Genomic DNA, 57,671 nt, shown 5'->3' with positions numbered 1-57,671 from the left:
GCGATGGTGGCGGCGGTGTGACGAACGATATGGTGGAGTTTGCGGAGCGTTCTCACCTGATGGCAGGGCAGCCGATCAGTCAATTCAGCACGGCGAGCGCCTTTTTTGAAGGGATTGCAGCGAGTAAGCCAACACTGCCGAAGTGGCATGGTGATCTGTATCTGGAGCTGCATCGCGGCACATATACAACCCATGCGCGGAATAAACGCAGCAACCGCAAGGCCGAGGTGCTCTATCGCGAAGCAGAAATCTGGAGCCAGTGGGATCAGAATCGCGTCCGTATGTTGGATCGCAAGGAAGTGCTTGATGAAGGCTGGAAGCTGATCATGTTGAATCAGTTCCATGATATTATTCCAGGTACGTCGATTCCCGAAGTGTATGTAACTTCTGCTGAGGAGTATACGAAGGTGTTTGCGCTTGGTGACGACGTGCTACAGGTGTCACTCGATGCGCTCACGGATAACATTGCAACAAATGAAGTATCAGGTAAGCCTTACGTTATATTCAATAGTCTCGGCTGGGAACGGAGTGAAGTAATCTGTATCGCAGGGAATACGGATTGGGATGTCTTGGCGGCGTATGATCGGTATGGGAATCGTTTGATTAGCGAGGTTGAGAAGTGTGAAGATGGGGTTAGCCTGCATGTTCTTGTTCCTTCGATTCCTGCCTTCGGGTATATCACCATATGGTTGCGCGAGACAGAAGAAGTAGAACGATATTCAAAAGAAGAAATAGCGGTAACTGTAGAACAGGGAGCGGATAGCGCATTAGGAGCAACAGGTGAGGGCGACATTCCAGTAGGGAAAAAAACAACAAATGCAGATCTAGAAGTGAGTTCAGCGATCCAAAAGACAGCTAAGCTTGAGCAGATACCTGCATGTTGGGAAACCGAGTTCTATTTGCTCGAATTCAACGACTTGGGTGAGATCACAAGATGGTATGACAAGACGGTAGAGCGTGAATGGTTGAGGCCGGGCGATCGAGCAAATGAGTGGCAGTTTTTCCACGACAAACCGACGTACTGGGATGCATGGGATATAGACCCAAGATTTGAATCTCAGCGGGCGAGTGCTGTGCAGCTGATCTCCAGAGAGATTGTTCAGCGCGGCCCTGTGCAGGATGTACTGCGTTTCCGCTGGAAGCTGAATGAATCCGAGATTAGCCAGGATGTAATTTTGTTTCATCATCAGCGGCGTGTTGATTTTAAAACTCGGGTAGACTGGAATGAAAGTCACAAGCTGCTCAAGGTGGCGTTCCCAGCAGATTTGGTGGCGGCTAAAGCAACCTATGAGATTCCGTTTGGTGCCTTAGAGCGGGCAACGCATAACAATACAAGTTGGGAACGGGCGCAGTTTGAGGTGTGCGGGCATCGCTGGGCTGATCTCTCGGAGGGCAATAGTGGTATCAGTTTGTTGAACGATTGCAAGTATGGCTACGACATTAAGGATCGCACGATTCGTCTTTCACTTTTGCGAGCACCAAAATGGCCTGATGTACATGCCGATCAAGGACAGCATGCATTCACATATTCGGTACTGCCACATGCAGGAGACTGGCGTCAGGCAAATGTGGTGCAACGTGCGATGGAACTGAATCATCCGGTCCAGGTGATTGCACCCACACCACATGGAGGCACAAAACCCTCGGAACACAGCTGGGTTCAGTTCCATAGTGAACATGTCATTTTGGATACGATTAAGGTGTCGGAGGACGGAGCAGGAACGGTACTGCGTTTCTATGAATCGATTGGAGGCCGGGAAACGGTACAGGTGCAGTGGAATGAACGAAACGTGAGTGCTTCAATCATTAATCTGCTGGAAGATGAGCTTGTCCCGCTCACTTGCGAGGGTGGAGTGTTTAAACTGACGTTTAAACCCTATGAAATCAAATCGGTAAAGCTTGTACCATAAAAAAGGTAGCATAACTCATCTAATCTCATGGGAGGTACGACATGAAATTAACCAATAAGATCGGTGTAATCGTGGACAGTTTTGGCGTAGGTGTGCGGGAAGGGCTGTTGAAAACCAAGGATGCAGGTGCAGAAGGCGTACAGATCTACGCGGTGAAGGGGGAGATGGACCCGGCAAATCTGTCGCTAACGGCTCGTAAAGAGCTTCGTAGTTATATAGATGGTCTCGGTCTTGAGATCTCAGCATTGGTTGGTGATCTGGGCGGTCACGGATTTCAGGTCAAGGAAGACAATGCATGGAAAGTAGAAAAGTCTAAACGAATTGTTGATCTTGCTCTCGATCTGGGCACAAATATTGTGACCACACATATCGGTATTGTTCCACATGATCCTTCTTCCGAAGTATACGAAACACTGCACGCTGCATGTGAAGAACTGGGACAGTACGCCAAAAGTGTCGGAGCCTACTTTGCGATCGAGACGGGGCCGGAAACGGCTGCTGATCTGAAAAGTTTCTTGGATACCCTCTCCACGAACGGGGTGTCGGTCAATTTTGACCCGGCAAACATGGTGATGGTGACAGGAGATGATCCGGTACAGGGTGTTAAGCTACTCAAGGATTATATCGTGCATACGCATGTGAAGGATGGCTTGCGTCTGAAAGAGGTCGATCCACGGGACGTGTACGGTGCTGTGGGTTATGCTCCGATGGATCATGAGAAAATTGCCGAAATGGTAGCTTCCGGCGCCTTTTTCCGCGAAGTGCCACTGGGCGAGGGAGCTGTTGATTTTGATGCTTATTTTGCCGCGCTGCAGGAGATTGGCTATACAGGGTATCTGACCATTGAGCGCGAAGTAGGAGATCAACCGGAAGTGGATATTCGCAAAGCCGTGCAGTTCATCAAACAATATCGATAGGAGTGGAGCAGATGAAGGTAGGTCTGAGCACGTACAGTTTGTTGAATGATCTGAATTCGGGAGCCATGACGGTGCTGGATGTAATCGACTGGATTGCAGCGAACGGCGGGGAGCACATGGAGATGGTTCCCTACGGATACACGGTGGAGGATAATCATGAACTGGCGGATGCGATTCGGGGGCGCGCCGAAGCAGCTGGGATTGAACTGTCGAACTATTCTATGCCAGCCAACTTTGTGCAGGAGACGGAAGAGGCTTTTGAAGAAGAGATGGCTCGGGTCAAAAGACATGTGGATGTCGCACACCGGATGGGTGTCAGGCATCTGCGCCACGACGTTACTTCATTCAGGCTACCCAAGGAGAGCACGACCATTGCCTGGTTTGAACAGCATCTGCCTTTGATGGTTAGGGGAAGCCAGATCATTGCCGATTATGCTGCACAGTACGGGCTGATTACAACGATTGAGAATCATGGATTCAGTGTGCAGGCTAGTGATCGGGTTCAGCGAGTATTGCATGCCGTAGATCGGCCGAATTTTAAAACAACGCTGGATATTGGCAACTTCATGTGTGTAGATGAAAACCCGATTATCGGTGTGATGAAAAATCTGCCGTACGCTTCGCTCATTCATTTCAAAGACTTCTACTTCCGTCCGTATGACGAGCATCCAGGGGAAGGGGAGTGGTTTACCACAACTTATGGTAACTTCCTGCGCGGTGCGATCGTGGGTCAAGGTGATATCCCCATCCGTAAAATCGTCAAGCTGATCAAGGACTCCGGTTACGATGGCAATATCACGGTGGAGTTCGAAGGCATGGAGGAATGCAAAGCCGCTTCCAAAATCGCCATGGACAATCTGCGTCGTTTCTGGGATGAAGCATAGAGGGAATGTTTTTAATACGCCAAAAAGTCGTCCCAAAAAGCTATGGAGGCGTGTGATTAATTATGACCATGATGTTTGTGTCATTCTTAGGTTTTCTCGAAATCAAGCAACTTGGTTACTTAGGGGTGAACGTGTTTTTATATGTACGTCTACTTGCATTTTAGAGAATGAACTGTTGAAGGCAAGATGAGATTACCAGTCGTTGAACAAGTCCATTACGCATAAACTAAATGGATTAAATAAAAGAAGGCATTTATCTGAGGGATAAATGCCTTCTTTTTTGAAACTATAAAATTATATAGATAGATTAATATACCTTGGCAGCAATATAAGCGGTAGTGCTATTGTAAAAATTTTTATAAGTGCCTAGATCCCAAGAAAATGTACTTGGATTTGATATATTTGTGTTAATAGATGGTTGCTGTCCGTGTTTCTCTGACCAATTGCCTGTGCTGTTTTGTAGCATAAAATGAAAGTCTACCACGTCAATTCCTACATCCACTTTCCCATTATTATTAGCATCAATCCAGCCAACTCTATAAGCAATACGGTGTTCATCAGCTGTGACAGCTGCTGTTCTACTGGAAAGAATTTTCCAACCGGGTTTGAAATAAAGTCCGTTCGTGTTTCCATCTTTTACTACAAGAGCAGCTCCTACACTAGAATCCGTAAAAAAGTTCTTATCATAAACATTTGAGACTCCATCACCATCTCCAGGATTCCAAAAAAAAGGGGCTTTTACTGAATACCCGTAGCAATTGACCTTGGTTGAAGTGACAGCAGAATAAGGCCATGCGTTACCGTAAGCTGATGCAAATGGTTTTACAATATCGTTATGTGGAGCTAACTGAATTTTAATATTTGGTGGTGTTACATTAGAATTTGGATTTTCAGGTAACACCAGATTGGTTTGGGCTTTAAGTTCTCCTACCGTAAACTGGTTTCCTTCTTCGTCCATAACAATGGTGTTATCTCCTTGAAATTTGCCGACTTTTACTTTGTTTGTTCCAGAGGTTTGTACTTCAATGAATTTCTCGGTCGTATGCTGATCTGTTGTTTCGGGTGAAGCCATAGCTACTGCTGCAATGCTCAAATTAAGTATCAGAGTAAAGGTAAATGCTGCCCTCAGAATCTTTTTCAAGCTTGATCGTCTCCTTTAGATGGAATAAACAAATGCTAACATATAATTCCATTTAATTCCATAGCCAAATAGTCGCAGAATAATCCGAATAGTGAATACATTCTAGATGAGAATGGGTGTAATTCAACTTTGCCCCTCCTATACAGCATACGAACTAGGAGATCATTTCGTAGTGCCATAAAGAGGAATAAGTGACGATAATCACAAGTATGCTATACTGAATGTACGCAGCCTGAAAATAACTGGCTATGGATAGGAGAGATCGTGAATCTATGCAGGTATTTGAGGACTGGAACCAAAAGGTAAAGAAGACGTTCAACGCAACGAATCCCGAAGTGGTATTGACGGTAACTGAGGCGGGCAGCCTGCTAGGGCTGAGTAAAGACCAGATGAAGTTATACGTGGATAAAAACAAACTCACCAAAGTACCTATTATGAGAAGTGTGCATCGATATCTTTTGTTAAAAAGTGAAATCGATCGCATTGTGCAGGCACAATAAATGAGTAGGAAAAAGGCAAGCAGTCTTAGTTGACCGGGGTAATAACTGAATAGAACATTTATAGCCATTTTACCGGGCATTACTCGGGAGAGTGGCTTTTTTCTTGAATAGAGAGGGGGAGTCAGGCATGCTCGGCAGGTTATCATCAGGTTTATATCGGTATGTAAACTGGAAATGGGTTGTCGTTGCGACCATTGTCTTTGGGTGTTTTATCGCATTCGTTCTACCTTGGCAGGCGGAAAAGTCAAAGGAGGCAACAGGCGGCGGAGAGTCACCGGATTCGTCGTTTCTATACAGCGCCGATGATTTGTATCGGGTGGCTGAGCACTATGGAGAGAGCGGGCGAAGCGCTTATATTCAGGCGAGGTTTACGTTTGATATGATCTGGCCGCTGGTCTATTTGTTCCTGCTCGTCGTTTCGATATCCATGCTGTATCGAGTACTTCCAGTCACAAGCCGCTGGAGGTGGATAAATCTGCTGCCCTTTATGGGCTGGGGGATGGATATGCTGGAAAACTTGGGGGCATCTCTGGTCATGTTCCGGTATCCCGAGCGAACATCTGTGATTGCTGAACTGACTCCTGTATTCACGTTGTTAAAATGGTGCATCATCTACGCCAGTTTTGCCGTTCTTGTACCGGGGATTGTGATCATGGTTGTGCATTACCTTCGCAAGCGTAAGGTTTAAATGGTGAACTTGAATGAAGTAGAGAATGGGAGAAGAAGATGTTGGGAAATATAGCTCAGTAACGGTCACCGTATAGAGTGGAAATTTGTGCTTGTCAAAGGACAATTCATTCCTATATACTCATGTCGCAAGTGACCTGACCCATAAACTAAACGAATCCAGGGAGATGAATAATCCATGGCAATTAACTTGAATGTATACCTTGTTACCAATGGTAACGGGCGTGAAGCTGTTGAGTTCTACAAAGAGGCATTTGGTGCGGAAGTGCTCGCGATGCAGACATTTGGGGAAGGCCCTTCCAGCCCGGATCATCCGATTCCACCAGAAGCCAAAGACTGGATTATGCATGCGTCTCTGCAAATCGGCAGTTCGGTGTTGATGTTGTCGGATACGCTGCCTGGTATGCCTCACACCATTGGAGATAATATCACGGTGACGGTCAATACGGACACAGCTGAGCAAGCGAAGGACATTTTCAGTAAACTTGAAGTGGGCGGTAAAGTGAATATGCCGATTCAGGAAACGTTCTGGAGCCCGGCTTACGGTAATGTTACTGATAAATTTGGTGTGCAGTTCCAAATCAGTGCAACTCCTGGACAAGCATAGAGACAGTTATAGGTTGGGCGTATGTGCTAAGTATCAAGCATTAAACTATAAAACACGTAATAACTAAATAACTATCTGGGAAAAACCTCCATTCGCTACATAATGCAGCGTGGAGGTTTTTTTGCTGTTTTTTTAAAGAAAGACTAATCTTCCTTCTGAATCTTGGAAGGGTTGTTGATTTTGTATGGCACCGGATTACGGGTTAGCTTCTTTTTGATAATTTTAGCTTCAAAGGTTAGCACATCGCCAACTTCTAATTCCTGTTTCTTCATCGTTGCACTGTGACTGGACCAAGCCTCTCCGACCTCAATGACATCAGGCTCCGTAATGGTTACAGACTCATAAATGATAACTTCATCGTCATTGTCCGAGAAATGGTTGGGTACTGTCGTAAACTCCTTAACCACCCCGCTCATCTTCACTTTGCCTTCGGGCAGATCGATTTTAACGGCTTTTGTTTTCGGTGCAGCTTTGGTTTTGGATTTGGTTTCTGAAGTCGCATCGGCATTGCTGCCTGCCTGAGGCCCGATGTATTCCTCCACCAATCCGTCAGGATCACCTTTGAGCTCGGAGAAGGAATCTGGCCCATCCATGTCATCCTCCGGATTAACCAGCTCGGCTGACGAGTCTTCCTGGGCAGATGTTTCAGCGGAATCAGGGGCTTGTGCAGTGTAGCCCTGTTCCGTTCCCGTCTCTGCTCCCGCTCCGCTTAATCCTCTGGTGCTGTAGCTCGAAGCCTGCATTTCTTTGAGATAGGAGGGGTGAATGCAGTGTTTTTGCCCATTATCCAGCTCAATTACAGCCGTCATGTGATCCACAAAACCTAGAATGTTACAGGGCAGGTTCAGCCCGTTGCCTTTATAATAAAATGTTTTGAGTTTAGTTGCTTTCGCCGAAATCAGACCCCATTCCTGACACTTGGCAATTAACTCGTCTTCGTTGTCCAGTGCATAATATTCCGGTGGTTCAATCGTAAAAGCGTATGTCATATTGAATTTCCGCCTTTCAGTTGCTCTTATGTTCATCGTTTCCAAATTACCATCAGTGTAACACAATTATGTACCCGAAAGATGCAGATTCTGAAAGCTTGTGTGCAGGGGCTGTGCTATAATTTGAACAAAATATGAGATGAAAATATGATCATTGAAGTATTCAGGAAAAGCCTGTTTAGTCGTTCGACTTATATAGCTTCGAATCGCTTGATTCATACGTAGAGAAAGGATGACTTGATGTGGAGAAAAAGGTGAATCATCAGGCACTTTGGCTCGGAGTCGGTGTGGCCCTTGGTGCAAGCTTTGGTACAGCTACGGGGCAGATTGGACTGGGCATCGCTTTTGGTGCTGCTCTCGGCGTGGTGATCGGTTCCGTGGTCAGTAAACGTACAGGCGCCGATTCACATGAGATGTTAAGTGAGCATGTGCTGGAGTTGCATAAACTGGAGGATTGGCAAGAGGTGCTCCAACGTTCGCAAGAGAATCCGGTGCTTTTGCTGAAACACAGCACAACTTGTCCCGTTAGTGCACGAGCATATAGAGAGTTCATGGCTTTTGTCGGCACCAATGCATCCGATCCGAAACAGACGATGGAATATCGTATGGTGAAAGTTATCGAGAACCGTCCGTTATCCCGTCACATCGCCGAAGAGACCGAGGTTCGCCATGAATCGCCGCAGGTACTCCTACTCGATCAGGGGAAGGTTATTGAACACACTTCACATGGACACATCACCAAAAAACGGCTGACACAGTGGGCGCAGAATCCGTTTGGATAAGTTATGTGTTTATACAGTAAGTTTGTTCACTTTAAAAATAAAAGAAAAAATCATATCTTATCTGGGGTATATCATTTAAAATAAAAGAAGCCTTTATACCTTCTGAATCGGAGTGATATATATGGAACAATATAAATTCAAGCCTCAGCATAGTCAGATGATTGTTAAAGCTATTATCGAAGGGTACCGAGAATATATTGAGCACCGTATAGATCGACGAGATAACATGGAGATTAGTTCGGCATTTGCTTGGACAAAAGGTAATTTTATAGAGAGCAAAATTGCTGAATACTGTAAGGAAGATGATGGAAAGGTATTCACACATAAAAAGTCCAAAGCAGGTCTGACTTGGGATTATCTTCAGTTCACACATAAAGACTCCAAAGTTCTGTTTTTGATAAAAAATGCAGCTTACTTTAATGAAAAATGTTTTTCTCGGGCCAAACTGCCTACGGGTGATGACCGTAAGGGGGTAATGCGCACATATTTACATGACCTGTCCAAAATTAATGTGGATTTGAACTTTCCGATAGAGCCACCCCTGAATGATGCGGATCAGTCCGAAAAGGTAGTGCAGCTTTCCTTGCCTATTCAAGTAAGCCAGGTTACTCGTGTGAAAGAAGAACTTAAACAGCTGTCATCTCTGTATAATGAGTTTCACATCCTCACCTATGCTATTGATGATGCGTATCAAATATCTGAAGTAAAGCACTATTTGCCTAATCCGCATGATAATATAGCCTATTTTATAGAAGATTTGTCTGATCTCATCTCAGGTGCGGAACTTAGCGATCATGAACGTGAAGTTCTTGCTCCTGACGTGGACGATATACTTGATCCGGCAGCTTATGACATTGAAATTTTGGAAGAAGAACGGCAGGGGTAACCCCCTTAGTCTAGTAAGGAGGAAACCGTGTGTTCATGGGTGAAAATCTGACCAATCTGCGCATCATGCATGGTTATTCGAGAAAGGAGCTTTCCGAAAAACTGGGTGTGACCGAGCAGGCGGTCTGGCAGTATGAAAATGCGTACACTTCCCCCAAAGTGCCTATCGTTAATGAATTGAAACGGATTTTCAGTGTGAAGAGCAAGTATTTTTACGAGAAGGACAAACTAACGGAGCGCAATAACCAGGGCAACATCAACGTGATGAACATTGCGTATCGATCCAAAGTGATGAATGTGATCTCCAAGACACAGACAGAGGCAAAGCATGTGGAGTATCTGGATACCTTTGTAAACTATATTACTGCTCAGATCAGCCTTCCCACCTTGAAGATTATCCAGCTCAGGGAAGAAGCGATCCAGTACATGAATAACTCGAAGGATGATCGAAAAGCCCAAATTCAATATGTTGCAAAGCTTGCGCGGGAGCGACTGAATCTGGAACGGACAACGAATGAAAACCTGATGTTTTGGATTGAAAAAAGCGGAGTGTATGTCTTTGAGAAGGCCATGGGCGAGGGGATCGATGCCTACAGTTTATGGACGAAAGAGGATCGCCCTTTCATCATTTTAGGCAACATTAAACGCTCGGCCGTGCGTAGAAATTTTGATATCGCTCATGAGCTTGGTCATTTGTTGCTCCACTACCGCCTGGAGTTCGTAAATCTGGATCGTAAAGAGCATAAGGGGATTGAAAATGAAGCCAATCTGTTTGCAGGTGCATTTTTATTGCCCGAAGAAGAATTCACACAGGATATGCAAGCCATTTCCCAACTAACCAATCCCGACCAATATCTTGATTTAAAAAATAAATGGAAGACATCCTTGCAAGTGTTAGGATACCGTGCAGCGGATCTGGGATTAATGGATGCCAAAGCACACCGTAATTTTTATGCTGCCATGCATCGAAGGGGATATTTGGAGAGAGAACCGTTTGATCAGACGATTCCTTTGCAGACACCTATGCGGGTTCGGACGATCATTGATCTTCTTGCGAATAAAGGGCTGGTAGATATTCGGTATATGGTCGAACAGGATTGGAAAGTGGAAACGTCGTTTTTTCATCATATGACCGGAATTAAGCCAGAGTTTTTCAACAAATATATGAAAAGTAGTCCAAATACCAAGATTCGTAAAATGCAGGGCAGGACTACTCGCAGTTCTTAAAAAAAAGATGACCTATTCAATGTAACCCTTAATCCTACATTGATATGTATTTACGTCAGACCCGTTCTTTCAGCTGATCGCTGAGAAGAACGGGTCTTTTTTACGCTTTTTTTACAGCCAGAGCGGCGATTCTTTACCCCCTTTTTACAGCGATTCGTATTACGATTTTACATGTAGCAAGCGAGAGGAACGGTAGAGAAGAGAGGATGAAGGACGCATGGTGAATGATGCAACGATGATTGGACTGATCGTACTGTTGTTTGCGGTGTTTTGGGGCTTTGTGAAATTTTGCGAGAAGGCCTGAAGGCAGGAAGGAAGGGCGAAAAAGATGATTTTCATCGGCGTAATTGTCATGGCTCTGATTGTCTATCTCGGGTACGTGCTGGTGAAGCCAGAGAAATTCTAACGTAACTGTTCAGATCATGTGCCTGAAGCTGAAGATAAAGAGTAGATTAGTGGGAAACACCAAGGTTGGAATTAGGGAGGATATGCAGATATGGGTATCGGTGTAGTGCAAGTAGCGGTCACGCTACTCATTATATTGTTGCTGGTGAAGCCGGCGGGCAGTTATTTGGTGAGGGTATTTGACAGGCAACGAACGGGACTTGATCGTGTGTTTGGCGGACCGGAGCGATTATTGTATCGGCTGATGGGGGTACGGGAAGATGAAACGATGGGGTGGAAAAAATATCTCGCCGCCATACTCATCTCCAATGCGGTCATGTTGATCCTGATGTTTCTGGTGTTACGGCTACAAAGATTTCTGCCTCTCAATCCGGATGGGATCGATAATATGCCAGCAGCGCAGGCATTTAACACAGCCGCATCGTTTATGACCAATACCAACTGGCAGTCCTATACAGGCGAGAATGCTCTGTCGTATCTGTCACAACTGCTCGCGGTAACGTTCCCGATGTTCACCTCGGCGGCAACGGGATTCGCGGTGGCGATTGCCTTTATTCGCGGATTAGTAGGCCGCCGGGATGATCTGGGTAACTTTTATGTCGACCTGGTTCGGTCGATTACTCGTATTTTTTTACCGCTCAGCTTCATTGTGGCCTTGTTCCTTGTATTTCAAGGGGTGCCGCAGACGCTGGCCGGTGCGGTGAACGCAACCACGCTGGAGGGTGCACAGCAGACCATCACCCGCGGATTAGTGGCTTCGCTGGAGTCGATTAAACACATTGGAACCAACGGCGGGGGCTGGTTCGGCACCAATGCCGCGCATCCGTTTGAGAATCCAACGGCGCTGAGCAATCTGGTGCATATCGTTTGTATGATGTTGCTACCGACAGCGCTGGTGTATGCATTTGGCTTGATGGTGAATAACCGGAAGCAGGGCTGGGCGTTGTTTGCTGCAATGGGAGTTCTGTTCCTAGTGATGCTGACGACGGTATTTATTTCCGAGTATCGCGGAGTGCCTTCGCTGGATGCGAATGGACTACAAACCAACATGGAAGGTAAGGAGGTCAGGTTTGGGATTCCCGAATCGGCTTTGTTCACGGCTGTAACTACAGCAGCAACAACGGGGTCGGTGAACAACATGCATGAGTCACTTACTCCGCTTGGAGGTTTGGTCTCTCTTGCTCAGATGATGCTGAACAATGTATTTGGCGGCAAGGGTGTAGGTTTGTTGAATGGTCTGCTGTATGTGATCATTGCGGTCTTTATCTGCGGGTTAATGGTCGGCCGGACACCGGAGTTCCTGGGCAAAAAGATCGAAGGCAAAGAGATCAAGCTGGCCTGTATCGCGCTGCTGATTCATCCCTTGATTATTCTCGTGCCAACCGCACTCGCTTTAATAAGGCCGGAGGCCGTGGCTTCCATTTCCAATGGCGGTACACATGGGCTAACCGAGGTGTTGTACGCTTTTGCCTCAGGAGCGGCCAATAACGGATCGGCTTTTGCCGGAATGAACGCCAACACGGACTTTTACAATATCGCTATAGGGATTGTGATGTTGCTCGGAAGATATATCTCGATGATTGCCATGCTGGCGATAGCAGGTTCACTTGCCGTGAAACGGGTTGTCCCGGTTACCACAGGAACGCTACGGACGCATACACCGCTATTTGCAGGCATTCTGGTCATGATGATTGTGGTCGTAGGCGCGCTGACATTCTTCCCTTCGTTGGCTCTTGGTCCTATTGCAGAGCATTTGGCGATGGTGCGATGAGCGGCAGGTGAATGATACGAGGTGGTGATGGCTGAAGAAGTGGCAGGCGAATAAGCCAGCGGAGCGACAGCGACACAGCCAATAAATATGGAAGCACGACAAAGGATTGAAGTAAGCACGTATAGTATGGAGGTGGCATTCACAATGAATGCAGTGGAACGAAACAAAGAACAAATTCATCAACGCATCAACCACGTTCAGCATCATCCCGGGTCGAAACGATCTTTAAATAAATCCATGTTGCTCCAGGCCATGCGAGATGCATTCAAAAAACTGAATCCGATGGTCATGATCAAAAATCCAGTCATGTTTATCGTGGAAGTCGGCACATTCATTACGTTGCTATTATGTATTGATCCCAATCTATTTACCGCTTCGGATGCAGGGCGAGGATACAATGTGGCTGTATTTTTTATTCTGCTCTTCACGTTGCTATTTGCCAATTTTGCCGAGGCGCTAGCGGAAGGGCGGGGCAAAGCACAGGCGGATACCCTGCGTAAGACGAAATCGGATACGATGGCCAATCTATTGCAGAAGGATGGAACTGTGAAACAGGTCGCTTCGACCGAGTTGAAAAAAGGGGACCTCGTCCGTGTGGAAGCTGGGCAACTCATTCCAACGGACGGTGAGATTACCCAAGGTTTGGCCTCTATCGATGAATCGGCTATTACAGGGGAGTCCGCCCCGGTGATCAAGGAAGCCGGCGGCGATTTCTCTTCAGTCACCGGAGGTACACGGGTGACCTCTGATTACATCATCATGCGAGTTCAGACCGATCCCGGCGAATCGTTTCTGGATCGAATGATCTCTCTCGTGGAAGGCGCACAGCGTCAGAAAACGCCAAACGAGATTGCCCTGACTACCCTTCTTGCCGTATTAACGCTAATCTTCCTGATCGTCATTGTGACGATGGTCCCTATGGCAAATTATCTCGGCATCCGGCTCGATCTGGCTACCTTAATTGCTCTGCTTGTGTGCCTGATTCCAACTACGATCGGCGGTCTGCTGTCTGCCATCGGGATTGCTGGCATGGATCGGGTGACACAGTTTAACGTGCTAGCGATGTCGGGGAAAGCGGTGGAAGCGGCTGGCGATATCGATACGTTGATTCTGGACAAAACAGGCACGATCACATACGGCAACCGGATGGCTTCTGAATTTATTCCGGTTCAGGGTGTAACTGTACCCGAGATGACACGGGCGGCGCTTCAAGCTTCAGTGCGAGATGAAACACCAGAAGGTCGTTCTGTCGTCGAGCTTGCAAGTAAGCAGGGGCAGAGCTGGGAGGAAGGCAACTACACCAATGCCGATCGTATCGAGTTTACTGCGGAAACACGCATGTCTGGTCTGAATCTGAGTGATGGAACGAAAATCCGCAAAGGCGCAGTAGATGCAATCAAGCGGTATGTGACCTCCGAAGGCGGACGTGTACCCGGTGATCTGGACGAAATCGCAACACAGATTGCAAAGGCCGGGGGGACACCACTGGCGGTAGCGATCCATAACCGAATCTATGGCGTGATTTATTTGAAAGATACCGTGAAACCCGGTCTCAAGGAGAAATTTGCCGAGATGCGTGCCATGGGTATCAAGACAATCATGTGCACCGGCGATAACCCGCTGACAGCAGCGACGATCGCACTGGAGGCGGGTGTGGATGATTTTATAGCGGAAGCGAAGCCTGAGGACAAGATTGCGGCGATCAAAAAAGAACAGCAGGAGGGTAAACTTGTCGCCATGACGGGCGACGGCACCAATGATGCTCCTGCCCTGGCGCAGGCCGATGTGGGCCTGGCGATGAATTCTGGAACGATGGCGGCCAAAGAAGCGGCTAACATGATCGACCTGGACTCTGACCCGACCAAGCTGTTGTCGGTGGTCTCCATAGGCAAGCAGCTGCTGATTACGCGTGGCGCGCTGACCACCTTTTCCATATCCAACGATATCGCCAAGTATTTTGCCATCATTCCAGCGATGTTCATTCTCGCCATGCCACAGCTTCAGGCACTGAACATTATGAATCTCTCTTCACCGCAGTCTGCAATTCTGTCCGCACTGATCTTTAATGCGATTATTATTCCGTTGCTCATTCCGATTGCGATGAAAGGCGTGAAATACCGTCCGATGTCTGCCGAACGGCTGCTGAGCCGCAACGTGTTCATCTATGGTATTGGCGGTGTGATTGTACCGTTTATCGGCATCAAGCTGATTGACCTGGTTTTGTCAGGTTTGATGTAAATGTCATTGTAGCTGTGAAGTACAGGTGATGTCATTCATGGTGAAGATGACGTGGTTGCCCTTTTTGACGAATACATTAAATCCATTCAGGAAGTGATTTGTATGAAGATGTTATTGCCCGCGTTGCGGTTGTCAGTTGTGCTCATGCTAGTCTGTGGTCTGCTCTATCCGCTTATCACAACGGGGATGGCCCACTTGCTGTTTCCTTCACAGGCAAACGGCAGTCTCATCATTCAAGATGGGAAAATCATCGGTTCATCCCTGTTGGCGCAGCAAGTGAAATCACCGGGATTGTTTCAGCCCCGCGCTTCCAATGCGAAATATGATCCGACCGCATCGGCAGGGTCTAATCGAGCGGTGGCATCTCCGGAATACATTGCAGAGATGAACCAAAAGCTGGCTACACTCCGCCAGGAAAATCCTACTCTGCCGCAACATATCCCTGCCGATCTGGTTACGGGTTCCGGTTCAGGGCTTGACCCGGACCTGTCTCCTGAAGCGGCTATGGCCCAAATTCCGCGGATCAGTCAAGCTACAGGACTTAGTAAGCAGAAGTTGACTCAGCTCATTCAGGATCATATACAAGGCCGCCAGTTAGGTATATTTGGGGAGCCTCGTGTGAATGTGATGGAGCTAAATCTGGCACTCACTACAGCACAGAAGAAGTAGAAGTGGAGTTCATTATAGGAAGGAGAGGAGGAGAGCGACAGCATGGAGGGCAGCTTCAAGCGGAAATCGCCGGAAGAGATGCTGCGTATGATTTCGAAGCTGCAAGAGGGCACGTTTAAAATCTACATTGGCCCGGTCAGCGGTTCAGGTAAAACGTATCATATGCTCAGAGACGGCAATCATTTGCGCGAGCAGGGCATAGATGTCGTCATATGTGCGGTCTCCACGATGAGAAGACCGGAAACGGTAGAACAGCTCGGTGAGCTTGAGCGTGTGCCCAGCATCCACTGGATTCGGAGCAGTGACGGAGCGGAGATGAAAGACTTAAATCTGGATGCATTGTTAATTCGCAATCCGGAGGTTGTTCTGGTCGATGGGTTGGCACATCGAAACCGGACGGGAGCAAGACATGTAACGAGACTGGAGGATATCCGTTTTCTATTGCGCCACAATATCAGTGTCATAACTACCGTGAATGTGTATGAGCTCGAGGGATATACCGAACTCGCCAGGCGGCTCACTGGAATTAAGGTGGCACATACCGTGCCGGCGGACACACTGGAACTGGCGGATGAAGTGAAGCTGATCGACGTTACGCCAGAGACCATTTTGAGTCGTCTTGCGGAAGGTCACCTGCAAGGGCACGGGGGTATGGACATTTTTCGCCATGGTAATCTTGGGATTTTACGTGAGCTGGCACTGAAACTTGTTGCAGAAGGGGTTAACGAGTCTTTACGTGAACATCGCGAGGAAATGGGTCTTCCGCCCGCAACAGGCATCATGGAACGCATTCTTGTCTCCGCGCAGTACCACTGGAACGGTTCGATCTACATTCAGCGCGGACAGCAGATTGCCCGTCGATTGAACGGGAGCTTGCATGTTGTTGTCTTCCGGCCCATGAAACAGCCACTAACGAAGGAAGCTACGGTATTTCGCCGCAGTATGATGAAACTAGTGGAGAAGATCGGCGGGCACATGGAGGAGCTTCCGGTCATACATCACCGCTATATCCCAGCCACATTGGCACAGTATGCGATCAGACAGCAGATTACCCGGATCGTTATGGGACATTCGCGGCGTACACGCCGGCAGGAGTTATGGCAGGGCTCTCTCATTAACTCGTTGCTTCGCAAACTGCAAGGAGTAGATTTACTACTGGTTGCAGATCGGTCGGCGCAAGAGGGCGAACGGGTTGTGCCGACAAAAGTAAGTGAAACGGAACAAAAAACCTATCGCAGACTCAGTGAGCAGGAGATAGAGGAACAGATTGGGCTGATTAGGCGCGGTACGTTCAAAATCTATATTGGAGCTGCTCCAGGGGTGGGCAAAACCTACATGATGCTGAGGGAAGGCAATGATCTGTTGCGCAAAGGCATCCATGTGCAAATCGGTTTGCTGGAAACCCATGGACGAGCGGACACGGTGGAACAAATCGGCTCTTTGTCCATCATCCCGCGAGCGCAGCGTGTGTATCAAAGCACATGCTTAGAGGAAATGGATACAGAAGCGATATTACGATTGCATCCCGAAGTGGTGCTTGTGGATGAGCTCGCGCATACCAACGTGCCTGGAAATGCTCGGCAAAAGCGTTACGAGGATGTGCTAAGGCTGCTGGACGCAGGCATATCCGTCATTACAACCGTGAACGTACAGCATCTTGAAAGCTTGAATGATGCCGTTGAGCATATTACCGGTGTTCGGGTGCGAGAAACGGTACCTGATCGGATCATTCAATTGGCAGACGAGGTGCAACTGATTGATGTCGCTCCCGAGGCCTTGCGGCAGCGCATGCGAGAGGGTAAAATCTATGCAACTGCCAAGGTGGAGCAGGCGCTTGCGAATTTTTTTAAAATGGGTAATCTGATCGCATTGCGTGAACTGGCTCTACGCGAACTTGCAGACGATGTGGATGAGCGGCTGGAATCGCAGCGAGCGGCGCGAACACTACGGGGCCCATGGCGCCGTGAGGAGTCGGTTTTTGTGTGTGTCAGCAGTGACCGTCACGCCGAACGGTTAATTCGTAGAGGTTTTCGCATGGCTTATCGGCTGAAGGCATCCTGGCATGTCCATCATGTACACATCGGCACAGGCATGGCAATGACTCCTGAAGTGAAGGAGCACCTGGCAGGATTGGAGCAACTCACTGTGCGGCTAGGAGGGCATTTTCATATCCATCAAAGTGCAAAGTTGCGGGAAGTACCAGGTATTTTGGATGCAAAGGCTACGGAAGCGAAGGCGACACAACTGGTAGTTGGGCAGGCGAAACGGGTATGGTGGCTGAATGGTCATCGTGGCTCGGGATCGGTGGTGAACCAGCTTGTTCGTCTGTCGAGACATCGTGATGTATTGATCGTAGCGGATGATGATTATAAATAAAGCGGGTGGAATTGAATTTGTCTGAACATCAGGAAGAGGGCAAAGATCAGGAAAGCTTACAGGGAATCTCTCGCCAGAAAAGGGTTCCTGCCTATATATGGGTAACATTTGCCATCATCCTGTTAACCGTACTGCTTCATACCATTGGGATGAGTGATGACTTGGTCAACGTTGCACTGGTGTACCTGTTTCCCATACTGATTAGTGCTGTATATTGGGGAATGGGGCCGGCAGTATATGCAGCGACCCTTAGTGTTGTCATGTTTGATTTCTTTTTTGTTCCACCTTATCTCAGTTTTACGATAGAGGATTTGCGATATCTGATTTCGTTTGGGGTGTATTTGGCTGTCGCCGTCATGACGGCAAGTCTCGCCGGACGTTTACGGCAACAGCTGGATCGGGTTAAATCTCGTGAAGCCACAACGAATGCCCTGTATGATCTTAGTCGACAGATCACTGCAATTACTAATCTGGATACCTTGTTGGATAACATGACGAGCCAGATATCCCTTATGCTCGGAAGTCCAGCCGCCATATATCTGCCGGATCAGCAGGGTGAACTGAAGCTTTGGACGAAACAGAGACCTGCGTCTGAGATCGGGACAGAGAAGAATGCCTGGGGAAGCCGTTCTTCGGAGCTGGCTATCGCGGATTGGGTCTATAAACAGGGGCAGATCGCAGGCAAAGGTACACCAAAGCTTGGTGAGTCGGCGGGGCTGTATGTTCCGTTACGAACAGAGAATCACATTCACGGTGTACTTGCCGTATACATGACTACTAGTGAGCCGGAGAAGCAACAGGAACAGGGCCAGCTGCTGGAAGCCTGCGGCAGTCTTGCGGCAGGTGCAATCGCCCGGGTGAAGCTGGCTGAGGAAGCGCGCCTTGCTCAAGTTACCGCTGAATCAGAGCGCATCCGAACTGCGCTGCTGGATTCGGTATCCCATGAGCTACGTACGCCGTTAACTGCCATTATCGGTTCAGCCACAGGGCTGATAGAGAATGACAGTCTTTTTACACCCGAGGATCGCCTGGAATTGACTGGTAACATCCGTGACGGCGCGTTGCGTATGAATCGTCTCGTAACCAACTTGCTTGGCATGGTGCGGCTGGAGAGCGGTATGCTACAACTTAATCGCAAATGGTGTGATGTAGGGGATATGATTAGCGTTGTTTTGGCAAAAGTCAGAGAATTCAGTCCTCATCGTGAAGTTACGGTACAACTGCCAGAAGAACCGGTTTTTTTTGACGGAGATGAGGTGCTGCTTGAGCAGGTACTTGTGAATATCGTCAGCAATGCATTCAAATATTCACCCGACGAGAGCATGGTGATCATAAGGGTGAAGAATGAACCGAGACAGCGTTGTGTGACCTTCATCGTAGATGATCAGGGTGTTGGAATTGAGGAACCGGAGCGAACTCGCGTGTTCGATAAATTTTATCGCTCACCCTCCACGCAGCATATTACGGGAACCGGACTGGGCCTCGCAATCTGCAAAGGGATTGTGGAAGTTCACGGAGGGACGATCCAAGCTGAGGGGAATCCGGATGGAGGAACAAGAATACGTATAGAGTTGCCTGTGGGAAGGGATGAAGTGCGATTTTCCTATACAGGGCAAGGAGAGGTTGGAGATTAGATGAATGCCGCATTAGGGGCTCGCATTCTGGTGATTGATGATGAACCGCAGATTCGCAAACTGCTAAAAGTGACTCTTCAGGCTCACCAATATGATCATTATGAGTGTGCTGATGGAGAGGAGGGTATTACGCAGGCAAGTGTGGTGCATCCCGATTTGATCATTCTGGATCTGGGTTTGCCAGGCATATCTGGCATGGACGTGCTTCACCGAATAAGGGAATGGTCACAGGTGCCAATTATTGTGCTGACAGCAAAAGATCAGGAGGCTGATAAGATTGCCGCACTGGATGCAGGTGCAGATGATTATGTGACGAAGCCGTTTGGCATGGGTGAACTGGTTGCCCGGATTCGAGTGGCGCTGCGACATGTGGCCAAAACAACGGATGAACCCATTTTGCGATTTGGCTCACTGGTTATCGATCTGGCTCTCAGGCAGGTTGAGCTGGACGGAGAACAGGTCAAATTAACGCCAACCGAATATGAGATGCTGAAGGTGCTTGCCTCGAATGCAGGCAAAATTATTACCCAGCGCCAGCTTTTACAGCAAGTATGGGGTCCACATCATCATGAGTCGGACAGCCACTATTTGCGAGTTTATGTGGGTCATTTGCGTAAAAAGCTAAAGGAAGATCCTACTCGTCCATTCTATATTCAGACGGAACCAGGGATTGGATATCGTTTTCTACTGCCTGCGGAGTAATGGAGTAATCTGAAAATAAGTGAAAAAAAACACCGTCCCTTCGATTTCGAAAGGAACGGTGCTACTTTTGTATATCTTGATGTTTTTATTATGAGAATTTAGGCAGCCAGTCGCCATGAGCTTCAATCAAATCGTCGCACATCGCCACGATGTCGTCCATGGACAGCTCAGCAGCCGTATGCGGATCAAGCATAGCCGCGTGATAGATATGCTCTTTTTTGCCAGTCATAGCGGCTTCAATGGTAAGCAATTGGGTGTTGATATTGGTACGGTTCAGCGCTGCCAGCTGTGGCGGCAGATCACCAATATATGTTGGGCTGATACCCGAACCATCGACCAGACAAGGCACCTCGACACAAGCTTCGCGTGGCAGGTTGGTGATGAGCCCGTTGTTTATAACGTTACCGCCAATTTTGTACGGGCGATCCGTCTCCATCGCTTCCATGATATGCGAAGCATATTCATGACTGCGGGTATGTTGAATATTTTCACTCGCAAACAGCTTCTCCCGCATTTCCTTCCATTCTGCAATCTGGTTCACACAGCGACGTGGATATTCGTCGAGTGGAATGTTGTAACGTTCGATCAATTCCGGGTAGTTGCGTTTAATAAAATACGGATGATATTCTGCACTATGCTCAGAAGACTCGGTAACATAATAACCGAAGCGATGCATCAGTTCATAACGTACCATGTCATCATGTGTCTCCTGCTGTTTCTGTCTGGCAAGACGTTTGATCTCAGGATATAGATCGACACCATCCTTTGTTACTTCCAGGAGCCATGCCATGTGGTTAATCCCGGCGATTTTGGCAACGACACCCGTCTGGTCAATCCCCAGCGTATCGAACAGATGAGGTACGCAGACTTGTACACTGTGACACAGACCGATCGTTTTAATTCCGCCATGCACGTTCATGACATTGGTGAGTACAGCCATCGGGTTCGTATAGTTGAGGAACCAGGCATCCGGGCACACTTCCTGCATATCCTTGGCGAAGTCCAGCATCACCGGAATGGTACGCAAGTTACGGAAGATTCCGCCAATGCCGAGCGTATCGGCAATCGTTTGACGCAGGCCGTATTTCTTCGGAATCTCAAAATCGGTAATCGTACACGGGTCATATCCGCCCACCTGAATGGCATTGATGACATATTTAGCTCCGCGGAGCGCTTCCTTGCGGTCATGGTATGTTTTAACGGAACAGCGGCTTCCCAGCGACTGAGCCAGGCTTTTTAACAAACGCTCCGAGTCACTTAGACGTTCAGCATCAATATCAAACAAGGCCAGTTCAAAGTCTTGCAAGGCCTCCGTCATCATCACATCACCCAATACATTTTTGACAAAAACGGTGCTGCCTGCACCGAGAAACGTAATTTTGTTCATTTCAACTTCATCCTTCCCGAAAAATGTTGTACCCCAACTATAGGCCGAACAGGCCCATATCACTATGGCTCAAACCCTCTCAAATATGGCATAATCCCATTTTTGTTTTCGTTTTCAGCAAGATTTCCTCTCTTCTACCTGTTATAATTTATTGTGTGTACTGGTAAGGGAATATGTGAGCTCACATTAAGATATCTTTAACCTCATCGTCGAAAGGAGGGGAAACATGAGTCGAAAAGTGGAAATGAATGTGGTCTCTGCCGGCTGGACGCAGATGGAACTGGTCTTGTTATTTTATGGTTGGGAGGCATGTGATCCTGCCCACTATTGGGGGCCGGGGGTGCGTGATTCCTATATTGTGCATTACGTACATGAGGGTCATGGTACGGTATATATGGGAGATCGGGAATATCCTCTGGGCGAGGGCCAAGGATTTCTCATATTACCCGACACGGTCATTCATTATGAAGCCGATGCTGAGGAGCCTTGGACATATTCATGGTTTGGCTTCAGAGGTGTACAGGCGAAGGCTTTTATGCAACGTGCGCAGTTAAGCGAGGAGCACCCGGTATTTACTGCTCATGATAAGAATATGATGGCAGCGCTGTATGACGAGATGCTTCAGGCCGGAACGAGCTCTGTTGCAGGAGGGGATGTGCTACATCAAAGTCTGTTATACCGACTTATGGCGGCATTAATCGCATCCTCACCGATCAAAGAAGAAGAAAATCCGCTCCTTTCGACGAAAGAGACTTATATTCGGCAGGCTGTGCAGTTTATGGAGAACCGGTATAGCCAGCGTACTTCTATTCTGGATATCGCACAGGCGGTCGGGCTGGATCGAACGTATTTATCGGGGTTGTTCAAAGAGCGATATGGCAAGTCGCTGCAAGCCTTTTTCTTAGAGTATCGCATGAATCGTGCAGCGGAGTTGCTTCGTAACCCGATGCTGTCTGTGAGTGAAGTAGCCCACTCCGTTGGATACACCGACCCGCTACTTTTTTCCAAAATGTTCAAACGTGTGACGGGGGTGTCACCCAAGGGCTCGCGAGTGCGAGATTAGCCGCAATCATGATTTTAAATTTTGAAAGAAAAGTTTTGAACATTATTCCGTATGCCGCTATACTGATACAGAAGTGTAACAGATACCAACTTTTAGTGAATTGAATACGTGGAACTTGGTGCTCTACCCGCTGGGGTAGAAGCTTAAAAGGGAAGTCCGGTGTGATGCCGGCGCGGTCCCGCCACTGTAACAGAGGAGTCAGGCAGCATATCCACTGGTCTTACGAAGACCGGGAAGGAGCTGCTATGGCAATGATACTGGAGCCAGGAGACCTGCCAGGTTGGACAAACACAGCAGTACCCTACGGGAGATAGGAAGGTGTTTAAAGAGCATGATTTTTTCTGAAAATCTGTTTATTTAAGGCGTCCTTATCCCGTGAAACGGAAAGGGCGCTTTTTTGGCTTGAATTGGCTTGTATTGAATGGAATGAAAATGAAGGCGTACACGCGCATTAAACCGGGAAGGGCGTTTTATTATTGGGCAGATATATCGTTAAACGGTTATTACAACTGGTCGCCGTTCTGTTTGGAATCACCTTCCTGACATTTCTATTAACGTATCTGTCTCCTGGAGATCCCGCCAGACTGATGCTGATGTCTACCGGAGTCACACCTTCGGATGAACTGGTCAGACAGGTGAGGTCAGAGCTTGGGCTGGACAAGCCATTTCTGGTTCGGTATGGCACATGGCTGGGACAAGTAGTCACTGGAGACTTTGGTACGTCGTATAAATATGACCGTCCGGTGCTGGATGTGTTAATGGCCCGCCTTCCAGCAACGCTCAAGTTAACCGGGAGCGCAATGCTTCTGGTGATTTTGATTTCCTTTCCGCTCGGAGTTCTTTCGGCTGTACGCCGGAATCAATGGCTGGATTATGTGATTCGCCTGTTTTCGTTTGCCGGTCTATCCATGCCGAGCTTCTGGCTGGGGATGTTGCTGATGCTGGTATTTGGTGTGCAGCTGAAGCTGCTGCCGGTCATGGGTAGTTCCGGCTGGAACAGCCTGATCCTGCCTGCTGCGACACTCGCGATTCCATTGATCGCCCAATACAGCCGGCAGATTCGTGCAGTCATGCTGGAGGAGACAAGCCAGAATTACGTAGTGGGTGCAAGAGCAAGAGGTGTGAAGGAATCAATGATTATTTGGCGACATATTTTGCCCAATTCACTGTTGCCAATTGTGACCTTGCTAGGCATGACAACAGGAGCACTACTTGGCGGAGCAGCAATTGTGGAGAGTTTATTCGTATGGCCGGGAGTAGGACAGATGGCGGTGGATGCCATTTTCACCCGCGATTACCCCCTGATACAGGGTTATGTAATCTGGATGGCAGTCATCTATGTCACCCTGAATCTGATCGTGGATCTCTGGACACATCTTCGCGATCCGCGCATTCAACTGGATGTGGATGTGTAGATGGTGATGAAGATTCGAGCATATCTGACACAACGTCGTCTATTTATTTTCTTGCTATCCCTGACCACAGGCTGGATCGTTCTGGCTCTGATTGCGCCGCTTCTGGCGCCTCACGATCCACTTGCTACGAATTTTGCCAAAGTGTTGCAGCCATCCAGCCCCGAATATCCACTCGGTACGGATCAGCTTGGGCGATGTGTCCTGTCCCGACTTTTATATGGAGCACGCACCTCTCTGCTGCTTACATTTATGATGATCGGTATTGTTTTCGGCTTAGGCGTAGCGGTTGGTGTCGTCGCAGGTTTTCTGCGAGGGCTGGTGGATACGCTGCTGATGCGGCTGTGCGATACGTTGATGGCATTTCCGGGTTTGATTTTTGCTATTGCCGTAGTAGGCATGTTAGGGCCGGGGTTATTTAACACGGTGGTCGCACTGTCAGTTGTCTGGTGGGCAAAGTATGCACGGATGGCCCGAAGCCTGGTCATTTCTCTTCAGCAAAAAGAGTTCGTCACTGCCGCCGCGTTCAGCGGTGCGCGTAAAATCCAGATCATTAGCAGAACGATTCTGCCGAATATGTTGCCCCCTTTGATCGTCATGGCGATGATGGACGTGGGCGGCATGATGTTGTCGATTTCGGGTCTGTCCTTTCTCGGACTTGGTGCACAGCCGCCTGATCCCGAGTGGGGAGCGATGTTGAATGAAGGCAGAAGATATCTGCAGACAGCGCCTTGGCTGTTAATCTATCCGGGGCTCGCGATATTTAGCACGGTTATCATTTTTAATTTGCTGGGGGACAGTCTGCGAGATGTGCTTGATCCCAAGAAAAATACAGTGTAACTGAGGGGAATGGGGAAGTATGGGTAAGTTTCAAAAAACATGGCTACTGGCTATCATATCAATGATGACTATTCTGTTGTTCGCTGCCTGTGGTAACGACAAAAATTCAACACCTTCATCATCCGATGCTACGGGGAAAAAGGCAGGTGTGAATGCGAGTGGTGCGGCTGGTGAGGACAAGAAATCACATCTGAATGTGGCCTTGTTCTGGCTGGGGAGTAGCCTTGATCCTGCGGAGGAATGGAACGGCTGGACGCTGACGCGCGCGGCTATTGGGGAGACGTTGATTCAGTTTGATGAGCAGATGAAGATCGTCCCCAAACTTGCCGATAAGTGGGATCGGATCGATGATACAACCTGGCATTTTCATATTCGCGATGGAGTAGCGTTCCATAATGGCAATCCCGTGACTGCGGATGCGGTAAAAAAATCAATCGAACGCTCCATCTCGCTGAATGAGAGAGGTCAATCCACACTGCCAATTGCGTCAATGACTGCCAAGGGGCAGGATCTGACGATCAAAACAACACAGCCGGATGCCTCACTGCTAGGCAATATTGCAGAGCCACTGTTTATTATCGTGGATACGAGTGCAGACACATCAAAATTCAAGAGTGAGCCCATCGCTACCGGGCCGTTCATGGTTACAGGATATAGGCCCGACCAGGAGATTCAGGTGAAAAAGTACGATAAATACTGGGGTGGCGCGGCTGATCTGGATACGATGACACTGAAATACATCAAGGATGACAATACACGGGCGCTGGCACTGCAATCAGGGGAAATCGATGTAGCGAGTAATGTGGGACGCAGCCAGATGCCTCTTTTTCAGGATAAAACACAATATACGATTGATGAAATTCCGAGCCTCCGTACGCAGTTTGTGTGGTTTAACACGACCCATTCACTGCTAAACGATGTAAAGGTTCGCCGTGCCATATCTTACGGAATTGACCGCGAAATGTACGCGAATACGCTGGTGGGTGGACAAGCAGCCAAAGGTCCGTTTACCTCTGCATTGCCTTTTGGGTACGACAAAATTACCGGATATGATTACGAGCCCGCGAAGGCAAAACAATTGCTGGATGAGGCTGGATATCAGGATGCTGATGGAGATGGCATTCGTGAAAAGGAAGGGAAGAAGCTGTCGCTAAAACTCATTCTTAACTCAGCTTATGAATCCGATTCCGTTGTGGCTGCTGCGATGCAGTCCCAGCTTAAAGAAATTGGGGTTGAGCTGGAGCTCACCTCATATGAGGATCTCACTGACCATCAGAAGAGTGGGAATTATGATCTGGCTCTGACGAGCATCAATACAGGCATCACGGGTGATCCGCAGTATATTCTCGACTTCTATTTCAAAACAGGTGCGGAGTGGAATGTCGGCGGATACAGCAATCCGAAGCTGGATGAGCTTATTGAGCGTCTTCACTCGGAGTTTGATGTGGAGAAGCGTTATGCACTTGCGGCAGAAGCGCAACAGATGATTCTGAACGATGCTGCTTATATGTTCTTGACATATACACCGATTAATATCGTCAGTAAAAGTAATGTAAAGGGTGCAACAATGTACCCGATCGACTTCTATCTGCTAGATCGCAACATTAAGGTCGAGTAGTGATGACGTCCTTGCGTGGGGGAACGACATCTTTGCTTGTTGAGATGAAGAATCTGTCTGTAAGTTACAAGGAAGGCGTGCCTTCCTTGCGAGATGTATCCTTTTCGATGAAGCCAGGAGAGATCATTGGCATTGTGGGGGAAAGCGGAAGCGGGAAGTCGACCCTGATCCGGGCTTTGCTGGGACTACTGCCTGTAGGCGGACGATACACCGGAGGAGAGATTATTTTTCGGGAACGGGTGTTGCTACGTGACTCGCAACAAGATTGGCAGGGGATGCGTGGCAAACGAATCGCGATGGTATTTCAGGACAGCGGTTCATATCTGAATCCGATTCGTAGTATTGGAAGTCAGTACGTGGAGGCGATTCGTGCCCACCTGCCTATGTCCCGTAAAGAGGCTTGGAAATTGGCCATTCACACTCTGGCCCGTATGGGGCTGGATGATCCAGAGCGAGTCATGCATGCCTATGCTTCCCAGCTTAGCGGGGGGATGAAGCAACGAACCTCGATCGCAATGGCGGCTGCGTTGGAGCCGGAACTGCTGCTGGCGGATGAGCCGACGAGTGCGCTGGATGTTACGACTCAAAATGAAGTAATGAATCAATTGAGCAGGCTTTGTGCGGACAAGGGAACGGGCATGATGCTCGTGACGCATAATATGGCGGTTGCGGCCCATATGGCTGAGCGGATCGGTGTGATGTTAGACGGCAGGTTAGTGGAACTGGGAGATACACTGCGTGTCATATCGAATCCTGACCACGAGTATACCCGCAAACTGTTAGAAGCTGTACCTGAACTGGAGGGGAACCATACATGATCAATGCCGGATCACCCATTCTGAAACTGAGTAACGTATGTAAAACGTACGAGATGAAAGGGCGGCAGGCTGTTCAGGCTTTACAGAATGTAGATCTTGCGTTATATCCCGGGGAGTGTCTTGGCATTGTCGGGCAGAGTGGAAGCGGCAAAAGCTCTCTTGCCAAGTGTGTAACTCATCTGGAACAGGTGACTTCAGGAGAGATTTGGTACCATGGGCAGGAGATTACCCGTTTGAAAGGCGAAAGTCTGCGCCAGATGCGTAAGCAGATTCAGATGGTCTTTCAGGAGCCTGCGGCGATTTTTAACCCACGCATGAAGGTGGGCATGTTTATCGGTGAGCCTCTGTTGAATTATAAAATGATGAAACGGCAGGCGGCTGCTCAGGAAACACGCAGATTGCTGGAGCGCGTTGGATTGTCTGCTATGGATGCGGATAAGTATCCACATGAATTAAGCGGCGGGCAACAACAGCGAGCTGTCATTGCTCGTGCGATTGGTTTACGGCCTGAGATCATTTTGTTTGACGAAGCTACCTCTGCTTTGGATGTTTCCATTCAGCAACAGGTTTTGGATCTGCTTATGGAACTACGTAGGGAGACGGGAGTTTCCTCCATATTCATATCACATGATCTTGCTGTGGTGCAGCAAGTGAGTGACCGTATTGCAGTCATGCATCAAGGAAGAGTAGTGGAGGTTGTGGACAGTGCCAAGCTGACCAGTTCGGCGAATCATCCGTATACCCGAAGTCTGATGTCCTCCGCTCTGTCGCTGAGAGAGCTGAAGGATGATATGCAGATGCGTGAGCGTGTGGTGGTACTAGCGGGAAGTAGATAGATCAGGTTAATTACGAATAAAGAGTAGATGAGAAAAGGGTTATCTGGAGTTGAATTCTGCTGATAAATGAATTCATTCGAGATAACCCTTTTGCCTTTTTTGATAGTTGTCATCTATACGGAATGAGAATGATCTTGCTGTTTCTGCCCTGGGTTAAACTTTATCCTGATATTCATTCTCCAGATATCTTTATCCGTCATCCGTAACTCTATTTCTTAATGAGGCACCTGGGACTGAAAGTCATTTCGACTGGACTGGTCTGCATGATAAAAGACAATATCGCCATCCTTCAAAGGCCACCTGCTGCTGTTAGTAGCGCTGTTATTGAATGCAGGTGGGTGGTTGAAACCCTCCAACTGCCACTGATTCATAAGTGGAGCATGGATATATTGCAGATGCGGTGCCTGAGTATTGCCGTTACGTAGACTCTCGATATTAAAGTTGACGACGATGTACCCATTTTTCAAAAAGATATCAGATTGTTCATCCAGCTTATTCTGTCTGGCAAGGGATTCAAGGTTCGTGCCTTTGGGAACAGCGTACACATCTGCCGGCAGACTGTATTCCCCGTACCACCGCTGGATTGCAGCATTGGCCCTGTCAACGTTAACGCTGGTAGGGATATTTGTTTTAGGCCCAATCAGTGTACGAAGCGGCGCCGTCAGAATCATCCAGTCATAACGGCCTGTCCAGGTTTTTTGGTGTGAAGTCTGGTTGGCGACTTTGACCATATGTTCTGCTAATGTGAGACGATTGCGTTCGTCTGGTGAAAATTCATACGTATATTGGTAACGTGCCGCGTCACTCAATTCTGTGCCAGGTACATTACGCAGTCGTGAGTTCAACACAACAAATCGTTTCTCCATATCCTGCGCTGAACCAATTCGAATAAGACGTTCCTGCCCCCGATGGTAGTATAGATCAACATCCTGACGGGAAGAGTTATCCTTGTTTATAAAAGAGAATGTGGGTGTTATTCGAATACCATCCTGTTTTCCAAACATATTACCCTTCGTCTTGAGATCAAACTTGAAGTGATAGCCTGTTTTCACAGCAACGTTCCGAAATCCTTCGACCGGATGACTGCCAGGCCGAATCGGCAATACAAATGGAGCAAGGTTTCCTCGGGGGTCACCATCGATGCCGCGTAATCCGCTCCAGTAGCTATGGCCTGTAGGTTCCGGGCTACCTGGTCGTTTGCGGAATACACTCTCCCAGTTATAGTCGGATACATCAGTCACATGAAAGTCATACAGCCTGCCGATTACATCTACAGGTATCTTATCGCTTGCAACATGATGAGTTAGATCGGTGTTGGCATCGGGTTGCTCTGTGAAGTTTGCTGGTGAATTCTCGGCGATGTTCCGAAATTCGATGGTATATTTCCCCTCGTCCACCCATACTGGCATATAGAATGTTGTATCCATTTGGTTCACCGGAATGTTGACCCATGTGTGGCTTGGGATGAACTGTGTTCGATCGGCTGTATAGACGTCAAACGGGAATAACACCTGTTTGATGCGAAAATATTTGGCATAGTCCCGATTGCCATATCCGGGATAACTGGACGCATCCAAGTGTTGCCCGGATGTAGGGATCCGCACAATGAAGGGACGCTCCAGAATAAGCGCAGCACGGGTAGGATCAGGTATTGTTTTCTGATTATGCGGTTGATCGTCGGACACCCATGCGTAGTTTACGACAGGGGTGTGCACCGTAACGGTGTTTATTCCATTAATCGGAAGTATCTTGTTGGCTCCGCCGTTCACGTTACCCGGTAGTAGATCATAATAGATTTGGCCAGAACTTTCCGTGTTGGCTTTGTTTCGCAGGGAACTGCTGATCCTGTGGTTGGGAGTGTACAAGACATCCCGTCCAATTGTTGTTGGTGAAGGAATGTTGTTCGGCAGTGGCCCATCCTTGGTTGTTTCGGTATCATTCATGATCACTGCATTATTGAACTTCACCAAGTCATTTTTCACGGTGCTTTGTGGTGTGTTAGTTTCGGCCATTCCCTTTAATAGAGCTGTGTCATCTGGCACATTCGGGGGTGCATTCAAACCACCTGTTAGTTTGGATGGAGTGTACGAGATGGATGACGTTTGTCCTGGCCTCACATGACGTTCAACGACAGAATCATTGCTGGATTCAAGTGTCGGTGGAACATAACCGGCAGGATTCATCGTAATGGTTTCGCCAGGCAGTGCATAATTTTTCATCGTTGCTTGGACGAGCTTGTACACTTCAAGATTGCTAATCATCCAGTAGGAATAGTTTCGTGTAATTTGGAAGTTGTATGGTTTAGGAACGGTATCATTTTTAGGTATAGGTGTGCCATCCCTACATCCTTCGTCATTACAGACCTGCGGTCCAGGTACGGTCCATTCTCTATCATAGGAGATGGTGATATTACAATCATATATAACTTTGCCGCTCATTTTGGTCCAGGCTTGCTTAAATAGATAATTGTCCGCGAAGGCGTTAGTGTATAGAGACTCGGAAGTAGGAATTCCTTTTAATACATTAAATGTTTCATTCCCCCTGTTATCTGACTTTATTACACCTGTAGCGTTGGGATCAAGGTCACTCATATTCATCGTTGTACCTGGAGATGGTGATCCAATCGTAGGCGTGCAGCCACCACCGCCTCCGCTATCACCCCCACCGGTATTCCCGCCTCCGTCGTCACCACCCCCACCGGTTCCCTGTTCAACACCGATGGTTGTTTGGGTCGTTAATTGAAATCCGTCTTTTTCCCATAACACCGTGATGGATGTAGTGCCTCTGCTAACCGCTTGTACCATCCCGGAATTACTTACCGTTGCAACAGAGGGATTGGAGGACTCCCACGTGGTCGTTCCTCCGCTGCCCGTGTTTACATTGGTTTCTGTACCAAAGTTACCATCCCCTGTTTTGGTTTTAACCATCGCATTGAGCTGTTTGGTTTGATTTAACCGAATTTGTCCCCCAGGAGAGAGGTTGATTTCTTTGGTGGTTTCGGCGACAGCCCGCCAATATATATCGGTATTAAATATGTAGTCAGCGGAGTACTTGGGTGGATTATAGGGTCTGTAGCCTGATGGTTGAATTACGCCTCCAATCTGCATTGTAAATTCTGCAATATCACCAGTGAATCTATCTACACTTACTAGTATGGGATTACCAGGTGTATAGTAATCTGAATTATCAATATAAATTGGTTTATTTGATGCAGAAACAAACTCAGAGTGATCATGTGGCTGGTCATTTTTATCTTTGTATTGTGATGGCTTATAGACTTCTTGGTCTAGAGGGAGATTTATACATACAAAAGAAGAATTAGGTTTGTTTGTTGTCGAATTATTTGATAGCTCTTGTCCATTACACTCTCCCTCTACTTTCCATTTCATATTATCTAATTGATATATGTATATGCCAATATTACTTGTACCTTTACCTTCTACAGGACTAATTTTCCTTTGGGATTTTGCTGGGGTAGAAGGCTCCCAACGAGGAGCCTCCAATGGAGGTTTTGTACCGGGGCCTCCCCCAGCGTAAATAAGATTCATAGGAATCACCAAGCTTAATGATATTATTGAGATCAGTGATTTATTTATAAAAGTTCTTAGATTCAAACTAGATCACCCTTCAAATTTATTAGTTTGCTGTCATGTTGAAATCTGTTCCATCCTTAGCGATGACTTTCACTTGAGTTGTAAGTGATTTATCGAAGTGCAACAATCCTGTAGACCAATATGTTGGATTCTTAACTTTAAATACTCCCTTATTACTTAGGAAATCATTAATGTGAGGTACCGAGTATTCCAAGAATGAATTTGAGTTTGGTGATTTCAAAGGGTTAATACTTGGTGACTGTAAGAGGCTCCCCGCCTGAAGTTGCGTCATGGAATCTTTGATATTTAAGTCAAATTCAGCAAAGGAATAGTAAGACCCACGTAAGAGGGAGTCTTTTTCATCAACAAAAACAGGGTAAAAGATACTTCTTTTCGATTCGATAGTGTATGGATTTACAATGATCCAGTTACGCAGTTTAACATCAGCATAATTCGTAATTGTAACTAAATCTTTATTTCTAACCTGTGAAAAGTCGGTTGTAACTTTGCTATAGTCATATGAATCAAGAAATTTATTTTTTGAGGTTTTCTGATACCTCGGTGCAATCACACTCAGATTGGTGCCTGTCAATCCCACCTGCCGCAGTTCATTCAGCCCTTGAAGATCGGCAGGTTTGGTTTTGGCAACGGACGCGTAACGACTGAGCAACACGGCGACTTCTGCCCGGGTTGTGGTGCGGTTTACGCCAAATGTTTTATCATTCGCAACGCTCATCAGCCCGGTTCCAAGGGCAACGGCGACAGCATTTTTTTGCGAGTCGGCCAGCTTGCCTGTAAAATATTCCTTCGCAGGAATGACGGTGTTTGTTACATCCGAGAGAGCCTGTCCATAGTCTGAATCTACTACACTCAATCCTTGTGTTAACCATTCCGCCATTTCGCCCCGTTCAAGTGCAGCTTGAGCACTTAGTTTGTCCTTATAGCTGGAAGGATGGATAAATCCTTTGGCAATCGCCGTAGAAACACCATTTTTAGCCCACTCCGGTACATCTGTAAAATGATTCGGTTCAGCAGTCGGTAGCTCCGGCTGATCATTCAAACGTGCTAAAATACTAGCCATTTCAGCTTTGGTGACGGGTAAACCTGGTTTAAACGTTCCGTCTGCATATCCCTTGAAATAACCTTTCTCTACTGCGGAATAAATTGCTGAGGATGCCCAGTGGGATGCGGGTACATCTTTAAATGAGCTGACGGCTTGCGCTGCTTCGACTGTACTAGTGCCGCCTATTCCCACCAAACTTGCATATCCCCCTACGAATAAAGCTAATGCTGTTAAACTGGAAATCATCTGTTTTCTCATGAATCTAACTCCTCTCGATGGATATAATTTGGCGCTGATATGTACTTACTAGGATTATATCTGCTAAATTTGTAATAATAATCAATATTCTACCATGTATATCCTCTCAAAACACAAAAAAAGGCCACGAATCCGCAGATTCATAGCCTTATGCTTTAAGGTCTCTCGAAATATGTAATTCATTTCAGTTATTGCTCAATACATAGAGAATACTCCATTTTCCAACATTTGAAAACCCCATGTACATAAAAATAAATTCAAGCAATCGGTGTTCCATTCGGTAACGGATGATCTGGGGAGAGCAGGACGACGTCACCTTCGCCGGGAACACCGCCCAGTACAAGTACCTCGGACACGAAACCGGCAATCCGCCGAGGTGGGAAATTCACGACAGCAACGACCTGTTTGCCAATCATCAGCTCGGGCGTGTAACGGTGGGTGATCTGGGCACTGGAATTTTTTAAACCGAGTGGCCCGAAATCTATTCTCATCTTAATCGCAGGAACACGAGCCTTCAGAAAAGGTTCAGCCTCCACCACGGTACCTACTCGAATATCATGTTGCGTGAACTCTTCAAAAGTAGCCATAAATAAACTCCTCTCAACGAAACGATGTCATATAGTATAGATGATATATCCATCCCCGAAAACAAAAAATCCAGATTACGCTGTATCGTAACCTGGATTAATCCCTGAAAAACTCTGTTTTTCTTTATGCAATTTTGATTAAGATCTGTTCCAGTTTTCTCCCGTGAGATATTTCTCGGTAAGAATGGACAGCATCTGAATCCCTACTTCATTATGCCCGCCCTCAGGGATGATGATATCCGCATACTTTTTGGACGGTTCGATAAACGCATCATGCATCGGTTTTACCGTTTCGAGATATTGTTTGTACACGGATTGAATCGAGCGTCCACGCTCTTCCATGTCCCGTAGTACTCTGCGCAGAATGCGTACATCGGAGTCGGTATCTACAAATACCTTGATATCCAGCAGTGTACGAAGATGCTCATCAATCAACACATGTAACCCTTCGACAATGATGATGTGGTTCGGCGCAAGCTCAATCGTTTCGCCTGCAGCGCGGTTATCTATGGTGAAGTCATACACGGGAGCATACGCTGGCTGGCCCTTTTTCAACAGGGTAAGATGCTCAATCAACAGATCGTTATCAAAAGCAAACGGGTGATCGTAATTCGTCAGTCTGCGTTGCTCAGGTGTGAGGTCTGACTGGTCTTTGTAATAATTGTCTTGGGATATGAATGTAACTTTGGCTGATCCCAGACGTTCAATAACGGAGCGAGCTACCGTTGTTTTGCCGGAGCCGGTTCCTCCGGCGATACCAATAATGAGCATGGTTGTTCCATAAACCTCCCTAAAGTGGCAGCATGATCAATCGATAAAGAGTGCCCAAAATGTTTTATTTTTAAGCGCGATCTGCATGTCTGTCTGCGAATACACAATTCCTTCATTGTATCACAGCTCGCGAACTTTTTCATCTTAAGGAACAGACCATGTTTTGCCTTCAAAGGAGGAAGCTCATTTTCAGATGTATCATTCTAACGTTGCGTAGAGTGTGATTTATGACCTGGCATTTTCCAAGGAAGAATCAGCTTTTGGCCGATCAGGCGGGTAAGCAGACTAAGCACAATAAACCCAAGCACACTTCCTGAAGTATTGGCGATCAGATCATTAATATCGGTTGAGCGGCCGTTGCCTACCGCAATTCGAATCACGAGTTGCAATAGTTCAATAGTTAAACTTACCGTTAAGCCTGTCTTCGCCACTTTTTTTATGGAGTTGACCGAAGGTCTCCAAAGAGGAAGCAGGAATCCTAACGGCATAAACAGCAGGATGTTCAAAAGAAAGCTTGGCGCATCCGCAGTCAGCAATGGAACCCACTGAATGTTTGAATACCAGGGTGTTTGGTTGGCATACATCCCGATGTTCACATCAATGGGGAAAAATACAAAATGCATCATGCCCAGCATATATATCACAAATGTCAGCATCAACATATACTGTTTGCCTGTATATCTGACTTTGCTCACCCTGGCATGAATCACCAGAGTGAGCAGGGTCAGAATAAACAGTGGCACAAGAACTACAAAGGATGAAATGGTAAACTGAATGGACATGCGATAACCCCTCTGCAAGGAAATGAAATTGAGCTATGGCAACTGGATTTTCATTTCCATTCCTTTAATGAATTGATCGTCCTTGACCTCTTCGGCAAAATCATCTTTCACCTTAAAAGGCTTCACAATCAGGTATTTCACATCCTTGGCTGTGGTAGCATAGATGTTTTCCCAGTTCAACTGGTTTGCTTGATACACACCTTCACCGCTCAATGCAGTCAATTGTCGGCCTTGATCATCATAGACAGCAAATCGGATTTCACGTAGCTGTTTCTCTTCTTTTTTACTTAACGTTTCTTCCCCTTTTAACGCGATCGAAGCAGTTAGACGAGTCGTAATTGGGGTGACCTCGGCTTTGTTCACAGTGACCGTGTACAGATCATTTTCTATCGTGCTATTCGGCTGAACGTTATGAGTGTCCGTTATAGATTTAGTGAACGGAACGGTCAATTCGAACTCATGATCCATACCTTGCAACTTCAACTTCACTTTAGCTTCGAACTGATCCGGGATGACGCCTGTGTGATCTGCAGGAATAACCTGTTCAAAAAGCAACGTATCAGGCTCGTTCGCTCCGGCTGAAGTATAGAACAGACCGCTATCTGGACGAGAACCGTTCACATCGAAAAATACATTTTCAACGCCACTGCTCAGCTTTACGATATCTTTGCCATTGTCGTACATGCCCTGATTGAGATTAGGTGCAGTAACATGAACGAGAAACGCTGCACGTGTGCCGTCATAGATCGTTTCTAATACTTTGAATTTCACATCCTGATAAGTGAAAGAGCTGTTCACTGGTGTAGTCAAACCTTCGTTGCCTGCTGTTCTCAGACCCATATCAGCTTCAATCGAGCTGAAGAGACTGCCTATCAGTGGAATGTTGCGCAACGAGTCAGCCATTGCTGGAGAGACAAAACCGGATGCAAATACCGTTAAGCCCAGCACACCTGCTGCGACAGCAGCTCCTGCGGTACGGCGTAGTGGCTTATGAACACGTTTTGATGGATGAGCCTGAACCGACTCCATATTCATTTGGCTAGCTGATTCCGGAAGGGAATCCAGTGTGGCATCAATGCGGTTACGTACGATTTTAGACATGGCAGGACGCTCCTTGGCTTGTTCTTTTAATTTTTGATCGAGATTAAACGGGTTCGACATGTAATTTTACCTCCCGAAAGTTTTTGAATTTTTGATATAGCTCTTTCCTTGCCCGGCTCAGCCTCATCTTCACGGCGCTTTCGGACAGGCCCAGTGTATCGGCGACTTGACGCAGGCTCATATCTTCAAAGTAGTGCAGTACAATCACAATGCGTTTGGCTTCTTCCAGCTGATCGACTGCTTCTCGCATATCCACCTCATCGTATGGACTGGATTGTGCCTGATGTTCTGCGGGTACTTCTGCGTAAGAAGTGGAGAGAGAGCGGCGGGATAACAAGGTATTGCATTCATTGATGAGAATACGGAACATCCAGGTTTTGAAATACTGTGGTTCCCGAAGGGTATGCATGGATTTATAGGCTTTCAGGATCGTCTCCTGAATCGCGTCTGCGGCATCCTCTTCTTTGCGCAGCATGGATATGGCGGTATTGTATAGGGAATTTTCGATCTCTCGGATCAGCCTGATGAAAGCTTCACGATCTCCCTGGATAGCCTGTGTGATGAGATCGGGTGAATCCATAGTTAACAGCTCCTTTCGTAACGGGTTTATATCGTGTTAGAGATACATCTCTTGGCCGGTTTTACATAGATTAGACTGCCGGGTGGGGCAGATGGTCACATTTATTTTTTTGTAGGATAAAAATGAAGAGTTACACTGAATGCTGCAAACTTCATATGTTAGACGTCTAAGGAGAGAGCCTGCCCTTCACTTGAAGCAGTATAAGGATAGAAGAAGTAGCGTCTGGCGTTTTTGGAGAACATAAAGAACATCACTAAAAAGCACGTACCTGTCAGATCTTGAAGGGTACGTGCTTTTTGTTAAAGTTTTCATTTATATAAAAGCTCATGGGGGAGCTGAGGTATCTTACAGACCAAGCAATTCTTTGACACTTTCAGCTACGGCTTTGCTGGATTGCGGGTTTTGTCCCGTAACCACACGTCCATCTGTTGTCACATAGGAAGTGTAAGGAGAGGATTTAACGTACTCGGAAGCACGTTCCCGAAGTGCATCTTCGAGCAGGAATGGAACATATTTCGTTTGTTGTGCCAATTCTTCTTCCTCATTGGTGAAGCCGGACACTTTTTTATCGTTAATCAGAAGCAAGCCATTGGACAGCTTCACATTCAGCAGGGCAGTAACCCCGTGGCACACGCCGGATACTACGCCACCTTTTTCATAAATATCACGTGATAGCGCTTGAAGTTCGGCATTGTCCGGGAAATCCCACATTGTACCGTGTCCACCTGTGAAGTAGATGGCATCGTAGTCGCTTGCGCTTACTTCGCTCGGTTTCAATGTATTTTTCAATTTGTTCATGAAGGATTCGTTCTCGAAATAAGCTTTGGTGCTGGCATCCAGAGAGTCGCCCAGACTTTTCGGATCAAGTGGCACGTTGCCACCGTTCGGGCTAACCAGATCAATCTGCACATTATCGTTATGGTCGAACTCTTCAATGAAGTGAGTGGCTTCACTGAGCCACAGACCTGTAGGTTCATCTTTGGTTGCATATTTATCGACATTGGTCAAAACAACTAATACTTTTTTCATCGTGAAAACCTCCTGTACATGCTTGTAATTTAAATTGTGTAAAATATAATCGTTAACAACTTCATGCAGACAATATATCATACTCATTTGTTAAAGTAAACTAAAACGATGAAATTCGTATAGTTCGTTTATTCTATCTATTTTGTCCAGGCATGGTATACTCATTATATTGTCCAATTTGGAGCAATTGACGCAGCATGAAGGAGGTACCCCCTTGAAACGTTTGGAAAATTCACAAAAACTACTAACCAAAATCATTCCGGTTCTGCGTGCAAAGTCCATCAGTTCCCTGCGCATGGATGACATCGCGAAACATATGGATATCAGCAAGGCAACCCTATATAAATATTTCTCATCCAAAGAGGAAATTATCCAGAACGTACTGAACGTGTATATTGAGGAGATTCATGATTCCCGGGCAACAATGGACGATGATACGATCTCGTACGAGCGTAGATTTCAGATCGCCTATGAGCATGCGATGACCCATGTGTTATATCTGCCCGAGTTCTTTTGGAACGAGGTGAAGAAGCTTTACCCGGAATTATACGAAGGCATTGCTTCCGCTTTGAGGCATCATAGTGAACAGTTATGTTCATTTTTTGAAAAGGGAATAGAACAAGGTATTTTTAATCGCATTAGCCCGGTGTTATACATGATTCAAGATGAAGCTGTGATCCGCAGAATCGCTGAGCCGTCGTTTTCCATCACGCAAGATATGACCATCCGTCAGGGCTTGTTTGACTTTTACATCCTAAAGAAACATCAGTTACTTAGCCCGTCACGGATCGAGAATCTGGATGATCAGCCAGTAAAAGCATACATTAACGAACTGATTCAACAGCTATCACGGACAATGTAAAGAGCGGACTGGAGAGGGTTATTGGATGGCTAGCTCTGGATATAACAACGGGAAGTATATATTTTATTTCAAATTTAAAATAAATAGATTTAAAGTCCTAGGTCTTCTGATATAATCATGTCGAAAGATGTCAATTATGACCAGATGTCTTCTACATATTTTGGGAGGTCTACCCTATGAAAAAGTCAACAAAGCTTCTCTCTTCAACAGCTATTGCTGCAATTGCAGCAGTATCGGTTGTCACTTCTGCATCGGCAGCAAGTGCAACTGTGGCAAAGCCCGTTTCTTCATTGTCCGGAGTAAACATCTCCTCGATGGATATTGAAACGGCCTTGATGATGGTGCAGCAGGAGCGCACTAGATTGCTGGATGCTCAATTGCAAACACAAATTCAAGAGGTACAGAACCGCAATCAACAGATTGCTGATCTCAATGCAAAATTGCAAGTGGCTCAGCAAAACGGAGATCAAGCCGCTGTGCAAACATTGAAAGGCCAGATTGATGCCCTCAGCAATTCGCAACAAATGGATATGCTTCGTCTGCAGTCCATGTCTAACAAGCGGAATGAAGCTTTTGATCTCATGACTAATTTCATTAAAAAGATGCAAGACTCCAGATCCTCCATCATCGGTAACATGCGCTAGGACTGGGATCCCAAAACAAGGTTTAGAATGGTACTTTCATCAAGAAGCACAACGTTACAAAAGCAAAAAGAGCGAAGCCGGAATCCACATTCCAAAGCTTCGCTCTTTTTTTATTTTACTCAGCCAGCTTAACCAGACCAGTCCCGGCGACGCGTGAACAAATCCTTCAGTTCATCGGTCGATAGTTCGGTAATCCAGTTCTCGGAGCTGGTGATGATGTTGTCACTAAGTTGTTGCTTGCTCTCCAGCATCTCGTCGATGCGTTCCTCCAGTGTACCGAGGGAGATGAATTTGTGCACCTGTACGTCCTTGGTTTGTCCCATGCGATAGGCCCGGTCTGTTGCCTGGTTCTCCACTGCGGGGTTCCACCAGCGGTCAAAGTGGAAGACATGATTGGCCGCCGTCAGATTCAGCCCAACACCACCAGCCTTGATGGACAGAATGAAGACCGAAGGCTGCTTGTCCGCAGGCAGTGTACGAGATTGAAATTCCTCAATCATGCGATCCCGCGCAGTCTTCGACGTGCCGCCATGCAGGTAGAGTACAGGTTCTTGCAGCTCCTGCCGCAGCACTTGCTGTAACATCTGCCCCATGCCGATATATTGTGTGAAAATCAGGCAGCGTTCGCCCTCGTCACGCAGCTCGCGGACAAGCTCCATCAGCCGTTCCAGCTTGGCCGAGCGGCTGATCAGCATCGCCATGTCCTGCGGACTGTACACGTCATAGGTTGATGTTGCCGGATCATCCGCAGGCAGTTCTTCAGGCAACGTTTCCTTGGTGAGCAACAGCGGATGGTCACACAATTGCTTCAATTGGGTTAACGCGGAGAGAATCGCGCCTTTGCGCTTGATGCCCTCCAGCTCTTTCATTTTATCCATCAGGGCTTGCACCGATTGGTCATATAATGCACTCTGTTCACCTGTAAGGTGAATATACGTTTTCATCTCATTTTTGTCCGGCAGATCGAGCTGGATATTCGGATCTTTTTTCTTACGGCGAAGCATAAAAGGTTTCACCAGTTGTTGCAGATCCTGCATGCGCTGCTCATCCTTATCCTTTTCAATCGCACTGATGAAGCGGGTTTGAAATGCCCGGGCACTGCCCAGATAACCCGGATTAATGAAATCATAGATCGACCACAGTTCGGATAACCGATTCTCGATCGGCGTACCTGTAAGCGCAATGCGATGTTTCGCCGGGAAGCTGCGTACAGCTACGGACTGTTTCGTCTGGGCATTCTTGATATTCTGTGCTTCATCGAGGCAGATAGCAGACCACGTGTAGGTTTCCAGCAGTTCCTGATCCAGCGTCGCCGTGGCGTAGGAAGTAATGATAATATCCGACTGTTCGGCTTGCTCCCGGAATTCTTCTCCGTTTAACCGGCGTGCCCCGTAATGCAGACTGACACGGATGGAAGGAGCAAAACGGCTGATTTCCTTCTGCCAGTTCCCGAGTACGGATGTTGGACAAATCAGAAGGGCAGGTGCTTGTCCAGGTAGTCTTGGCTCATGATCTTTAATGTGCAACAAATACGTAATGAACTGAATCGTTTTCCCAAGACCCATATCATCAGCAAGACAAGCGCCTAAGCCGAATCTGCGCAGAAAACCAAGCCAAGCAAAACCTTCCTTCTGGTAGGAACGTAGCTCTGCGTGAAGTCCCTCCGGAACGGGCAGGGAAGGGGCTCCGCCTTGTCCGCCTCCGAGCTGAGCGATGACCCGGTTCAGATGATCATTTAACTCCACCTCAAGCCGGATACTCTCGCTGGTCTGAGATGGCTCTGGCTCCTGTTCGCCCTCGGCCTGTTGACCTTCCTTCCATTTCTGCTTGGCGTATTCCCGCTGCTCATTGTGAAGTAGATGCAGATGCAGAATATCCTGGAAAGAGAGTCCTTGCTCCCGATCTACACCACCCATCGCTCTGCGAATTTGCTCCAGCAGATCGGGGTCGAGCGGAACCCATTCGCCGCGGAATCGGACGAGTCGTTCATTACGGGCGACGAGATCTGCAAATTCTTCTTCACTAAGATCACTATCCCCAATGGCGATGCGCCAGTCAAAATGAATGATGGAGTCCAATCCAAAGAACGATTGGCCCCGCTCGCTGCCTTCCTCCGGTTTTACCTTGGCTCGCAGCTTCGGTTTTTTCTTCCGGGCGGCTTCCCACCAGCCCGGCAATAGAACTTGCCATCCCGCGGCTAGCAAGCGACCGCTCTCCTGGGTCAGAAACTGCCAGGCTTGCTGATCATCCAGCGGGTCGCTCAGAATATCTCGTCTGCCGCTGATCGAACTGCCAAGACGCGGCAGTTGCGCACGCAGCTGATCCAGCCAGCCAGCCGAGCGATCCAGAACAAATGGCGTCCAAGCTTCGGGCCATTCGCCCTCCAGTCGTCCGCGTGAATCCAGCAAGACCGGCACGAGAACGGCAGCGTCCAGCTTGTTCTGCAATACCAAACGCAGTCGCCAGGAGAAGTCGTCCTCGTCCGGCTCCTGCAATTGCAGCATCGGGCGGAAGGGTGCGGCATCGGCTTTCCAGCCGATGGACACCAGCCACGACCGAGCATCAAGGCCGCCTGTTCGCGGAAGCACTCCGCGCTCGGGGAAGAGCTGCGGGAACTCCCGCCGCAGGTCGGTGGCTGCTTCTTCGGAGCTATACCAGCGCTGGAACACAGCGGCAGAGTAAGCTGCGCCAAGTCCTTCAGCGAAACTTTCATCCGTCTGCTGCATGGCTTGGTGAAGTGCAGCCAGATCCTGCTTTTTCAGACTATCCGAGTCCCACGTCCATTGCAGTTGTCCGGCACGATAAGCCTCAAAGCTGGGTACATGCTTGCGATGATCAATAGACGAGGACAGTATAGGGGCTAGTCGGATCAGGTACTCAGCCTGTTCATCCCACTTCCACTCAATATGAATCAGAGTCTTCATCTCTGCAAAGAATGGGAGAACCTCTTCCGCAGGCAACACCACAAGCTCAATCTCTTCAATCTGCCGGATTTCAAGCTCCGTGCCGTAAAAGGAAGGAGCATGCCATGCGAATAGACGCTGCTTCAACGACTGGCCTGACACAAAGTGATGTGTATTCAGCGCACCGTAAAATAGCGCATCGCCATAGCCGGTCAACGCCACGTGTACCTCAATCGTTTCCGTGTATGGGTGAATTAGACTCATGGTATCAGTTTACCTTTCCGAAGTTCCTCCTGCAGAGCGCGCAATCGGCTGTTACGAACAGCCAGTGCAGTAATAAACTGCTCCCACGGCTCTTCTCGCTTCATTTTTTTATATATTTTGGATAGTCGTTTCAGCAGCTTTACTGCGGCTTTATAACCATCCCTGTTCTTGTGTGCGATATAACGCTCCACCGCCTGGTGATAGAACGGCAACAGCAATTCAGGGGCATCCTTCTCAATAGGTTGCAATACAGCTACTCGGAATTCGAGAGGTTCAGTGCCTGTGCTCAGCTGAAAATCAATCCACCTGCGCCACTGCCCCCGAGAATGCATGGCATCCTCATAAGCAGGCCTGGAGTGGGGAAGCATGCTGACCAGCGTGTCCCACATCCGGTGCTCTGCATCCGGGACATGCTGGATTGCAGTATCCCACAATCGCATATAGTCCTGTAAAGGAGCATTGCGGCGACCCGCCAGCAGGGACCCGAGCTGTACCAGCCATTCGGACAGACGTGTCCATTCAGCTGCATCGGTCAGTGTATGGAGAAAGTACAACAGATGTTCCGGCGGAATGCCATAGGCTGAGCTGCCATGGACAAGTTTCTGCCAAGCTGATGAATCCTGTTCCAGATGGTAGTACATCCAGCTCTGTGCCAGAACAAGCGGTAAGGGTAAAGATCCTTTTCTGACGTTCTTCTCTCCGCCGGGGACAGCTCCTTCTGGCGAAATGATCTTTGCTTCTGCTTCGTTCAGTAGATGAAGTTCTGACTCCAACATCGCCTGTTTACCTTGAAGCCAGGGCACAATCCAGTTCAGCCACAGCTTGGAGTAAACGGGTGAGAAGAACATCATATTAGCTGTCTCCGGCAACATCTCTGTCCGCAAATAAGCCGAAGTTTCTTCGAGCCTTGCCCAGACTTGTTCAAGTGCCGTGTCCTTCAATCCGGACAAGTTCAGCGACTGGAGCAGAAGGGCCTCAATTCCTTTTTGGAGAGCGTCTACCGCCAGCTGCGCAGGGTAACTTAAATACACAGGAGTATGCGTAATCGAGTTGCGCGCGGGTGGTATACAGTATCGCATGAGGTAAAGCTGAACATGCAGCTCAAACAGCTGATCCATCGCCACTGACATCTTGGGTTTGATCGCGTATAGTTCATCTGCAGCTTCCTGAATGTAGCCCGTCGTTGCCGTTCCTGTCCCGAGTCGCTTAAGGGTCGCTCGAAATAGTTCATGCCATTCAACAATGTCCATTCCAGCGAGTTCGGTTGCCCGCTCCTTAATTGTGCTATACTGGGGTCCATCCGAGGAGATATTGTCTTGGACAGCCTCCTCTTGTTCCGTAACATCGCTGAAGCTATAAGCTCTCGCAGATGTCGAACCTGCCGGTTTGCTGGTTTGTTTCAAGGCAGTACTTGCATGTGCATTGACCAGTGCAGGAACGGGGCGTCCTTGCTGTTCAGCATAACTCATCAATACAGCAGCCATATGTTTGCATGGAGAGTTAACCGGGCAGGTACAATAACTGGTGGACAAGTCCTGCATACGGAGCACAACCTCGTAAGATTCTGATCCTTGTACCTCGGCGGTAATAGCCTGAGCATCGTTGAAATTTATAGATATAACACGTTTCTGTTTATAATATTGGAATCCACGCATGATCGTCAGGTTGTTAAAAAGATCTGCAACTTCACGAATCAGTGCTTGCCACTGCGTGTCATCCATGATCTGATCCTTAGGTTTGTTCATCATTCCATCTCCTGGGGTATACATGGTTAACTAATGATGACGTCTTCGACGTCAAGGTCTAGAGTTTCAATGCTTCTATCATATCAGTTCTGGAGATGCTCGTGCAGACGTCATCGGAATCTACTGCACGAATACTCCATATTGTGTATGCTTATCTTATAACGTATGTATTCATTTCAGGAGCGGTACTGGCTGCGCGGCAGCCATATAAAGACTATATTCAACAACAGGAGCGAGCATAGAGATGAAAATCCTTACATTAAATGTCCATGCTTGGGCGGAAGAAAACCAACGAACCAAGATCAGTCAGCTGGCTGATTTTATCAATACACATCAATTTGATATCATATCGATGCAAGAAGTGAACCAGCCGATTCAAGAAACGGCTCTGACCCAAGAGGAATTGCAGACGTATACAGCAACCGAAGCGGATGTGACGATCAAAAAGGATAACTACGCTCATGTCCTGCTACAGCAACTAACCGAGACGTATTACTGGACCTGGATTCCAACACATATCGGGTTTCGTACATACGATGAGGGGCTGGCGATTCTAAGCCGGACACCCATTACTCGTTCATTCGGCGAATACGTGTCCCACATGCGGGATTATAACAACTATCGAACACGCAAAATCGTCGGGATTGAGACTACCCTGGAAGGTGAGTCCACATCCACATGGTTTGTGAACGGACATTATAACTGGTGGGATGATGCACAGGAACCTTTTAAGGGGCAATGGGATTTGACCGAGCGTGTGCTTGCACCTTATATGCATCAACCGTTGTATCTGATGGGGGACTTCAACAATGTCGCGGAGATTCGTGGACAAGGCTACGATTACATGATGGAACATGGCTGGAATGATCTGTATACGACAGCCGAACAAAAAGACGACGGGGCTACTGTGGTTAAAGCGATTGCCGGTTGGGCGAACAATGAACAACCGCTAAGAATTGATTATATTTTCTCGAATCGTCCTGTTCAGGCGCAGATCTCCAACGTTGTGTTAAATGGTAAAAAGGGACCTGTCGTATCCGATCATTTCGGTGTTGCGGTAGAGATATAAGGATATTCCGAGTTTATGCTTTTGCACGTACATTCTCTTTCTCGTGTACGCCTGAATGCTATATTCGATCATGTAGATAGAAAGCCTCCGCTCATATCCCGAACAGGGAATGACTGTGGAGGCTCTTGGTGTGTTATGAAAAACTCATTTCTTATGTAAATCGTGCTGCTTAAATTAAATTTTTCTAAGATTCATTGTTGATCAATAAATGTTTATTCAAGCGCCAGCATCTGCTGTACAAACTTTTTTAGATTTGCACTGGTCTCACTCAGTTGTTCAATACTTTGCATAAATTCAGTCACAAGCTTGGCTTGATCTCCAGTTGCTGTCGTAATCTGGCCAATCTCTTGCTCCATATATTTCATGGAATGCTGCACACTGCCCAGAGAGGTCTCTATATCCGACGCAGCTTGTTTCGTATGATCGGAGAGTTTACGGACTTCACTAGCTACGATGCCGAATCCGGCGCCTTGCTCACCGACACGAGCGGCCTCAATCATTGCGTTTAATCCAAGCAGATTGGTTTGCTCGGAGACTTCACGAATCACGTTAGTGACTTTTGTGACGTTAATCGAATTTTCGGATGCCTTTTGAGAATTTCGCAAAATTTCCTCCGAGGTTGTTGACAGCTGTTCCGAATGAGCTGCAATTTGCTGAATGCCACCAACAAGGGAGTTGATTGTTGTTTCGCTTTCGCTAATCAGCTTTTCCAGTGTAAGGTGATTATCAAGTGCGTAGTTGACCCCCAGTATGCCGACTACTTGTCCGTTTTCTTTTACAGGGATGAGGATGGAATCGAACGGCCTTCCCTGAAGATCACCAGGCATGCGCACAACGGTGCGGGAGTCCTTATTGCTCAGCATTTTGAAATGCTTGTAGTCATCATGTAGTTCGTCGCCGGCTTTTACACCAATATCTAGACTTTGGGCTTCGGAGAAATATAATACCTTTTCATGATCATTGATCGATATGGAGATATCGTCACGGAACATTTGACGTACAAAAGGCATCGTATTGACCAGAGATTCAAGCGTATTCAATATAAATCTGTCCTTTCCAAATTAGTATGGGTTGTTATTAAACTACCTAGTATATATCGGTTGCGTCTCGAATTTCTTTTAACCATGATTGTCACAGGTACCATATATTTCTTGGTTTTGGTAAGCGAAGCGAGGATTTGCGAATACAGTGTAAGCGTAAACAAAAATCTATAGCCACCATGAGCTGTGTCAGTTATACTAGGATTATTAATCGATACGAATGGTAAAAGAAATGCTGTCGCTTGCTCATAAAGGGGTATCCTCATTGAGGTTAAGCGCTATATCTATATCATGAAAATAAGTGAACAACGTCCTGTAAACAAGCATGGGCTTTTATAAGATTGAGAAGTACTTCAACATGAGAGGAATGTGGCATTCAATGACAACGTATTTCAGTGAACCGCAGAGCATGTATTATCGATTCGGAGAAGATCAGGAGCAGGTATTGAAGGTGCTTGCCGAGAGATATATTGGTGCCAATGCACAGGCCGATTTTGTGTACCGTGCGTTTCAGCAATCCGGCATTTTGCAAAATGATAAAGGGCTCTATGATCTGAATCTTGGTAAACGCTTTCCAGACGCGCCGAAAGATCATATCTCCTACGCCGCAGCGCTGGTATGGGGGGATGAGAACCGTAATCTCGATGTGCTGGTACGTTGCTATGGACCGGTACGTTTTTATTTTAACAACGAGTTGATCTACCGTTCTACGGTCATTGATGAGATAACGCCAGATGCCACGGTGAAGCTTGGAATCGACATCGAGCCCGGCTGGAATACCGTGTGGCTGGAGATGAAAAACACCCCTGCCGGATTCGGATGCCAGTTCGGTTCCGATGAAGGCAAAGTACGTATTTTGAATGTACTTGCTCCTTTTCAAGAGCGTTCGGGGCAAGCGGGATGGGTCTTCTCTGAACCTGTTACATCTGCACAAGCCCAGCCAAACCTGCTCGCGAGTCAAGGAGAGAGTAATCTAAAATGGTTGCCAGAGACCCAGTGGTCTGCTTCCGAACAGAATAAATCGGCTTTGGAACGAATCTATGGACTGCTTCCAGGCAGACACGCTTATGCATGGACGAATCTGAACAATCGTGATACCTCTGGACGTCCGGTTCGATTATCTGGACAATCCTCTGGTCCAATACAGATCTGGCTCGGGGACAAGTCAGTTGCAACAATAAAAAACGCAGGATCGTTCGAAGTGGAGGTTGAAGCCACATTTGGCCGAAATGATCTTCTGGTACGAAGTGAATGTCAAGCTGGTGCTGGCTCATGGGGATTTGACCTGAAAGCTTCTGTCGGTAAAGAGTCTCTTCAGTTGGAGCTTCCGCAACGAGTGCAGGGAGCATTGGAAGAATGTTGGTTCTATGCAGGTCCATTTGAATCTGGAGCCGAGCCAGAACTTGCAGATTTGATGCGTTTGGATCGTGTGTACCGGACTAATGCAGGACAACAAGGCACAGGAACGAGCGGCGTTTCGCAAGCAGGGCGGACGTACTGGCGTTTGGATCGGCCGGATACGTTCATCCGACCTTATTATGAAAATGCGATGCTGAGCAATAAATGGACCGTGGGTAGTGTAACCAACTATGGACGTTGGGATTACCCGCTGGGTGTTACCGTCTATGGCCTGCTCCAGGCAGGACGATATATGCAAAGAACAGATATTACCCGTTATGCCGCAGAACATGTACAGTCATGCACTCAGATGTATGAGTATTCTCTATGGGATCGTGAGCAGTATGGTTTTCCTTCTATTAATCAGCAGTTAATTATGTTGAAGATGTTGGATAACTGTGGTTCCTTCGGCTCAGCGATGCTGGAATCATATACGGAATGTAAGGAACCAACCTTCCTTCCCATTGCTGAACGAATCGCGGACTTTATGCTTAACCGTTTGGAGCGTCAAACGGATGGGGCGTTCTATCGAACATGTGCTGGGGAATATGCCGAGAATACGATGTGGGCAGATGACCTTTACATGAGTACACCGTTCCTTGTGCGGTATGCTCGTGTGACAGGGAAATCCGAAGCACTCGATGAAGCGGCCAAACAGTTTTCGTTGTATCGCAAATATTTGTTTATGCCTGAATACAAGATCATGTCTCATGTATATGATTTCAAATATAAACAGGCGACTCAGATTCCTTGGGGGCGTGGTAACGGGTGGACTCTTTTCTCCCTGACAGAAGTACTGGAGGCATTGCCTGAAGACCACGCGGAGCGTCCCGCTTTAATCGAGTTTTTCAACGAGCTATGCGAGGGTTATGCAGCACTGCAAAGTGAGAGCGGGCTCTGGCATCAAGTATTGAATCATTCGGAAACGTATCTGGAAGCCTCCTGTACAGCTATGTTTGCGTATGGTTTCGCACGTGGTGTGCGTTTCGGCTGGTTTAAAGATCCTTCGGCATACGTTACGGCAGCTCAGCGGGCTTGGAAGGGACTGGTGAGCAACGCCATTGACCGTCAAGGGAACGTTCACGGCGTATGTAGCGGATCAAGATATGCATTCACAGCTGAATACTACGATCAAGATTTGCGGACGGTTACCAATGACAACCATGGCATTGGGATCATGATGCTGGCTGGAACAGAGGTAGCCAAAATGGAGAAACATTTATCGGAGCGCACGGCGAAGTCTACAGCGTCTACTGTACATTCCGGATAGAACGAGGTTGTATCAGCTTCCCACCTGCTTCATTTTTTAGGTTTGTTCATCATGAAGAGATAAGCGCCACCGGGAATGTGGTTTCCGGTGGTTTTTCTTTCCTGTGAACCCCTTACTTTTTTGACAGGATAGCTTACTTTTGTTTATGTCATGTACAGAGACAGGCGATTACAATAGTTTTGTAAGCGATTTCATATAAGCAAAAAGGGGAGGAAATTCATTCATGATCATCACCAAAAAGTGGGTAACCCTGTTCTGCCTGTCCCTGTTATTATTCGCTACAGCCTGTTCTGGAGGAACCTCAAGCACACCGGCATCTTCCGGTGATTCAGGCCAAGGCGGTACTTCTGACAAAATTGAACTGCGCATGACCTGGTGGGGGTCACAGACCAGACATGATCTGACAACCAAAGTGATCAAACTGTTTGAAGAGAAACATCCAGGCATTACAATTAAAGCTGAATATTCGGGCTGGGATGGATATTTTGACAAACTTACGACTCAGGTTGCCGGTTCGAACGCTCCGGATATCATCCAGATGGACTACGCGTTTCTGACGGACTTTGCACGGCGCGGTGCTTTGCTTGACCTGACGCCATATGCAGATAAAGAGCTGCGAATCAAAGACCACGACAAGAGCATGATTACAGCCGGATCGATCGACGATAAACTATATGCCATCACCCTTGGGGTGAATGCGCCAGGTGTCATTTATGACGCAACATTATTCCAGCAACTGGGCATTGAAGAGCCGAAGGAAAGCTGGACATGGGACGACTTCTCAGCGATAGCAGCCAAGATTGCTGCAGCGAAGGGAGACGGATTCTACGGTTCGGCTGACATTTCCGGTGCTACGAATATGTTTGAGGTATTTGTACGCCAGTCCGGTAAAGGGTTGTTTGAGGATGGCACCATGACAGCAACAAGTGACCAATTGAAAGAGTGGTTTGAGATGTGGGCTGCATTGCGTGAGAACAGAGGAGCTACATCCGCTGAAGTCGCTGCTTCCACAACCAATGCACTCGAAACCAGACCGATTTCTTTGGGTACAGCGGCTATGGACTTTGCGTGGTCCAACCAACTGCTTACGTTCCAACAAGTGAACAAAAACCAGGATCATAAGCTTGGCATTCAAGTGTTGCCACATGGTGTGAACGAACAACGGATCGGTGAGTATCTGAAGCCAGGCCAGTTCCTGTCCGGTTATGCCAAATCCAAACATCCAAAAGAAGTAGCTATGTTCATTGACTTTATGGTGAATGACCCTGAAGCGACAGCGATTCTTGGATCAGAGCGCGGTGTGCCAGTCAATGCGAGTATCCGTGAGCAGATGCAGCCGAAGCTGTCAGATGCAGAGAAAGTCATTTTCCAATTCATTGATACGGTATCCAAACATTCCAGTGAAATTAGCCCGCCATACCCGCAAGGTTTTGCTGAAGTGGACACGAGTTTCAAAAGTGCAAGCGAACAGATCGCTTTTGGTCAAGGTAGTATGACAGACATCATTGCCCAGTTTATTGAGGGCGCCAAAGCAACGCTTGGATCAAGCCAGTAAAGAGAATAGAACTTGTAGCTATAGACGAGTTTTACCTGTATCTGTATTTGTAGATATGTCTACAAGATATATCTACAAATACACCTGGCGGAAACCGTTCCGATGAATTCAAATCCTGCGGGGAGGTTGCGAAAATGACGACATCACAGGTCAGTCAAGCCAGAATCGAGAAAGTAGCCGCCCGGCGCATGAAACGTCGATACGCCCATAATGGAGCCGCTCTGCTCTTTCTCGCTCCTTGGCTTGTCGGATTAGTATTTCTGACCCTGGGTCCCATGCTTGCTTCGTTATACATTTCCTTTACCGATTATAGTATTCTTGCCGCTCCAAACTGGGTCGGTCTGAATAACTACGTCACCATGTTTACGTCTGACAAGCTGTTCACCAAGTCACTTCAGGTGACATTTACTTACGTTGCTGTCTCCGTCCCACTCAAACTGATTTTTGCCTTATTTGTCGCGATGCTGCTCAACAAAGGCATTCGCGGACTTGGCATATACCGCACCGTGTATTACATCCCTACATTGCTGGGAGGCAGCGTAGCTATCGCAATGTTGTGGCGCAAAATGCTGGGCGGTGACGGATTGCTCAACAGCGTACTGGCGATGGTAGGCATTAAAGCACCTGACTGGGTGGCTAATCCGAAGTACGCACTGTATTCCATTGTTCTGTTGTCTGTATGGCAGTTCGGTTCATCCATGATCATCTTCCTGGCAGGACTCAAACAGATTCCACCGGAGTATGATGAAGCGTCTGCGGTAGACGGTGCGGGTCCGATGCGGAGATTTTTCTATATCACGTTGCCGATCCTGTCACCTGTCATCTTCTTTAACTTAGTTATGCAGCTGATTACGTCCTTTCAATCGTTCACACAGGCCTTCATTATCAGTAACGGCAGCGGGGGTCCTGTAAATTCCACATTGATGTACTCTCTCTATCTGTACAAAAAAGGGTTCTCCTTCTTTCAGATGGGTTATGCTTCTGCCATGGCGTGGGTGCTGGTAATCCTGATCGGCGTATTTACATTGCTCGTATTCCGCAGCAGCAAGTTGTGGGTACACTATGAGGATGGTGGAAAATCATGATTGGACAACGTAACTCCGTAGCATGGATTGTCACCAAACATGTACTGATTTCAGGTATTGCCCTTGTGATGCTCTATCCTGTTCTGTGGATGCTGGGCAGCTCGTTCAAGCCGGGGCACATGATTTTTACAGAAACTTGGTTCTGGCCAAAGGAATGGAATTGGCAAAATTACATGACGGGCTGGTCCGGCGCTCAGGGGAATGCCTTTTCCAAATTTCTGACCAACTCCATCGTTCTGTCGCTTGGAGCCGTGCTGGGCAATGTGATCTCCTGTTCGATGGCGGCCTATGCCTTCGCCCGGCTAAACTTCCGCTTCAAAGCAATCTGCTTCGGGCTAATGCTGATGACGATTATGCTACCGCACCACGTTACGCTAATCCCGCAGTATATTCTCTTTAATCAGTTGGAGTGGGTGAATACGTACTTGCCACTTGTTGTACCAAAATGGTTGGCAACTGACGCGTTTTTCATCTTCCTTATGGTACAGTTTTTCCGGGGATTACCGCGAGAACTGGATGAAGCAGCGACGATCGACGGTTGTGGCCCGGTAAGAATCTATACCAAAATCATTATCCCGCTCGCTTTTCCGGCACTGGTAACGACGATGATCTTTACGTTTTTGTGGACGTGGGATGATTTCTTCAGTCAATTGATCTACCTGAGCGATGTGAGCAAGTACACCGTTCCGCTGGGACTACGCCTGTTCCTGGATTCGAGCTCACAGTCCGATTGGGGTCCGATGTTTGCCATGTCTGTGTTATCCCTTGTGCCATGTTTTATCGTATTTATCGTGTGTCAGAAGTACTTCGTGGAAGGAATCGCGACCTCTGGGCTCAAAGGGTAATTCCAAGACGAAACGAGTTGATTCCGAGTGCGAAAAACAAGATGGTCTGCCTACATTCTTCAAAAGTTGCAACAAAGCAAGCTCTCCACATTGATGGTGACTTGCTTTATTGCGTTTAATTTACTGCTTGTCTCCATTATTGTATGGCTGGCTTATCAATCCTTCTCTGCGGTCACATTTACCGAAATCAGCAAAGCACGTCTTGCTCTTTTGAATGAGAGCACCAGGCGAGGCTTTGATTTTATTACTGGGGTAACGGGCACGTCCTATGGGCTCGCAAGCAACAGGGAGTTGTCTAACTTGCTGGATACATCCAATACGGGCAGGTTGGCACAAATTCATCAGCGGAGAGAGGTTTCAAAAATTCTGGATCATACCATGGTGGTGAGTGATGGGATTACCTCGATTGAGCTGTATACGGATGCTTTTAATGAAGTGACAGTTACCATGGCTGACCGTATTTTCCCTGTAGATGCTATATCGAATGATTCATGGTTTGCCGCACTGGAGAAGGCGGACGCAGCCTGGGTTCCGTTACGTGAGAATGAATCGGGACAATCCTTGGTTGGATATGCACAGCGGATCTATGATAGTCGAGGCGGGACGGTCGCTTATGTGCTCATTCGTCTAAGCAGAGCAGATATCGTACGCAGGTTTGCCGATGTTCCAATGGTGCTTGATGGCAAAGTGCTACTGGTGGATACCGCCGGCAATGTGGTGATGCAGATGGGGAAGGCTGATCCGTCAGGGGGAAGTACAGGTCAGTCCGATCAAGAAGATCAATCACGTCCCGAAGAAAAGCAGACCATAGCTCAAGGAACGGTGGACGGGACTGACTCATCATCTTCTATTATAGATAGTGCCTGGATTCAGGAGCATGCTCGCCCTGGAGAAGACGGATTCGAAGTAGTATCAGGTCAACCGGGAGGGGCACAACTGGTGCTGTACTCCAGACCTGCTATGCTTCAGTGGCGTCTTGTGCAGACCATTCCTGTATACACCTTGTTATCCCCGGTTCGCCAAGCAGGGTGGCAGATCCTTGGCATCGCTGTGCTTGGGCTTCTATGCTCGGCTGTGCTCGCGTATTTGTTTGTACGGCAGATTATCCGCCCTTTGCGACAGTTGATCAAACGAATGAGGCAACTCGAAAAAGGAGACTTCGACACTCGTGTACAGCTCTCCTTCACGGAGGAGTACGCTCATCTGGCATATGGTTTTAACCATATGGCTTCACAGCTTACGATGCTGATGGAGCAGGTCAAAGAAGAGAGTCGAGCGAAACGGGAAGCGCAAACCAGCTTGCTTGAGGCTCAGATCAAACCTCATTTCTTATACAATACGCTGGATATGATTCACTGGCGTGCGCTTGATTATGAAGCGAAGGACATCAGTCGTATGATTGTGCAACTGAGCAAGCTGCTGCGGATCGGGCTGAGTGGGGGCAGATTGTTTATCCGTGTAAGGGATGAATTAGAGCATGCCCGTTGTTACGTCAGCATTCAATCTGAACGCTTGCCATTCTCGATTCAATATGAGGAACGCATTGATCCACGTATACGTGGGTGTCACATCCCCAAGATCATCTTGCAACCCTTTATTGAAAATGCCGTGATGCATGGGCATCCATTGGAAGGAACGTTGCGTATCCAAGTATGTATTGCCCCGGCGGAAGGGTCTGTTGCTGACATCACCATTCGAATCATGGATAATGGGCAAGGTTTGCCGGAGGATTGGAACATGGAGGATGCACGAGGTATCGGTGTTCGTAATGTACATCAACGCATTCAGTTGTATTGTGGACAAAGGTATGGCGTGCAACTACGTAATGGAAGTTCAGGCGGTGTCGAGGTAGAGATCACACTACCGCGCATTGAGACCGAAGAGCAATTAAATCTGTGGCTGGACGGTGAAAAATGATGAAAACCATTATGCTTGTCGATGACGACCCGCATATTATTAAAGCGCTGACCGAGCATATTAACTGGCCCTCCCTGGGCCTGAGTATTGCTGGTACAGCTGCGAGTGGAGTGGATGCACTTGAGCTGTTCCAGCGCGTGCATCCGGATCTTGTCATGACCGACGTATACTTGCCGGGCATGACTGGACTTGAAGTCACGCAGGAGTTGCGGCGTGACTATCCCCACTTGCCGATTATCATCCTTAGTGGATATGACGAGTTCGAAAACGCCAGAGCGGCTATGCGCTGGGGCGTGAATCACTTTTTGCTAAAGCCAGCGGAGGTGGAAGAGATTGAGTCAGTGCTACGGGAAGTGTTGCTGGAACAAGACGTGCGAGAGCGGCGAGAGCGGCTGGAGCGGACGTATAAACAAGAAGCGGGAAGAGTGCTCCCTTACTTACGCAAACAGTTTCTTCATGAATTGCTGACCACACGTTATCGAGCGGACGAATTGCCCGAGGCACGGATGGATTATATCGGGTTTCAAATCTATGATAAGGTTCGTGCAGTCAGTTTGCAGTTGAATCGTCCAGGTTTTATGACACGTATGAGAGAGCGAGACTGGCAACTGTTACGTTATGGAGCGGCGGATATCATCCAAGAGACAGTGAAGCAACAGACTGCTGAGATGGCGAATTGCCAAGTGGAGGTTGTGGATTATTCGGATCAGGTATTTGTACTCGTTATGCTTGGAGACAAGGATTATTTTGAGGACTTGCAGGCTCTCGTAGGTCGGATGATTGATCAGATCTTTACGTATCTGAAAATTGAAGTTAGCGCCGGCATTGGTCGGGTGAAAGAGCATCCCTGCGAGGTCATCGATTCTTATCTGGAGAGCAGGGAAGCGGTAGAACGAGCGGAGTTTCAGGGTGGGAACCGCATTTATCATGTGGAGACATCGGAAGAGGTGGAGCGAAGCGCGACAGATTATTCATTGTTGCTTCATCAATGGGACGAGGCGTGGGTTGATCTGCGGATTAATCAGGCGGAGGAGGTCTGGCTTCAATTATTCCAATCGCTACAAGAGGGAAACTGTGCAAGCATTCAGGATGCCCAGGTGGTAGCGGTTAGTTTATTTGATACGATGATGCATAGCTGGAAAAAGCAACAGCCGATGCTGACACCGCCTCTCACGATGAGTGACTTCCTGCGTGAAATACAGTCGAAATATGCCTTGCATGATCTGATAAACTGGATGGATGGCGTCATTAAGGGATGGCTGGAGCAGATCCGCAAGGAGATGGGCGAGAAGAAAAGCAACAAACTTATCGCTCAAGTGAAACAATACGTTGAGGAACATTACGCAGAGGAGATCAGTTTCGAGGCCATTGCCAAAGGTCTTTTTGTGCATCCCAAGTATTTAAGTCAACTATTCAAAAGGGTAACCGGAGAGAATTTCGTCAGCTACCTGAACGGATACCGTATCCAGCGGGCAATGGAGCTTTTGCAGTCGGGACATTATATGGTGTACGAAGTTAGTGAGATGACGGGGTTCCGCAATGCGACGTATTTTAGTCAGGTGTTCAAGATGTTGACGGGGAAAAGCCCGTCAGAGATTGGTTGAGTGGATTAGTTGTCGGTCTGGCAAGTTGAAGATTCGTTATTCTGAGTCAGATCGAGTGAGGTTGGCGCACCGAACAGAGCAGTATATAGAAGAGAATAAGACAAGGCGAGTGTGGAATGTAGCCTAAACAGAGTTGATGATGTTGTTAATGTTAAGCGTGAAAGGTGTGAGAGAGGCGAGATGGTCATTGATGATCAGGAGTACCTAGTCAAAGGAAAGCAATATACCATTCGTTCAGCCGTGGAAAAGGATGCGGGTACGTTGTGCTCACTTCGTGTGCAGCTAGACGGTGAGACGGATAATATGGATCGTGAAGCGGGCGAAGCCTACATTGATGCTTCGGGGTTCCAAGAGTTGATTCGCATGGATACCGCAAAACGTAACAATCTGTTTCTGGTTGCTGTGGCATTAGGTGACATTGTCGGGTACTGCAGGTGTGCTGGATCTGAGTTGAAGCGTTTTTCGCATCAGGTCGAATTTGGGGTATGTGTTGCCCGTTCCTTCTGGGGATATGGTATAGGAAGAGAGTTACTGAAATCGTCCTTACATTGGGCGGATGAACAAGGGATCGAAAAGGTAACGTTAAAGGTACTTTCAACGAATGATAAAGCGATACGATTATATGAGAAAAGCGGTTTTGAGATTGAAGGTGTCCTTAAGCGAGATCGACGGCATGCGGATGGACAGTATTACGATACCGTGATGATGGGCAGATTTGCCTATGGAACAAGATAGCATATGAAATTAGGGATCTTAGTTTAGTGGCTAGAATACACGGATCAAATGTTACCACAGATAGTTTTATCCCTAATGCTAGCTGGAAGGGCTGTATGATTAATACAAGCTAGCTGAGAACAACCATTTAAATATATTAGCTGGTCTAGTATCACTGGATTCCTTGGATAGATTTAAATGATGAGTATTCTATAAGGTGTAATTCATGTGTAGCTGAAACGAGTAAAGGTAAGTAAAAGAATGTAGTGTGTGAGGACAGTTTCAAATATCATTATAGAAGCATGCTGATGTTATATAGTTTTGATCTAAAGTCGATTTAGAGATGGGATATTTTACAAGTTGCCAGCAATGTTCTATGTATGGTATATTCTAAATCCGGCCAAGAAAACACAGTTTACACGGTGCGGCAAGCATATGAAAACAAGCTTCAAAAGAAACTTGGAAAAAAGAGCTTGCAAAGTTGGTTCGGAAGTGATATGATATAAAAGTTGCTGAAGCGAATGAGTGACGGTGACTGAATACGTTTGATCTTTGAAAACTGAACAACGAGTGAGTATCGATCTTGCTTGCAAGATCAAAAATGAGATTTTTAATCTCGTCAGATTCAAAATGAGCTTATCGCTCTTTTCAATAACTTTATTGGAGAGTTTGATCCTGGCTCAGGACGAACGCT

The 57,671-nt window shown here is 47.4% G+C and carries 46 protein-coding genes and 1 riboswitch (1 of these 47 running past the window's edge); of the genes, 32 read left to right on the top strand and 14 right to left on the bottom strand.

Annotated elements, in window-relative coordinates; genetic code table 11:
• The 3 genes in view from J2T16_RS24365 to J2T16_RS24355 are tightly spaced (at most 41 nt apart) and all read left to right on the top strand, a layout consistent with a single transcriptional unit that may run on beyond the window.
• On the top strand, positions 1-1,910 hold the 3' portion of the coding sequence (locus tag J2T16_RS24365) for an alpha-mannosidase (protein WP_499019418.1). It extends 1,381 nt beyond the left edge of the window; 1,910 of the gene's 3,291 nt are visible here — the last part of the coding sequence; its start codon lies beyond the left edge, outside the window; the stop codon is at positions 1,908-1,910.
• 41 nt (positions 1,911-1,951) lie between these two features.
• A complete protein-coding gene (locus J2T16_RS24360; RefSeq protein WP_221790150.1) occupies positions 1,952-2,827 on the top strand; it encodes a sugar phosphate isomerase/epimerase family protein in 876 nt (291 codons plus the stop codon).
• Positions 2,828-2,838: 11 nt separating this feature from the next.
• Complete coding sequence (locus J2T16_RS24355; RefSeq protein ID WP_221790151.1) at positions 2,839-3,711, top strand: sugar phosphate isomerase/epimerase family protein; 873 nt, start codon at positions 2,839-2,841, stop codon at positions 3,709-3,711.
• A 307-nt stretch (positions 3,712-4,018) separates the two neighbouring features.
• On the opposite strand, the gene J2T16_RS24350 is transcribed toward J2T16_RS24355, so the two are convergent.
• Complete coding sequence (locus J2T16_RS24350; RefSeq protein WP_221790152.1) at positions 4,019-4,852, bottom strand: hypothetical protein; 834 nt, start codon at positions 4,850-4,852, stop codon at positions 4,019-4,021.
• 272 nt (positions 4,853-5,124) lie between these two features.
• On the opposite strand from J2T16_RS24350, the gene J2T16_RS24345 reads away from it, so the two are divergent.
• The 3 genes from J2T16_RS24345 to J2T16_RS24335 all read left to right on the top strand — a co-directional run bounded on the left by J2T16_RS24345 (position 5,125) and on the right by J2T16_RS24335 (position 6,646).
• On the top strand, positions 5,125-5,352 hold the full coding sequence (locus tag J2T16_RS24345) for a helix-turn-helix domain-containing protein (RefSeq protein WP_090924231.1): 228 nt from the start codon (positions 5,125-5,127) through the stop codon (positions 5,350-5,352).
• 127 nt (positions 5,353-5,479) lie between these two features.
• The gene (locus J2T16_RS24340) at positions 5,480-6,040 is read left to right on the top strand and encodes a hypothetical protein (protein ID WP_499019417.1); all 561 of its coding nucleotides are present in this window, start codon (positions 5,480-5,482) and stop codon (positions 6,038-6,040) included.
• Between the two features lie 177 nt (positions 6,041-6,217).
• Positions 6,218-6,646 (top strand): VOC family protein, encoded by a 429-nt coding sequence (locus J2T16_RS24335; protein WP_154891512.1) that lies wholly within the window; start codon positions 6,218-6,220, stop codon positions 6,644-6,646.
• A gap of 143 nt (positions 6,647-6,789) precedes the next feature.
• Here the strand turns inward: J2T16_RS24335 and J2T16_RS24330 are convergent, their stop codons facing one another.
• Entirely contained in the window at positions 6,790-7,635 is an 846-nt protein-coding gene (locus J2T16_RS24330) for a hypothetical protein (protein ID WP_499019416.1), read from the bottom strand.
• A 242-nt stretch (positions 7,636-7,877) separates the two neighbouring features.
• Here J2T16_RS24330 and ytxJ point away from each other — a divergent pair, with 242 nt between their 5' ends.
• The 10 genes from ytxJ (at position 7,878) to J2T16_RS24280 (ending at position 20,324) form a co-directional block, all read left to right on the top strand.
• Positions 7,878-8,417: a bacillithiol system redox-active protein YtxJ gene (gene ytxJ / locus J2T16_RS24325; RefSeq protein WP_312027646.1), complete on the top strand. Its 540-nt coding sequence runs from the start codon at positions 7,878-7,880 to the stop codon at positions 8,415-8,417.
• A gap of 121 nt (positions 8,418-8,538) precedes the next feature.
• Positions 8,539-9,303, top strand: coding sequence for a spr1630 family ClpXP-sensitive toxin (locus tag J2T16_RS24320; RefSeq protein WP_221790156.1), 765 nt, complete (start codon positions 8,539-8,541; stop codon positions 9,301-9,303).
• Positions 9,304-9,332: 29 nt separating this feature from the next.
• Complete coding sequence (locus tag J2T16_RS24315) at positions 9,333-10,529, top strand: spr1629 family repressor/antitoxin (protein WP_221790157.1); 1,197 nt, start codon at positions 9,333-9,335, stop codon at positions 10,527-10,529.
• Positions 10,530-10,857: 328 nt separating this feature from the next.
• Positions 10,858-10,935 carry a potassium-transporting ATPase subunit F gene (locus J2T16_RS24310; RefSeq protein ID WP_090924284.1) on the top strand — a complete coding sequence of 26 codons (78 nt, stop codon included), beginning with the start codon at positions 10,858-10,860 and terminating at the stop codon, positions 10,933-10,935.
• A gap of 90 nt (positions 10,936-11,025) precedes the next feature.
• Positions 11,026-12,705, top strand: a complete 1,680-nt coding sequence (kdpA, locus tag J2T16_RS24305; protein ID WP_499019415.1) for a potassium-transporting ATPase subunit KdpA — start codon at positions 11,026-11,028, stop codon at positions 12,703-12,705.
• Between the two features lie 144 nt (positions 12,706-12,849).
• Entirely contained in the window at positions 12,850-14,943 is a 2,094-nt protein-coding gene (gene kdpB / locus J2T16_RS24300; protein ID WP_499019414.1) for a potassium-transporting ATPase subunit KdpB, read from the top strand.
• 102 nt (positions 14,944-15,045) lie between these two features.
• Positions 15,046-15,612 (top strand): potassium-transporting ATPase subunit KdpC, encoded by a 567-nt coding sequence (gene kdpC, locus J2T16_RS24295; protein ID WP_336121349.1) that lies wholly within the window; start codon positions 15,046-15,048, stop codon positions 15,610-15,612.
• 42 nt (positions 15,613-15,654) lie between these two features.
• Positions 15,655-17,988, top strand: a complete 2,334-nt coding sequence (locus tag J2T16_RS24290) for a histidine kinase (RefSeq protein ID WP_341181474.1) — start codon at positions 15,655-15,657, stop codon at positions 17,986-17,988.
• Positions 17,989-18,005: 17 nt separating this feature from the next.
• Positions 18,006-19,622: a DUF4118 domain-containing protein gene (locus tag J2T16_RS24285; protein WP_336121347.1), complete on the top strand. Its 1,617-nt coding sequence runs from the start codon at positions 18,006-18,008 to the stop codon at positions 19,620-19,622.
• Positions 19,623-20,324, top strand: coding sequence for a response regulator (locus tag J2T16_RS24280; RefSeq protein WP_336121346.1), 702 nt, complete (start codon positions 19,623-19,625; stop codon positions 20,322-20,324).
• An 88-nt stretch (positions 20,325-20,412) separates the two neighbouring features.
• On the opposite strand, the gene J2T16_RS24275 is transcribed toward J2T16_RS24280, so the two are convergent.
• Positions 20,413-21,711: an alpha-glucosidase/alpha-galactosidase gene (locus tag J2T16_RS24275; protein WP_221790162.1), complete on the bottom strand. Its 1,299-nt coding sequence runs from the start codon at positions 21,709-21,711 to the stop codon at positions 20,413-20,415.
• Positions 21,712-21,937: 226 nt separating this feature from the next.
• Here J2T16_RS24275 and J2T16_RS24270 point away from each other — a divergent pair, with 226 nt between their 5' ends.
• The 6 genes from J2T16_RS24270 to J2T16_RS24245 all read left to right on the top strand — a co-directional run bounded on the left by J2T16_RS24270 (position 21,938) and on the right by J2T16_RS24245 (position 28,298).
• Positions 21,938-22,774, top strand: coding sequence for an AraC family transcriptional regulator (locus J2T16_RS24270; RefSeq protein ID WP_221790163.1), 837 nt, complete (start codon positions 21,938-21,940; stop codon positions 22,772-22,774).
• Between the two features lie 99 nt (positions 22,775-22,873).
• Positions 22,874-23,068: riboswitch (cobalamin riboswitch) on the top strand.
• Positions 23,069-23,250: 182 nt separating this feature from the next.
• A complete protein-coding gene (gene nikB / locus J2T16_RS24265) occupies positions 23,251-24,189 on the top strand; it encodes a nickel ABC transporter permease (RefSeq protein ID WP_221790165.1) in 939 nt (312 codons plus the stop codon).
• A gap of 6 nt (positions 24,190-24,195) precedes the next feature.
• Positions 24,196-25,026, top strand: coding sequence for a nickel transporter permease (gene nikC, locus J2T16_RS24260; protein ID WP_260511044.1), 831 nt, complete (start codon positions 24,196-24,198; stop codon positions 25,024-25,026).
• 19 nt (positions 25,027-25,045) lie between these two features.
• On the top strand, positions 25,046-26,644 hold the full coding sequence (locus J2T16_RS24255; RefSeq protein WP_336121345.1) for an ABC transporter substrate-binding protein: 1,599 nt from the start codon (positions 25,046-25,048) through the stop codon (positions 26,642-26,644).
• Positions 26,645-26,646: 2 nt separating this feature from the next.
• Positions 26,647-27,462 (top strand): ABC transporter ATP-binding protein, encoded by an 816-nt coding sequence (locus J2T16_RS24250; protein WP_221790171.1) that lies wholly within the window; start codon positions 26,647-26,649, stop codon positions 27,460-27,462.
• Positions 27,459-28,298: an ABC transporter ATP-binding protein gene (locus J2T16_RS24245; protein WP_221790172.1), complete on the top strand. Its 840-nt coding sequence runs from the start codon at positions 27,459-27,461 to the stop codon at positions 28,296-28,298. The genes J2T16_RS24250 and J2T16_RS24245 overlap by 4 nt, the downstream gene beginning before the upstream one ends.
• Positions 28,299-28,513: 215 nt before the next feature.
• Here J2T16_RS24245 and J2T16_RS24240 read toward each other — a convergent pair whose 3' ends face one another.
• The 8 genes from J2T16_RS24240 to J2T16_RS24205 form a co-directional block, all read right to left on the bottom strand.
• The gene (locus tag J2T16_RS24240; RefSeq protein ID WP_499019413.1) at positions 28,514-31,405 is read right to left on the bottom strand and encodes a DUF5704 domain-containing protein; all 2,892 of its coding nucleotides are present in this window, start codon (positions 31,403-31,405) and stop codon (positions 28,514-28,516) included.
• A 529-nt stretch (positions 31,406-31,934) separates the two neighbouring features.
• On the bottom strand, positions 31,935-33,212 hold the full coding sequence (locus J2T16_RS24235) for an S-layer homology domain-containing protein (protein ID WP_499019412.1): 1,278 nt from the start codon (positions 33,210-33,212) through the stop codon (positions 31,935-31,937).
• 257 nt (positions 33,213-33,469) lie between these two features.
• Entirely contained in the window at positions 33,470-33,799 is a 330-nt protein-coding gene (gene csaA, locus J2T16_RS24230; protein ID WP_154891496.1) for a chaperone CsaA, read from the bottom strand.
• Between the two features lie 138 nt (positions 33,800-33,937).
• Positions 33,938-34,570: a uridine kinase gene (gene udk / locus J2T16_RS24225; protein WP_090924213.1), complete on the bottom strand. Its 633-nt coding sequence runs from the start codon at positions 34,568-34,570 to the stop codon at positions 33,938-33,940.
• A 203-nt stretch (positions 34,571-34,773) separates the two neighbouring features.
• The gene (locus J2T16_RS24220) at positions 34,774-35,352 is read right to left on the bottom strand and encodes a VanZ family protein (protein WP_154891495.1); all 579 of its coding nucleotides are present in this window, start codon (positions 35,350-35,352) and stop codon (positions 34,774-34,776) included.
• Between the two features lie 33 nt (positions 35,353-35,385).
• Positions 35,386-36,513, bottom strand: coding sequence for a DUF4179 domain-containing protein (locus J2T16_RS24215; RefSeq protein ID WP_499019411.1), 1,128 nt, complete (start codon positions 36,511-36,513; stop codon positions 35,386-35,388).
• Positions 36,497-37,033, bottom strand: coding sequence for an RNA polymerase sigma factor (locus tag J2T16_RS24210; RefSeq protein ID WP_154891493.1), 537 nt, complete (start codon positions 37,031-37,033; stop codon positions 36,497-36,499). The genes J2T16_RS24215 and J2T16_RS24210 overlap by 17 nt, the downstream gene beginning before the upstream one ends.
• A 345-nt stretch (positions 37,034-37,378) precedes the next feature.
• Positions 37,379-38,062, bottom strand: coding sequence for a DJ-1/PfpI family protein (locus tag J2T16_RS24205; RefSeq protein WP_154959846.1), 684 nt, complete (start codon positions 38,060-38,062; stop codon positions 37,379-37,381).
• A gap of 214 nt (positions 38,063-38,276) precedes the next feature.
• Here J2T16_RS24205 and J2T16_RS24200 point away from each other — a divergent pair, with 214 nt between their 5' ends.
• Together J2T16_RS24200 and J2T16_RS24195 are read left to right on the top strand one after the other, a co-directional pair.
• Positions 38,277-38,924, top strand: a complete 648-nt coding sequence (locus tag J2T16_RS24200; protein ID WP_221790176.1) for a TetR/AcrR family transcriptional regulator — start codon at positions 38,277-38,279, stop codon at positions 38,922-38,924.
• A 176-nt stretch (positions 38,925-39,100) separates the two neighbouring features.
• A complete protein-coding gene (locus tag J2T16_RS24195) occupies positions 39,101-39,568 on the top strand; it encodes a hypothetical protein (RefSeq protein WP_260511046.1) in 468 nt (155 codons plus the stop codon).
• 128 nt (positions 39,569-39,696) lie between these two features.
• Here J2T16_RS24195 and J2T16_RS24190 read toward each other — a convergent pair whose 3' ends face one another.
• Together J2T16_RS24190 and J2T16_RS24185 are read right to left on the bottom strand one after the other, a co-directional pair.
• Positions 39,697-42,735, bottom strand: coding sequence for a DEAD/DEAH box helicase (locus J2T16_RS24190; protein WP_434349234.1), 3,039 nt, complete (start codon positions 42,733-42,735; stop codon positions 39,697-39,699).
• The gene (locus J2T16_RS24185) at positions 42,732-44,480 is read right to left on the bottom strand and encodes an SWIM zinc finger family protein (RefSeq protein ID WP_336121341.1); all 1,749 of its coding nucleotides are present in this window, start codon (positions 44,478-44,480) and stop codon (positions 42,732-42,734) included. Before J2T16_RS24185 ends, J2T16_RS24190 begins: the two co-directional genes overlap by 4 nt.
• Before the next feature lie 244 nt (positions 44,481-44,724).
• On the opposite strand from J2T16_RS24185, the gene J2T16_RS24180 reads away from it, so the two are divergent.
• Complete coding sequence (locus J2T16_RS24180; protein ID WP_221790178.1) at positions 44,725-45,549, top strand: endonuclease/exonuclease/phosphatase family protein; 825 nt, start codon at positions 44,725-44,727, stop codon at positions 45,547-45,549.
• 212 nt (positions 45,550-45,761) lie between these two features.
• On the opposite strand, the gene J2T16_RS24175 is transcribed toward J2T16_RS24180, so the two are convergent.
• A complete protein-coding gene (locus J2T16_RS24175; protein ID WP_221790179.1) occupies positions 45,762-46,589 on the bottom strand; it encodes a methyl-accepting chemotaxis protein in 828 nt (275 codons plus the stop codon).
• A gap of 358 nt (positions 46,590-46,947) precedes the next feature.
• Between J2T16_RS24175 and J2T16_RS24170 the strand changes: the two genes are divergently transcribed.
• From J2T16_RS24170 to J2T16_RS24140, 7 genes are all read left to right on the top strand, one after another.
• Positions 46,948-49,257, top strand: a complete 2,310-nt coding sequence (locus tag J2T16_RS24170) for a glycoside hydrolase family 88/105 protein (RefSeq protein WP_260511048.1) — start codon at positions 46,948-46,950, stop codon at positions 49,255-49,257.
• A gap of 223 nt (positions 49,258-49,480) precedes the next feature.
• A complete protein-coding gene (locus tag J2T16_RS24165) occupies positions 49,481-50,812 on the top strand; it encodes an ABC transporter substrate-binding protein (RefSeq protein ID WP_154891485.1) in 1,332 nt (443 codons plus the stop codon).
• Positions 50,813-50,946: 134 nt separating this feature from the next.
• Positions 50,947-51,897, top strand: a complete 951-nt coding sequence (locus J2T16_RS24160; RefSeq protein WP_397351819.1) for a carbohydrate ABC transporter permease — start codon at positions 50,947-50,949, stop codon at positions 51,895-51,897.
• Positions 51,894-52,742, top strand: coding sequence for a carbohydrate ABC transporter permease (locus tag J2T16_RS24155; protein ID WP_090924199.1), 849 nt, complete (start codon positions 51,894-51,896; stop codon positions 52,740-52,742). Before J2T16_RS24160 ends, J2T16_RS24155 begins: the two co-directional genes overlap by 4 nt.
• 27 nt (positions 52,743-52,769) lie before the next feature.
• Positions 52,770-54,659, top strand: a complete 1,890-nt coding sequence (locus tag J2T16_RS24150; RefSeq protein ID WP_499019410.1) for a sensor histidine kinase — start codon at positions 52,770-52,772, stop codon at positions 54,657-54,659.
• The gene (locus tag J2T16_RS24145) at positions 54,659-56,263 is read left to right on the top strand and encodes a response regulator (RefSeq protein ID WP_499019409.1); all 1,605 of its coding nucleotides are present in this window, start codon (positions 54,659-54,661) and stop codon (positions 56,261-56,263) included. Before J2T16_RS24150 ends, J2T16_RS24145 begins: the two co-directional genes overlap by 1 nt.
• Before the next feature lie 180 nt (positions 56,264-56,443).
• Complete coding sequence (locus J2T16_RS24140; protein WP_336121336.1) at positions 56,444-56,998, top strand: GNAT family N-acetyltransferase; 555 nt, start codon at positions 56,444-56,446, stop codon at positions 56,996-56,998.
• Positions 56,999-57,671 lie beyond the last annotated feature (673 nt).

The organism is Paenibacillus intestini (assembly GCF_030803945.1).
In the GTDB taxonomy this organism is placed as follows: Bacteria; Bacillota; Bacilli; order Paenibacillales; family Paenibacillaceae; genus Paenibacillus; species Paenibacillus polysaccharolyticus.
This window is presented reverse-complemented; position numbering and strand designations above follow the sequence as displayed.

Bases quoted from the DNA above. Each gene is read 5' to 3' on its own strand.
- J2T16_RS24360 (WP_221790150.1), top strand. From the start codon at position 1,952: ATGAAATTAACCAATAAGATCGGTGTAATCGTGGACAGTTTTGGCGTA.
- J2T16_RS24355 (WP_221790151.1), top strand. From the start codon at position 2,839: ATGAAGGTAGGTCTGAGCACGTACAGTTTGTTGAATGATCTGAATTCG.
- J2T16_RS24345 (WP_090924231.1), top strand. From the start codon at position 5,125: ATGCAGGTATTTGAGGACTGGAACCAAAAGGTAAAGAAGACGTTCAAC.
- J2T16_RS24340 (WP_499019417.1), top strand. From the start codon at position 5,480: ATGCTCGGCAGGTTATCATCAGGTTTATATCGGTATGTAAACTGGAAA.
- J2T16_RS24335 (WP_154891512.1), top strand. From the start codon at position 6,218: ATGGCAATTAACTTGAATGTATACCTTGTTACCAATGGTAACGGGCGT.
- J2T16_RS24330 (WP_499019416.1), bottom strand. From the start codon at position 7,635: ATGACATACGCTTTTACGATTGAACCACCGGAATATTATGCACTGGAC.
- J2T16_RS24320 (WP_221790156.1), top strand. From the start codon at position 8,539: ATGGAACAATATAAATTCAAGCCTCAGCATAGTCAGATGATTGTTAAA.
- J2T16_RS24310 (WP_090924284.1), top strand. From the start codon at position 10,858: ATGATTTTCATCGGCGTAATTGTCATGGCTCTGATTGTCTATCTCGGG.
- kdpA (WP_499019415.1), top strand. From the start codon at position 11,026: ATGGGTATCGGTGTAGTGCAAGTAGCGGTCACGCTACTCATTATATTG.
- kdpB (WP_499019414.1), top strand. From the start codon at position 12,850: ATGAATGCAGTGGAACGAAACAAAGAACAAATTCATCAACGCATCAAC.
- kdpC (WP_336121349.1), top strand. From the start codon at position 15,046: ATGAAGATGTTATTGCCCGCGTTGCGGTTGTCAGTTGTGCTCATGCTA.
- J2T16_RS24290 (WP_341181474.1), top strand. From the start codon at position 15,655: ATGGAGGGCAGCTTCAAGCGGAAATCGCCGGAAGAGATGCTGCGTATG.
- J2T16_RS24280 (WP_336121346.1), top strand. From the start codon at position 19,623: ATGAATGCCGCATTAGGGGCTCGCATTCTGGTGATTGATGATGAACCG.
- J2T16_RS24275 (WP_221790162.1), bottom strand. From the start codon at position 21,711: ATGAACAAAATTACGTTTCTCGGTGCAGGCAGCACCGTTTTTGTCAAA.
- J2T16_RS24270 (WP_221790163.1), top strand. From the start codon at position 21,938: ATGAGTCGAAAAGTGGAAATGAATGTGGTCTCTGCCGGCTGGACGCAG.
- nikC (WP_260511044.1), top strand. From the start codon at position 24,196: ATGAAGATTCGAGCATATCTGACACAACGTCGTCTATTTATTTTCTTG.
- J2T16_RS24255 (WP_336121345.1), top strand. From the start codon at position 25,046: ATGGGTAAGTTTCAAAAAACATGGCTACTGGCTATCATATCAATGATG.
- J2T16_RS24250 (WP_221790171.1), top strand. From the start codon at position 26,647: ATGACGTCCTTGCGTGGGGGAACGACATCTTTGCTTGTTGAGATGAAG.
- J2T16_RS24245 (WP_221790172.1), top strand. From the start codon at position 27,459: ATGATCAATGCCGGATCACCCATTCTGAAACTGAGTAACGTATGTAAA.
- J2T16_RS24240 (WP_499019413.1), bottom strand. From the start codon at position 31,405: ATGCAGATTGGAGGCGTAATTCAACCATCAGGCTACAGACCCTATAAT.
- J2T16_RS24235 (WP_499019412.1), bottom strand. From the start codon at position 33,212: ATGAGAAAACAGATGATTTCCAGTTTAACAGCATTAGCTTTATTCGTA.
- csaA (WP_154891496.1), bottom strand. From the start codon at position 33,799: ATGGCTACTTTTGAAGAGTTCACGCAACATGATATTCGAGTAGGTACC.
- udk (WP_090924213.1), bottom strand. From the start codon at position 34,570: ATGCTCATTATTGGTATCGCCGGAGGAACCGGCTCCGGCAAAACAACG.
- J2T16_RS24220 (WP_154891495.1), bottom strand. From the start codon at position 35,352: ATGTCCATTCAGTTTACCATTTCATCCTTTGTAGTTCTTGTGCCACTG.
- J2T16_RS24215 (WP_499019411.1), bottom strand. From the start codon at position 36,513: ATGTCGAACCCGTTTAATCTCGATCAAAAATTAAAAGAACAAGCCAAG.
- J2T16_RS24210 (WP_154891493.1), bottom strand. From the start codon at position 37,033: ATGGATTCACCCGATCTCATCACACAGGCTATCCAGGGAGATCGTGAA.
- J2T16_RS24205 (WP_154959846.1), bottom strand. From the start codon at position 38,062: ATGAAAAAAGTATTAGTTGTTTTGACCAATGTCGATAAATATGCAACC.
- J2T16_RS24195 (WP_260511046.1), top strand. From the start codon at position 39,101: ATGAAAAAGTCAACAAAGCTTCTCTCTTCAACAGCTATTGCTGCAATT.
- J2T16_RS24190 (WP_434349234.1), bottom strand. From the start codon at position 42,735: ATGAGTCTAATTCACCCATACACGGAAACGATTGAGGTACACGTGGCG.
- J2T16_RS24185 (WP_336121341.1), bottom strand. From the start codon at position 44,480: ATGAACAAACCTAAGGATCAGATCATGGATGACACGCAGTGGCAAGCA.
- J2T16_RS24180 (WP_221790178.1), top strand. From the start codon at position 44,725: ATGAAAATCCTTACATTAAATGTCCATGCTTGGGCGGAAGAAAACCAA.
- J2T16_RS24170 (WP_260511048.1), top strand. From the start codon at position 46,948: ATGAGAGGAATGTGGCATTCAATGACAACGTATTTCAGTGAACCGCAG.
- J2T16_RS24165 (WP_154891485.1), top strand. From the start codon at position 49,481: ATGATCATCACCAAAAAGTGGGTAACCCTGTTCTGCCTGTCCCTGTTA.
- J2T16_RS24160 (WP_397351819.1), top strand. From the start codon at position 50,947: ATGACGACATCACAGGTCAGTCAAGCCAGAATCGAGAAAGTAGCCGCC.
- J2T16_RS24155 (WP_090924199.1), top strand. From the start codon at position 51,894: ATGATTGGACAACGTAACTCCGTAGCATGGATTGTCACCAAACATGTA.
- J2T16_RS24145 (WP_499019409.1), top strand. From the start codon at position 54,659: ATGAAAACCATTATGCTTGTCGATGACGACCCGCATATTATTAAAGCG.
- J2T16_RS24140 (WP_336121336.1), top strand. From the start codon at position 56,444: ATGGTCATTGATGATCAGGAGTACCTAGTCAAAGGAAAGCAATATACC.